A 42756-nucleotide genomic window follows, 5' to 3' on the forward strand; every position below is an offset into this window, starting at 1 on the left:
GAACCGGTGATTCGCGGGAGCGCTGGGGTGCGTGGGCTACGGGCGGAACCCGTCGGCACTGACACCTCGGATGAACCCTGCCCAGTCCTCCCGCGCAAACACCAGGACCGGGCCGGTGGGGTTCTTGCTGTCTCGGGCGGCGATTGAGCAGTCAACCGCGGCGACCTCTACGCACTGGCCTTCGCCGCTGCTGTAGCTGCTCTTGATCCAGTGGGCGCTGGCGAGAGAGTCGGGAGTGTTCACGCTGTCTCCAGTTGTCGAGTCTGCTCGGGCCTCGTCTTGACGAACCGGTGATTCGCGGGAGCGCTGGGGTGCGTGGGCTACGGGCGGAACCCGTCGGCACTGACACCTCGGATGAACCCTGCCCAGTCCTCCCGCGCAAACACCAGGACCGGGCCGGTGGGGTTCTTGCTGTCTCGGGCGGCGACCGCGCCTGGCAGGCTCGCGACCTCCACGCATTCGCCTTGGCCGCTGCTGTATGAGCTTATGAACCAGGCTGCGTCGGCAAGTTCGACGGCGGTGTTCATGCTGTCTCCTCTTCTCGCGTCAGGTCGTGCATCGCTGTCGCGATCAGGCTGAGCGAGTCGTCGGGGCTGAGTGCCAGCGCCCGCAGGGCGCTGAAGGTGTCGGTGTACAGGCTGATGTCGGCTTCGGATTCGAGGAAGACATCACCGGCCATCCCGTCGATGTACACGATCTCGTCCGCATCGGCGGCTGGGAAGCTGAGCAGGCTGAAGCTCCCCGGCATCCCGGGGTGCGCACCCACCGCGTACGGGATGATCTGCACGCCGATGTGCGGCTGCTTGGCGGCCACTTGTAGCCGCTGCATTTGCTCAACCATGACGGCGGGTCCGCCGACGCAGCGCCGTAGCGCGGCCTCATCGATGACCACCGTGAAGTCGAGGGGGTTGTCCTTGGTCAGCAGCGCTTGGCGTTCCATGCGCGCCTGTACGTGCTGGTCAATGTCCTTGGTGGTAGCCGATGGCCAGACGCCGGGGATCACAGCGCGCGCGTACCGCTCGGTCTGGAGCAGGCCCGGTATGAACAGGCTCTGATAGTTGCGGACCCCTGACGCCTCGGCCTCGAAGGCGATGTAGGCGGTGAGTTGTTCGCGCAGGTCGGAGTGGTAGGGACGCAACCACCCCGGCGTGTCTGCTCCCTTGGCGAGTTCGAGGATCTCGCTGCGGTCAGCGTCGCCGACCCGGTAGGTGTCCAGTATCGCGATCACGGTGCGCGGCTGGGGCGTCACGCGGGCGCTCTCGATGCGATAGAGCGTCGTGCGGCTGATGCCGGTCTGTTCGGTCACCTCCTCGTGGCTCAGCTCGGCGGCTTTCCGCAGCCGTCGCAGCTCTGCTGCCAGACGACGACGGCGGACCGTCGGCGGCTTCGCGGTCACGCTCACATCCCTTCATGCGCATGCGCGGGTCAGGGCCGAGTCTGGCTCACGCGGGGCCGGATCGCCAAGCTCCATCCCAAATGCAGCTGATGCATACGAACCAGTTGCACAGGACCCTGCTGCAAGGCCATGCTGTGGATCGGCGCGGCACTCACCGTGACGGGACCGTCGCTATGAGTCGACGCCGCTCTCAACGGGCGCAAGGCTCGCGGAGCGGCTCCGCATCACCGCCGTGCGCACATCGCGGCAGGTGGACCGCGCATTTGGGCGTGGCCCGGATCGTCTGGAAGGACCGACCCTTGACCCTCATCACGTATGTCCTTGACCGTCTGCTGCCCGGCAGCGGTCGCCGCAGGCTGTCGGCCTGCTCGCGGTGCCGGGAGGTGAGCGCGACATGGACCGGATGACGTACTGGTTCCAACACGCGGCCGAATCCAGGGCGGTGCCGTTCGGGCGGCAGTTCGCCGCCAACGCGCTGGACGACTGGGGCCTCGCCCACATGCGCGAGTCCGTGACCCTGATCGCCTCGGAGTTGCTGACCAACGCCGTGCGGGCCACCGGCACCATCGAGCCCGGCGTGACGTATCGGGACCGCGAGACTCTGCCACTCGTGGCGGTCCGGCTGCGCATGACCGGTGGGAAGCTGCTGGTCGAGGTCTACGACACCAGCCGCGTCCTGCCCAGGATGCGGACGCCTGAGTCGGATGCCGAGGACGGGCGCGGCCTGCCCCTGGTGACGCTGTTGAGCGAGCGCTGGGACTCGTACCACCACCCCTCGGGCGGCAAGGTCGTGTACGCGGTGATGCCTCTTGTGCGTCCGCCGGTGGAGGTCGCGGAGGCTGAGGCGAAGCCCCACCCGGAGCCGTTGCCGGGCCGGGTCTTAAATCCTCGCGGGGAGTCACGGGTTGGCCCCGATGCCGCGCTACTGACCCGGCTTGAGGGGCTGTTGGAGTGCAGACCGAGCCGCCTTGTGGCGCTCGGTCCGTGACGGCACGTCGCCGCCCCGGAGGTCGGTTGGCTTCCGGGGCGTCGGAGGGCGGCCACGCCTACCGCCACCGCGGACGGGGCTCCCGTACTCCCGTGCTCCCGAAGAGCGCGCCGACCACGACAGGAAGCCGCCGTGCCCGTCCCCCCACTCCCCTTACCCCCGGCGAAAGAGCCCCGTGCGCACCGAGCCGCCCGGCGGGCCGACCTGTCCGACCGGCGTGAAACAGGCCCCGCCATCGGGCAGGGCCTGTCGTCTCGATGGGCAGTGTCGTGGCCGACAGACAGCGGCTACGGTTTGCGGCCGGTCTGACGGCCCGGTCTCACTTCAGGTGCCGGGTGAAGAACTTGGCCGCGGCGTCCCCCGCGTGCTGAGGGACGCCGGTGTGCCCGCCCATGTTGGCGTTGAGGGTCTTCTCCTTGGAGCCGAAGGCGTCGAACAGGTCGAGGGCCGCCTGGCGGTCGTTCCCTTCGTCGTCCCATTGCAGCAGGACGTGCAGCGGAATGGTGACCTGGCGGGCCTCCTCGAACATGGTGCGGGGGACGAAGCTCCCGGCGAACAGAACGGCGGCCGAGATGCGCGGCTCGACCACCGCCAGCCGGGTGCCGAGGGAGATCACGCCTCCCGAGTAGCCGACCGGGCCGCCGATCTCGGGCAGCGACAGAAGGGCGTCCAGCGCGGCCTGCCATTCCGGGACCGCCCTGTCGACCAGGGGAAGGATCAGGGCGTCGATGATCTCGTCGCTGACCGGCTCGCCGGCCTCCATCGCCCGGCGCAGGTCGGCGACGGCCTGCTCGGCGGCGGGCCAACGGGGCCGGTCGCCGCTTCCGGGGAGTTCGATGGTGGCCGTGGCGAAACCGTCCGCCGCGGAGTGCCGGGCCCGGCCCGCCAGTCGGGGGTACATCTTGCGCAGCCCGAGGGGCGGGGGGCTGAGCAGGATCAGCGGCGCCGGTGCGGATACGGATGCGGATCCAGGCGTCCACAGGATGCCGGGAATCTCACCGAGGGTGAGTTCACGTTCGAGGACGCCGTCGTCATGGCGCTGCTCGGAGGTGAAATGCATGGTCGTGCCTTTCGGGAGTGCGCTGGAACGGCGCTCCCGGACGACCTACCGCCCGACCGTGACCCCGGAGGGGAGCACCCATGTCGATACAACGTTCACGGGTACCACCTCCTCGCTCTCTCGCACGGCCTCCGGGAAAGTAGCAGCGGCCGCCATGGGTCGCCAACGGGTTTTCGCGGAGGCCCCCGGCCGGAGCTGCTCGATCTGTCAGGCAGACACAAGCCCCCGGGCGCGGCAGAACCACAGCCGCATCGGCCCGATCGAACCCACACCCGACATAGACACCTGCTAGCGGCGGCCAGGCCGCCGCGCGTACTTGCAGCACGGCTGCCCCCTGCACCAGGACCCAGCCACTACAGCTGCCGATATGTCCAAATTTGCTCTACTCCAGCAGATTGCCGAACCGCGAAGCTGATCACCCACTGACGACCCGGAGGTCAAAAGGTCATGGCAACGGTGAAACCCTATGGACTCACCCGCATGAGGCCATTCCCCAAGCCCGCTGTGGTGGAGGGCCCGGTCACAGCGGTACTCGACCCGGACACTCAGACTGCGGTCTGGAACGGGTCTGATGAGCACGGCACGCCGACCCTGGACCGGCACAAGAGGAGCCAGACGGTCGCGGAGACGAAACCGAAGACCTCTCTGGACGGCGAAGCCAACGCCGACGAAGGCAACGATCAGGAAGGGGACCAGGATTGAACCCGTCGTCATCCGTTCTCGTCGTGACCCGCCTGGACGACTCCACCGCCGACCTCGTCCTCGAGGAACTGGCGCGGCGCCGGGTGCCCGTGGTCAGGCTCGATCCGGGAGACTTCCCCAGCGAGGTCACGGTGAAGGCGGGCCTGGATGAATCCGGGCTGGGCGGCACGATCGACACCACCACGAGATCACTCGCGCTGGACCATGTGCGCTCGGTGTACTGGCGCCGCCCCCGGCCGTACGCAGGCCCGCCGGGACTCGGCAGCGCGGAGAGCCAGTGGTGTGCCGAACAGGCCAGATACGGCCTCGGCGGCATTCTCGCGGCCCTTCTCCCCGAGTCGCACTACGTGAATCACCCATGGGCGAACCGGGCCGCGGAGTACAAGCCCGCGCAGCTCACCGCGGCGGCCCACTGCGGATTCCGCTTACCGCCGACACTGCTGACAAATGATCCGGCCGCGGCGCGCGACTTCGCGAGCGAGCACGGGCCGGTCGTCTACAAACCTCTCTACAACAGCAATTACGCCGACGAGGGCGGCCGGGGCCTGACCGTGTGGGTCGAGGAAGTCGCCCTGGACGACCTGGACACCGGTGTCGCGGCCACCGTGCACCTCTTCCAGCGGCGGGTGGCCAAAACCGCCGACGTCCGGCTCACCGCGGTCGGCGACAGACTCTTCGCCGTTCGCATCGACGGATCTCCCGGCCTCGACTGGCGCCGCCATTACGACGCCCTCCGCTACTCCTTGATCGAGCCGCCGCCGGACATCGCGAAAGCCGTGCACGCGTACCTCGCGCACTTCCGGCTGGCCTTCGGCGCCTTCGACTTCGGGCTCGACCAGGCCGGTGGCTGGCACTTCTACGAGTGCAATCCGAACGGGCAGTTCGCGTGGTTCCCCGACCCCATCACCGACCAGATCGTCAACGCGATCGCCGACCAGCTTCAGCAACCGGACCGAGGTCCTCGATGACGACCGCTTCCCCCCTCCGCCACCACCTCGCCGAAACCCTGGCTGCGAAAGGCCACCTGGCCGACCCGGCATGGCGCGCGGCCGTCGAAGACGTCCCCCGGGAACTCTTCCTCGGCGACACGGTGTTCCGCCCCGACGGCGCCCGCTGGGAGCCCGTCAGCCGCGCGGGCATCGGCGAGGATGCCTGGCTGCGCATGGTGTACTCCGACACCACCTGGGTCACCCAGGTCGACGGCATCACCGCCGACCGTGCCGAGGAGGCATTCCCCGGACGCCCGACCTCGTCCAGCACCCTGCCCTCCCTCGTCGTGGGAATGCTGGAGCTGGCCGACCTCCACGACGGAGACAAGGTCCTGGAGATCGGCACGGGAACCGGCTACTCCACCGCGATCCTGAGCCACCGGCTCGGCGATACCTCCGTGTACTCGATCGAGTACGACAAAGAAGTCGCCGCAGCCGCCGCACAGCACCTCGCCGCCTCGGGCCACTCGCCCCACCTCGTCGTCGGTGACGGCCTGGACGGGCATCACGAGGGCGGGGAGTACGGCACGATCATCGCGACGTGCGCGGTCCGTTCCATTCCTCCACCTTGGCTGTGGCAGCTCCAGGATGGAGGAAGCGTCGTCACCACCCTCAGCGGCTGGATGCTCGGCTCCGGCCTCATCCGACTCACCCTCGACGACGAAGGCGTGGCCCGTGGCCGGTTCACCGGCGGCCAGATCTCCTACATGCTCGCCCGGCCCCACGAACGCCCGCCCCGGCCCACGCTGTGGCGGCGCCCCGGCTTCGCTCGGCCTACCCAGGTGCCCCCGGACCTCCTGGACGACTGGACAGCCCTGTTCGTCGCCCAGCTCGCGGCCCCCTCCGCCGAACTGGTTCACATCGGCACCGACGTCGTACTGATCGACGTCGCCACCGGCTCGCAGGCGTGGACAGAACCCGATGGCGACGGATGGACGGTCCACCAGGACGGCCCGCTGCGCCTGTGGGACCAGGTCGAGGACGCGATCACCGTATGGCAGCGGGCGGGCGCCCCCGATCAGACCGCCTTCGGCATGGCCGTGACCGAAGAAGAGCAGATCGTCTGGCTCGGCAGTCCTGACGGACCGCACTGGCGCCTGCCGACCTGAACGTCGGCCTCCCCCGTGGCCGGCCTAATCGTCCGCCTCGCCCGGACCCGCGAGGTCCGCCACCACCGCCGCGTGGTCCGACGCCCACACCCCCTCCACCGGCCCGTCCGCCGCGCGGCGCACCGCGCGGACCCGGCCCAGGCCGTCGGGGCCGGGTGGGCCGACGTGGATGTAGTCGACGCGGGCGGGTGGGTAGCCGCCCGGGGCGACGTACGGATTCGCCGGGTCCCAGGTGGCCCAGGGGGCGCCTTGGTCGGCGTACTGCCAGGCGTCGTAGAAGGTCTGGCCGGGGACCGGCGGGGCGGTCACCTGGCCGCCGAAGAGGCGGATCTCGTCGGAGTCGGGGAAGGCGTTGAAATCGCCGGTGATGATGGGCGGGAAAGGGGTGTCCCCCCGGTGGGCGCGCACGAACTCCGCCAGGGCGGTCACCTGCCCCACCCGGACGGCCGAACCGTACGACGCGGAGGTGAGGTGGGTGGTGAAGAAGGGGACCTCGTACGAGGGGGTCGCGAGCCTCGTGTAGAGGGCGAGGCGGCCGTCGTCCAGGTCGGCGGGGGCGTTCAGGGGCAGCGTGGCCCGCTCCAGGACCGGCCAGCGGCTGAGGACCGCGACGCCCATGCCGACCCCCGGGTCACCGATCCGCCGCTGCCAGCGCTCGGGCGCGTGCGAGGGGGCGTAGACGGCGTGCAGGCCGAGTTCGCCGGCCAGCCATTCGGCGAGGTTGCCGTCGTCGGCGTCCCAGACCTCCTGGAGTCCCACGACATCCGGGCGCAGGTCCCGTAACGCGCCCAGGATCGCCTTCTGGCGGGCCTCCCAGGGCCCGAACCGCCACCACAGATTCCAGGTCATGACCCGCATGCCGCAGCCACCCGCTCTCAGCCACCCGTACCGGCGACCATTGAAGCAAGAGAGGTGGGTACACAGGGATGCGACGGACGGTACGTCCATCCGCGCGTGGCCGACCATTCACATCGACGTCAGGAGTTCGTCGCCATGGCCCAACCGTCGCCTTCTCCGTCCCGGCTCGCCGACCTCAGATTCCGCGCCGTCACCACCCTTCAGCGCCGGGTGGTGAATCCGCTCACTCGCCGGATGCCCGGTCAGATCCTGCTGGAGACCACGGGCCGGGTCTCCGGCCGGCCGCGCCGCACCCCGGTGGGCGGGCGCCGGGTCGGGGACTCCTTCTGGCTCGTCTCCGAGTTCGGCGAGCGGTCCCAGTACGTGCGTAACATCCGCGCCGATCCGCGCGTCCGGGTCCGGCTGCGGGGGCGGTGGCACGCGGGCACGGCGCATGTCCTGCCGGACGACGACCCGGTGGCGCGTCTGCGGACGCTGCCTCGGGGGAACAGTGCGGCGGTGCGGGTGGTGGGGGCGTCGTTGCTCACGGTGCGGGTGGATCTGGAGGGGTGAGGGCGGGGCGAGGGTCCGCCGTGGGCCATGTGATCGGCTCCAGCCATGGGAACCTCCCGGTCGAGTGATCCGTCCGGCCGGGGCAGAGGTCGTAAATGGGGCGAAGACGATGTGAGGGACTTGTGATGTACCGCGTGCCGGGTTGTGAGCGCCGTCTCTCACGCCTGACGTTTCCGCCCGGCGCAAGGCAAACTGACAGGGGTGTTCAGGATGTCTAGGGGGACGGGCGATGGACGGGGTACCGCCGCGGGTGCCGGCACAGCGGCGTCCGGACACGGGTGAGGCGGGCACGGCGGGGGGAGGGGACAGCGCCGAGGGGCCCGTCGACGCGGGCGGACCCGGCGGCGGGCTGCGGTTCGGGGTGCTCGGGCCGGTGCGGGCCTGGCGGGGTGAGGAGGCGCTGGCCACCGGGTCGCCCCAGCAACGGGCGCTGCTGGCCGCGCTGTTGCTGCGCGAGGGCCGTACCGCGACCGCGGCCGAACTGATCGACGCGCTGTGGGGCGAGGATCCTCCCTCGCAGGCGCTCGCCGCGCTGCGCACCTACGCCTCACGGCTGCGCAAGGTGCTCGATCCGGGGGTGCTGGTCAGTGAGTCCGGCGGCTACGCGATCCGCCGGATCGGCGCGGGCACCCTGGACCTGGCGGTGGCCCAGGAGCTGGCGGCACAGGCCGAGAAGGCGCGCGGCGCCGGGGATCTGCTCCATGCTCGGGACGTCCTCGGCCGGGCGCTCGCGCTGTGGGACGGCGAGCCGCTGGCGGGCGTGCCGGGACCCTACGCGGACGCCCAGCGGGTGCGGCTGGAGGAATGGCGGCTGCAACTGCTGGAATCCCGCCTCGACATGGACCTGGAGCAGGGCTGCCACGCGGAAGCGGTCTCCGAACTGACCGCGCTCACCGCCGCCCACCCCCTGCGCGAGCGGCTGCGCGAGCTGCTGATGCTGGCGCTGTACCGCAGCGGACGGCAGGCGGAGGCCCTCGCGGTGTACGCGGACACGCGCCGCCTGCTGCGCGAGGAACTGGGCGTCGATCCGCGCGCCGGGCTACGGGAGTTGCAGGAGCGGATCCTGCGCGCCGACCCGGCGCTCGCGGAGCCGTCGGCGCCGGTGGCCGGTCCGGCGACCGCCCCGGTGCGCCCGGCGCAACTCCCGGCGACGGTGCCGGACTTCACCGGCCGGGCCGGCTTCGTACAGGAACTGAGCCAGGTGCTCGGCGCGGCGGAGGGCCGGGTGATGGCGCTGTCGGCGGTCGCCGGGATCGGCGGGGTGGGCAAGACGACGCTGGCGGTGCATGTGGCGCACCGGTCGCGGGCGGTCTTCCCGGACGGGCAGTTGTACATCGACCTCCAGGGCGCGGGACCGCGAGCCGCCGAGCCCGAGGCGGTGCTGGGCGCCTTTCTGCGCGCGCTCGGCACACAGGACGCGGCGATCCCGGACACCCTGGAGGAGCGGGCGGCGCTGTACCGCTCGGTCCTCGACGGGCGGCGGGTGCTGGTGCTGCTGGACAACGCGCGGGACGCGGCGCAGGTCAGACCGCTGCTGCCGGGCACGGAGGGCTGTGCGGCGCTGGTCACCTCCCGGGTGCGGATGGTGGATCTGGCGGGCGCGCATCTGGTGGACCTGGATGTGATGTCCCCCGAGGAGGCCCTCGCCCTGTTCACGAAGATCGTGGGCGAGGAGCGGGTCCGCTCGGAGCGGGAGGCCGCGCTGGACGTGGTGGGGGCGTGCGGTTTCCTGCCGCTGGCGATCCGGATCGCCGCGTGCCGGCTCGCGGCCCGCCGCACCTGGACGGTCTCGGTCCTCGCGGCCAAGCTCGCGGACGAGCGCCGCCGCCTGGACGAACTCCGGGCGGGCGACCTGGCGGTGAAGGCCACCTTCGAACTCGGCTACGGCCAGCTCGAACCGGCCCAGGCCCGCGCCTTCTGCCTGCTGGGCCTGGCCGACGGCCCCGATATCTCGCTGGCCGCCGCGGCGGCCCTCCTGGACCTGCCGCCCGAGGACACCGAGGACCTCCTGGAGTCCCTGGTGGACACGTCCCTCCTGGAGTCGGCGGCCCCGGCCCGCTACCGCTTCCACGATCTCGTACGGCTGTACGCGCGGGACTGCGCCGAGCGGGGCGAGCAGCCGCCCGGCGAGCGGGAGCGGGCGATGTCGCGGGCGCTGGACTTCTATCTGGCGACGGCGGCGCGGATCTACGCCATGGAGCGGCCCGGCGACCGGCTGATGGACCACCTCGAACCCACCGCGTACGACGGGCTGTGCTTCGCCTCGGCCAACGCCGCCCTGGACTGGCTGTACACCGAGGGCGAGTGCCTGCTCGCCGCTGTCCGGCAGGCGGTCACAACGGACCGGCTGCGGCGCGGGGTCGATCTGCTGTGGGCGGCCAAGGACCTGGCCGAGTCGGGGGCCAACGCCCGTCAGTACGAGGCGGCGGCCGTCGCCGCGTGCGAGGCCGCGCGGGCCGCCGGGGATCCACGGGCGGAGGGCCGGGCGCGCACCACGCTCACCAACGCGCTGCTGGTCTCCGGCCGGATCCAGCAGGCCGCCGAACAGGCGCGGCTCGCCATGGAACGGGCGGTACAGGCCCAGGATCCCGCCGCGGCCAGCTGGGCGGCGAACGACCGCGGGCTGACCGCGATGCACGAGGGGCGGTTCCGGGAGGCCGAGGTCTTCTTCGAGGAGGCGATCCGTGGCTACCGGGGGTGGGACAACCGGGCCGGGGAGGCCACGACACTGTTCAACCTGTCCCGGGCGCATCTGGCGCTGGACGATGTCGCCAGGGCCGTGGAGATCGCCCGGTCCGGGCTCGCCGTGATGTCCGGGCTCGGCCGGACCATGCGGCTCGCCAACGGGCACTACGCGCTGGGGATGGCGCTGGCCAAGGCGGGCCGGACCCCGGACGCGCTCGCCCAGTTCGGCGACGCCGTGACCATCTTCGTCCACCACCGCCAGCGTCTGTGGGCGGGCACCACCCATTTCCGGATCGCCCAGACGCACCTGGCCGCCCGGCGTCCAGCGCAGGCCGCCCAGCACGCCGAGCAGTCCCTGGCCCTCGGCTGCATCGGCGGCGACCGGATACGCGGCAGGGTCCACACCCTCCTGGGGCGTGCCCTCGCCTCCCTCGGCGAGCTGGACCGCGCCCAGGTCTGCTGGCGGGAGGCGCTGCGGCTGTTCGAGGAGAACGGGGTGGCGGAGGCCGCCGACGTGCGGGCCCTGCTCACGCCGACGGCAGCGGCCTGAACAGGCCGTTCACCACGTCCGTACGGGCGTTCAGCATTCGTTTATCGCGCCCCGACATCCTCGTATCAGTCACGCCGCCGCGTCGGGGGGCAGGCGGCTTGACGGGGAGCCGACGCGCGTCACAGGTGCGGCTCCGAACGTCCGTCCGGCGGCCCTCGGGGGAGTTTCCGGGCGGACGTTCGTCCCTTTGCCCTCGTTCTTGCAGAGGAGTACGAATCGATGAGCGAGCAGCAGACCACCATCACGCCCGAGAACACCCAGGTGCCCGTTCCGCCCGTGGCGGTGGACGGGGCGACCGCCACGACGGACCAGCAACTGCCGTCGCCGGCCAAGGCGGAGGAACCGCCGGTCATCAAGGACAACCAGTACCCGTCCCCGCCGGCCAACCTGGACCTGACGCGCGACGGGAAGTAGACCACCACCTCGGCGGGGACGGCCCCGGGGGGGCGGAGGGGGCGCCGCCGCGGCCGGGACGGGGATGGGGGACGGGGGATGGGGACGGGGTGTCGAGGGGGGGCGGGCCGCGGGGGGGGGTGTCAAGGGGCGCGTCCCGGCCGAATCATGGCGGGACCGCGTCTCGCTCCTCGCCTCACCGGCCCCTCGTCGCTAGCGTCATCGCCGTCCGCAACTCCCCGCGGCAAGTGTCCTGTTCCAACTCCCTGTTCCAACTCCCTGCTCCAACCCACCGCTCCAATCCACCGCTCCAACCCACCGCTTCAACCCACCGCTCCAACCCACCGCTCCGAAGGAGCCGAAGTGAGCCTCACCCAGAAGATCCTCGCCACGTTCGCCCTGGTGCTGGGCGTCACCGCCGTCGCGGCGGGCCCTGCGCTCGCGGACAACAGCATGCCGGGCCCGAGGCCCATCACCACGGCGCGGTAGCGCGTCCGGCACGACCGGACTGACGGGGCCGAACCCGGGGGATCGGCCCCGTCCTGCTGTGCGCGCCCGGCTGGTGGGGCCGAGCTGTTCGGCGGGCGGCGGGCCGAGGGTTCCGGGTGCGGTGAGCGGGTCAGTCCATCCGTATCGCGTCGGGGCTGGAATCGACGAGCACACAGTCATCGACCCGGGAGGCGTAGGAGGCCCCGACGGACACCGACACACTCTTCGACGACTCGCCGGACACGGTGATGGTCTCCTCGCCGAGGTCGAGTTCCTCGCCCGCCGCGTCCCGGAAGCGGACCTCGACGTCGAACGCGGCCTCGCTGGCGTTCGGGTTCGTCACGTTGATGGTCGCGTGTGGCCACTTGTCGCTCGCGCAGGTCACCACGACGGCCGCTCCGTCCCTGAGCACGGTGGAACCGCCCGAGGTGGCACCGCCGGTCGTGGAGCCGGTCGTGGAGCCGGTCGTGGAACCCGTGGTGCCCCCGCTGGACGAGGAGGAACTGTCATGGTCCTGGCTGGAGTTACTGCACCCGCCGCTGCCGCTCTTGCCGCTCGTGCCCCCGGTCTTGTTCGAGAACCCCGTCAGCGTCAGCATCACGAGCACCGACACCGCTGTTAACTTGAGAAACTGCCCCCGTGCGAACATGTGAGCACCCTATAGGCGTACGAGTGGCCGCACACGCGGGTCGTGCGGACAGGGCGCAGCGTTCGCCATGGGAGCGATGACGACCGCTCGACTCCCGGTGACGAGGGCCGTCCGGCACCCCTTCCGAGCCCGGTACGACGGCCGCCCCGCGCTCCTCGCCGGAGCCCTGGGGACGCACCTCCGTACGTACTCGCCTCTCAGGCCGTCCGGGCGGTCCCCGTGCCCTTCTCGGCGTCCAGGGCGTAGACGCAGCGGTCCTTGCTGCACGCGTACACGATGCCGTCGCGCACCACCGGGGAGCCGGTGATCTCGCCGCCGGTGGCGAGCTTCCAGCGCAGCCGGCCGTCGTCGGCCTTGAGGGTGTAGAGCAGGTGGTCGGTGGAGCCGAAGTGGATGCGGCCCTCGGCGACCGAGGGGGCGCCGACGATGTCGCCGCCCGCCTGGAAGCGCCATTTGGGCGTACCGGTGACGGCGTCCAGGGTGTAGAGGCCGGTGCCGCTGCCGACGTGGACGTGTCCGGCGGCGACCAGGACGGGTTCGACCGAGGCGCGCGACTCGGTGGCGATGCGCCAGCGGTCGCGGCCGTCGGCGGCGTCGAGCGCGTACACCGTGCCGAGGTAGTCGGCGAGGTAGACACCGCCGCCGGTGACGGCGGGGCCGGGGGCGAAGGCGGGCGGGGAGAGGAAGACGGCGGGGGCCTCGAAGTGCCACTTCACATGGCCGCCCGCCACGTCGACGGCCAGCACCCGGGTGCCCGCGGAGAGGTACACGAAGCCGTCGGTGGCGTGGGTGATCCGGACCGGGACGCCGCCGCAGGAGGCCGCGTCGCCGATCGGGTACGACCAGCGCTCGTCGCCGGTGCGGGCGTCGAGGGCGCGCAGCCGGGCGTCCTGCCAGACATAGGCGGTGCCCTCGTGCAGGGCGGGGCCGGCCTCCGGGGACTCGAAGTCGGTCTGGGCGCCGGCCAGCTCCCACAGCTTCTGCCCGGTGGACGCCTCCCAGGCCTGGACGCCGCCGCCGCGGGTGCCGGTGAGGACGGTGCCCCGGTCGGCCTTGAGGGAGTACACCCACGCCTCGGTCTGGAGCCGCCACAGGTCGGTGCCGGTGCGGGCGTCGAGGGCGAAGAGCGTGGGCCCGTCGGAGGCGTGGACGCGGCCGTCGGCGACGGACATGGACCAGGCCACGTCCCGGGTCTTGAAGCGGCGCCGCCCGGTCGCCACGTCCAGGGCGTGCACCTCGAAGGAGGTGACGTAGACGAGGTCGCCGTCGACGGCCGGGGTGCCCCAGACGTCGTTGGACATCCGGAACCGCCAGGGCCGCCAGCCGCCACCGGCGGGATCGGTCGGCGCGGCGGTGGGCGCGGGCGGTGCGGACGGTACGGCGGACAGGGCGCCGTTGCCGCCGGGGCGGGCCCAGGAGGCGACCAGGCCGGCCTCGGGCGGGGGCGCCTTGACGGCGGCGGCGCGGGCGTCGGCGACCCGGGGGCCGGGCCCGATGGGTACGGCGGCCCCGGCGAGCCGCACCGGCCCGGCGTCGGGGGCACCGGCGGGGCCGGGCACGGGCGGGTGGGGCGGGACGGGCGGCGCGTGGGAGGGCACGGGCGGGACCGGTGGCGGACCCGGGGGGCGGCCCCCGGCGCTGCGTCCGCCGTGCGGGGCGGGTCTGACGGCGGGGCGGCCACCGCGCCGGGTCTCGATCAGGGTGACCGCCTTCTCGGGCAGCCAGGCCGAGGCCGTACCGCTGTCGTCGGAGCCGGAGCCGAACAGATGGGGCGCCAGCTGGGCCTGGAGGTCGGCGGGGCTGGGCCGGGCCGTGGCCTCCATCTGCATGAGGGACTCGATCAGCGGGCGCAGTTCCCCGGGCAGGCCCTCCAGGTCCGGGCCCTCGCGCAGCAGCATGAAGACCGTCTCGACCGGGTTGGCGCCGTGGAAGGGCGGGTGGCCGGTGGCGGCGAAGACGAGGGTGGAGCCGAGGGAGAAGACATCGCTGGCCCCGGTGACGGAACGGGAGTCCTTGGCCTGCTCGGGGGACATGTAGGCGGGGGTGCCGACGGCGACGTTCGTCATGGTCAGACGGGTGTTCGAGACACCGGAGGCGATCCCGAAGTCGATCACCCGGGGCCCGTCCTCCACGACCAGCACATTGGACGGCTTCAGGTCCCGGTGCACCAGCCCGGCGCCATGGATGGACTGGAGGGCCTCGGCGACCCCGGCGGCCAGCCAGCGGACCGCCTGGGCGGGCATCGGCCCGCAGTCGTTCACTATCTCTTCCAGCGAGGGCGCGGGTACGTACGCGGTCGCCAGCCAGGGCACCGCGGCCCGGGGGTCGGCGTCGACCACGGCGGCCGTGTAGAAGCCGGACACCGCGCGGGCCGCCTCGACCTCGCGCGTGAAACGGACCCGGAAGAGCTGGTCCTCGGCGAGTTCGGTGCGCACCGTCTTGATCGCCACGCGGCGCCCGGACGCCGAGCGCGCGAGATAGACCAGCCCCATGCCCCCCGCGCCCAGCCGTCCCAGCACCTCGAACGGACCGATCCGCCGCGGATCGTGCTGCGTCAGCTGATCCACCACTTGCCTGCCACCTCCCCGTACGAGCCGCGTCACCCACAACTGGACGCGACCGAAGTGCAGCGTCTCACCACCGCACCGCCATGGCGGCACGCACCCCGATTCTTCCTGTCCGGCGCCCAGGTTGCGAACCCGGTGACAAATCGGGGTGTCTCCGGCCTTTTATCGATATGAGGGGAGGAAGAACGGCCGATTCTCCGGGCCTCCCGGCTGCTCAGGCGCGGGCCGGAACGGCAAATCCGGAGGTCAGCGCTCCAGCAGCCGACGGTCAGCACCCCGGCTGCCAACGGTCAGCACTCAATCAGCAGCCGACGGTCAGCGCTCCAGCAGCGCGAAGAACGCCCCTTGGTCGTCGGTGACGATGCCCACGGTTCCGTACGAGGTCACGAACGGCTCGGCCTGCACCCGGCCGCCCAGCCGGGTCACCCGCTCCAGGCCCGCCGCGCAGTCCGGCACCCGGAAGTGGACCAGGAAATGCGGCGGCATGCCCTCGGCGAAGACATCGGCGACCGCCGCCCGCCCGAAGTCGGGCTCGGCGTCGGCGGCGAACAGGGCGTCGGCGAACAGCCCGCTGTAGAAGGCGTCGGCGGACCCGGGATCGCGGGCGTACAGCTCGACCCATGCGAACGTCCCCGGTTCGTGCCGCTTGCCGAACCCCTGGTGGCTGCCGGCCTGCCACAGCCCGAAAACGGCGCCCTCAGGGTCGGCGACCAACGCCCCGGTGCCCAGCCGCCCGGCCGCCAGCGGCGCGGAGACCAGCTGGCCGCCGGCGTCCCGGATCCGCCAGCCCAGCGCGGCCACGTCCGGGGTGGCGAAGAAGACCGTCCACACGGTGGGCATCCGCCCGTCCGCCTTGCGTCCCAGCCCGGCGACGGGCTCCCCGTCCAGCCGGGCCCACACCCCCGAACCGTCCGCCCGCTCCTCGAAGGACCACCCGAAAAGCCCACCGTAGAAGCGCCGGCCCGCCGCCACGTCGGGCAGCTGGGCGTCCACCCAGCACGGGACGCCCTCGGGGTACGCCTCTGGGTGCGCGGATCCACTGTTTTCGGCCATACCGCCAAACTAACGGCGACCCAGGCACCCCGCCCACCAGGAATAGCCCGCTCCGCACCCCCATGCACCCCATTTGCAGTCGGCCGAATCGCGCTCCGATCACCCGTCGGTAAGCTGACGGCATGACAGGACAAGTGCGTACCGTCGACGGCCGCGTGGCCGGCCGGCGTGGGCAGGCGACCCGGCAGAAGCTGCTCGACTGCCTCAGCGAGATGCTCAGCTCCTCCCCGTACCGGGACGTCAAAGTCATCGATGTCGCCCGGAAGGCGGGCACTTCGCCCGCGACGTTCTACCAGTACTTCCCGGACGTCGAAGGCGCCGTCCTGGAGATCGCCGAGCAAATGGCCGCCGAGGGCGCCGGATTGACCGAATTGCTCGCGGGCCGCTCGTGGGTCGGCAAAGCGGGGTGGCAGACCGCGCAGGAACTCGTGGACGGATTCCTGGAGTTCTGGCGCCGGAACGACGCGATCCTGCGGGTGATCGATCTGGGCGCGGCCGAGGGCGACAAACGCTTCTACAAACTCCGTATGAAGATCCTCAACTCCGTGAACAGCTCCCTGACCGACGCCGTCGCCGAGCTGAAGGCCAAGGGCCGGGTCGACAAGGACGTAAACCCGGCCGCCATCGCGGGCGCGATCGTCGCCATGCTCGCGGCGGTCGCCTCCCACCAGAAGGGCTTCCAGTCCTGGGGAGTAAAACAGGCCGAACTCAAGCCGAACCTGGCCCTGTTGGTCCACCTGGGCATCACCGGAAGAAAACCCACGAGGTAGCCTCCGGCCGGGTCGGAGACGGGGTCGTTCTCGTGGACGACGGTGTCCGCGCAGGGGACTTTCCCTTGGGGCCCGGTGGCCGTACGCAGGGGACTTTCCCTTGGGGCCCAGAGGCCAGACGCAGGGGGATTCCCCTTTAGGTCCCGGTGGTCAGACGCAGGGCACTTTCCCGTGGGCGCCGGAGGCCAGACGCAGGGCCGTTCCCTCGGGTGCCGGAGGCCAGACACAGGTGCCGGTCGGGGCATCGCCGCGTCTTTCAGGGGCGCGGGGAACTGCGCGAGCAACCACCCCCCACCCGCGGCCGCCCCCAGCCCCTCCACCACCACCACCGCGGCGCAGTCACTGACGATCACACCGTCCTGCTGCATCCGGGCGAGCCCACCCTCACACTTGGCCCAGCTGAACGCACCGGACGAGTCCGACCACCGCTTCGACGAGCCATCGAGGAACGGCACGCGAAGCCCCTGGGCAAGAAGCCATACGCCACCGTCAAGCACCCACTCAGCCAGGCGGCAGAGACTTGAGCCCCACTCACCGCCCCACTCACCGCCGCACTCACCGCCGCACCAGCCGAAACACCCGAAGCTCCCGCTCCACCCACCCCTGATACGAGGCATACGGCGGCCAGAACGCCACCAGCGCCCGCCAGGCCACGACCCGCTCCGCCCCGGTGAGAAGCCGCGCGGTGACCGGGATGTCGGTACCGCGCCAGTTGATCACGGCATCCGGATGCGCCCGCAGATTGCCGGTCCAGGCGGGATGATCGGGCCGCCCGTAGTTGGACCCGACGAGCAGCCACCCACCCCCACCCGCCCCGGCGCCCCCCTCCGGCATACAGACCAGCGGCGTCCGCCGCTCCAGCCCGCTGCGCGCCCCCTTGGCGGTGAGGATGAGGCTCGGCAGCAGCAGCCCGCTGAGCATGACCCTGCCACGGGTGACCCGGTGCACACCCCGGTCCACGGCGGGCAGCACGTACGGCGCCACCCGCGCGAACCCCCGACTGGACGCCACCCTCCGCACGGCCCGTACCGCGATGCCCGTCATACCGCCACCTGTCCTTCGAAGAGTCCGGCCCGTTCCGCGCCGGGTTCACGGGCCCGCAGAGCGACTGGTCACCGGCGACCCGCTCGAAGAAGAGATGGGCAACGTGCTCCCACCTGAAACCGATCCCGCTGGGTGTCGGGGAGTTTCACTCACCCGACCGGACTCGCGGCGGAACACTGGATGGCCACACACCGTTGTGACCCACAAGACAGTGACCCACAAGACAGTGACTCGCGACGACCCGATGACCCGATGACCCCTTTCAGCAGAGTGAGCCGTTGGAGGCGATCCGCACATGGCCCTGAGCCGCGAAGAGCGTGAGCAGTTCCTGGCACAACCCCACATCGCAGCGCTGGCGGTGGACGCAGGGGCGGGGCGCGCTCCGCTGACCGTGCCGATCTGGTACCAGTACACGCCGGGCGGTGACATCTGGGTCCTGACCGGCCTCACCTCCCGGAAGAACGAGCTGATCAGCGCGGCGGGCCGCTTCTCGCTACTGGTCGACCAGACGGACCCGACGGTCCGCTATGTCTCGGTGGAGGGCCCGGTCGTGGAGACGAAGGCGGCCACGATCGAGGACCTCCGCGAGGTCTCGGCCCGCTACCTGCGGCCCGAGAAGGTGGAGGAGTACGTCGACTTCTCGTGGAAGAACCACGGAGAGATGGTCGTCCTCACGATGCGCCCGGAGCGGTGGGTGTCGTCGGACCTCGGCGCGATCTGAGGCAGGGCGACGGGGTGAGCGGGCGGGGGCATAGGAGTATCGCCCCATGAAACAGGAACCAGAACCGACCCCAGCACTGAAACCAGCCCCAGAAACAGAAGCAGCACCGGAGTCAGAACCGGAAGCAGCACCGGAATCAGCACCGGAATCAGCACCGGATCTCCAGGAGCTGCTGAAGTCCCTGCGGGTGTGGGACCCGAAGCTGACCACCCTGCTCCCGTTCACCCCGGACACCGCCCCGGCGGCCCCCCTCCCGCTCTTCGCGACCTGGTTCGCGGAGGCGGTGGGGGCGGGCCAGCCGGAGCCGCACACCCTGTCGCTGGCCACGGTGGACGACCGGGGCCGTCCCGACGTCCGTACGGTGATGCTGCACGGCGCCGATGCGGACGGCTGGTCCTTCGCGACCCACTCGACCAGCCGCAAGGGCCAGGACCTGGCCGTCACCCCGTACGCGGCGCTCGGCTTCTACTGGCCGGTGCTGGGCCGCCAGGTCCGGGTCCGGGGCCCGGTGACACCGGCGCCCCCGGAGGAGAGCCGGACCGACCTGCACGCCCGCTCGACGGGCGCGCTGGCGGCGGCGCTGACGGGCCACCAGAGCGAGATCCTGCCGTCCCTGGCGGACCTGGAGCGCAGGTCGCAGGAGTCCTGGGCGCTCGCCGAGTCGTCCCCCGCCGCCCCGGCCCCGACCTGGACCCTCTACCGACTCCGGCCGGACGAGGTGGAGTTCTTCCAGGGCGACGCGGAGCGCAGACACGTACGGCTGCGGTACCGGAGGGAGCGGGACCCGCAGCGAGCCGGGGAGCGCGGGGAGGGCTGGAGCAGGCAGCTGCTGTGGCCGTAGGAATCCACCGAGGCGAAAACCACCCCATGGTCGTCATCGTCCATGTCCATGTCCATGTCCGTGTCCACGGCTCTTGCGCCCCTGCTTGTGGGAAGAACTGCCGCCCTCGCTCCGGGACGCGCCCTCCTGCTTGGATTCGCGCTGTCGGCCGCTTCCCCGCGTGGGAGAGAAATTCTGGGTCGCCTGGGCGAGAGCGGCATTCTGATCCCCGGAAGGCCCGGCTTCGCTCTGGTAGGGGGCGGGTGCCACGAGGTAGCTGTAGCGAAATTCGTAGGCATGGACGTGCGGTGCGCGACCGGGCCGCGCGGGCTGGCACTGGAGCGCATAGTAGGCATCGGGGTCCCGAGGCAGGTGGGCGAGAAAGTTCGCCCGCGAGTTCTCCCTCCCGAGGCTCTGCATGATCTGCCCGTGCAGCTGGATGTTCTCGAACTCGATCATCTCCATCTGATACCCGAAGTACCGCGCCGCCGGCGTCCCCGCCGCCGCGGCCCACTCCTCGACCTGGCCCGACAGCGCCCACTGCTCCCACTCCTGACGTTTGCCGTCGGCCGCGGCATTGAGGAGTTCGAACACGGCGGTCCCCATCAACCGGCTCTCGTTCTCCTTTCCTTTGACATCCTTGTGGTCCGGATTGATGGTTACCTTGCGCGTCTCCCCGTTCCACTGCGCAGCGCCACCCTTTTCATGGGTGCCGAACCGTACGATGAGTTCGCCGGCGCTTTCGAGAGCCGCCTGGAATTCGGGCACCCGGGCCCGCACATTTTCCACGTAGCCGGCGATCTTATCCATCTTCTTGGTGTGCTCAGCGGCCAGAAAGACAACGCCTTCGACCTGGCCTCGATAGGACCCGTCGGAGGAATCGGAGGAGGGCGATCCATAGGCCAGATCGGAGTTGTATTCGTCGCTCACAAGTCGTCACCCTTCAGCTGTGCGTCCTGGCACGCGGGCACGGCCCAGCCGCCGACGACCTACCGCACAGGCCGACCAGCCCGCTCCTTCCACAACGCCCCGACCACACAGGCCAGTTCACCCAAAAAATATCTGACGATGCGTCAGATCCCTGATGGACCAATCCCCCGGACCCATCCGGCGGCTCTCCGCAAGGTCCGGGAACCACCCGGAAAACCACGCCACCATCGACCCACATCCGACCCACATCCGACGCACTGCCCACTCACTGGCAATTCCGGACAACAAACCGGAACCAGTCCTACACAAATCACGCCATCCGTGACCAACCCGCAATCAATTCCGGTCTTGACCGAGACCCATCAACCCAAGGGGTGATTACGCTCCGACCATGTCCGACCCCACAGCGCCCGCCACCGCCGCGCACGACCCCGCACCGCACTCCACGCCACCCACCGAGCCACACCCCGAGCCGGACCCGCAGGAGGGCCCGGCCCAGGACCCTCAGCCGGAGTTGGCGCCGGAGTCGGAGTCTCCGCCGGAGTCAGACCCGGGCCCGCACCCGCACCCGCACCCGGAATCACCCCAGCCCCCAGCCTCAGCCCCCACCCCTGCCCCCACCCCCACCCCGGCATCAGCCCCCCGCACCTCCGCCCAACCCCCCGACCGCCCCGTCTACGTCATCGGCGGCGGCCCCGGCGGACTCGCCGCCGCGTATGCGCTACGGGCCCGGGGCGTACGGGCCGTGGTGCTGGAGCGATCCGACCGTGTGGGCGCGTCCTGGCGGGCGCACTACGACCGGCTGCACCTGCACACCACCCGGCGGCTCTCCGCCCTCCCCGGGCTGCCGATGCCGCGCAGGTTCGGCCGCTGGGTCTCGCGGGACAACGTCGTGCGCTATTTGGAGAAGTACGCCGAGCACCACGAGCTGGAGATCGTCACCGGCGTCGAGGTCTCCCGCGTCGAACCCGCCCCCGATGGCACCGGCTGGCTGCTGCACGCCACCGGCGGGCGCGAACTGACCGGCTCGGCCGTCGTCGTCGCCACCGGCTACAACCACACCCCCCGCCTCCCTGACTGGCCCGGCCGCGACACCTTCACCGGCCGCCTCCTGCACGCCGCCGAGTACCGCGACCCCGCCCCGCACACCGGCCACGACGTCCTCGTCGTCGGTGTCGGCAACACCGGCGCCGAGATCGCCGTCGACCTGGTCGAGGGCGGCGCCGCCCGGGTACGGCTCGCCGTGCGCACCGCGCCGCACATCCTCCGCCGCTCCACCGCCGGCTGGGCCGCCCAGTACACCGGTGTGCTGGTACGCCGGCTGCCGGTCGGGCTGGTGGACCGGCTCGCCCGGCCGCTCGCCAGGCTCAGCGTCCCCGACCTGACGGCCCACGGCCTGCCCCGCCCCGGCACCGGCCTGTACAGCAGGGTCCGCGAGGGCGCGATCCCGGTCCAGGACGTCGGCCTGATCGACGCCGTCCGCAAGGGCAGGGTCGAGATCGTGGCCGCCGTCGACGGGTTCGAGGGCGCGGACGTCCTGCTGACCGGCGGCGAACGGATCTCCCCGGACACCGTCATCGCCGCCACCGGCTACACCCGCGCCCTGGAAGGTCTCATCGGCCACCTGGACGTCCTGGACGACCGAGGCAGCCCCATCACCCACGGCTCCCGCACCCCCCGCAACGCCCCCGGCCTCTACTTCACCGGATTCACCAACCCCATCAGCGGCAACCTCCGCGAAATGGCCCTGGACGCCCAGAAGATCGCCAAGTCAATCGCGGAGAACCAAGCACTACGGGTGTCCCGAGTGGTGAGGTGACGGCCCCGGCCACCCACCACCCGCACCTCTGGCTCGCCTGCGGCAAGCAGCAGCGTCCCGGGGCCACCGTCCACGGCCGCGCGGTCATCGGTGCCTCGGACGCCGAGGGGCGCCCGAACACCGGTGTCGTCACCCGGCAGTTGACCGGCTGGGCGGAGCGGGTGGGCGCCCGGCTCGGCCCACGCCTGGGCCGACCACCTGGCCACGGGCCCCACCCGTGCCCTCGCCCTCACCAAGCAGCTCGTCACCGCCCCCCTCGACACCGCCTTCACCACCTTCACCGCCGAGGCCGCCGCACAGGAGTCCAACGTGACGACCCGCGACGCGAAAGAGGGCGTGACGAGCTTCGTGGAACGGCGCGGACCGGCGTTCGAGGGGCGGTGACGGCCGGACGCCGTCACCGCCGGCTCACCGTCAGTCGCCCGGCACCAGAATCCGCAACTCCCCCGCGTCCGGGTCCCCGAAGCGCACGAACAGCTCCGGCTCCCGTTCCGTCCCGCCGATCGTCCAGTACGTGTCCTGCCCACAGGTGCTGTCTAGCCGTACGACCACACCGTCCCGTGCGGCGGCCGACGCACCGCCGGATGTGTCGTGGCGCCCTTCGCGATCGAGCAGCCAGGTCCCGGCACCGGCGCAGCGCACGAATTCGGTGCGCCCGACGGATATTCCCGAGTCAGCGTCGATGTCGAGGCCCGGTTCGGCGGGCAGCGCGGTGAGTTCGGCCCGTCCCGAGGAGTCGAGCCTGAGCACCGCGCCGTCGTCGCCATGCCACTCGCCGGTCAGATCGGCGACGGACAGGACAGGGGGTTCGTACTCCTCGATCAGGCCGGTGACCGTGGCGAGCAGTCCTGCGAGAAGGGCGGCCACCAGGAGCAGCGGTGCGGCGAGGGCCGCGCCTCCCCAGCCGCCGAGGAACCTCAAGGGCTGCCGACCCACCCGCGCGCGCCTGCGCGCGCACGCCACCGCCAGCGCGGGCAGGACGCCCAGCGCCGCCAGGGACGGGGCCGTCGGCACGAACGGCCAGTCCCACATCAGGGCGGTCACCGCGGCCCAGAACACGCCGAGGAGCACGGCGCCCAAGAGGTGCCGTACGCGGCGGGGTCCGGGTGCGAGACGCGCCAGGACGGTGGCCGGCAGGGTGTGCAGGACGGCGTGCAGCATGCCCAGCACCGGCAGGTACAGCGGGGCGAGGACGAAGAGGCACAGCAGCCCGAAAGCGCCGCCGCCATAGCCGCCGTTGTAGTCGTCGGCGACCGTGGAGGCGACGATCCACCAGAGCGTGAAGGCGCCCGGCAACTGTGCGGCACCGGCCGCGGCGGCCACGGACATGTCCTCCTGGGACCACAGCCCCACACGGACAGCCGGTCCGGCATCGGCCCCCTTGCCGTCCGCCTCCTTGCCGCCCGACCCCTTGGCATCCCGCCTCATGGCGTCCCACCCCCTGGCAGGAGCGTAGGTGAGCGCCACAGGGACCTCCGATCCGCCCTGAGCCCCGCCGCGAGGGCCGCGAACCGCAGATCTCGATACACCTCCTCCCCCCCCCATCTGGCATACCGTCAGTCTCAATGAAGGGCACGAGGGGACACGCAGGAATGGCCGCAGCCGCCGTGCGATACCCGGCCACGCCACCACGGCCCATCCAGGCGCCGCCCCGCCCTCTGGAGCCGCTGCCCCGGCCCGGGTTGCGGTGTGTCGGTGCGGATGAGCGGGCGCCGGTGGATCGGGCCGAATTCCGGCGGGTGCTCGGGAACTTCGCGTCGGGCGTGACCGTTGTCACCTCACCCGCCGCCGATGGCGAGACCGGTCCCGCCGGGTTCGCCTGCCAGTCCTTCAGCTCCCTCTCCCTAGACCCGCCCCTCGTGGTCTTCCTGGTGGGCCGTACATCGACCACATGGCCGCGCATCGCCCGCGCGGGCGTGTTCTGCGTGGTCTGCCCCGCTTGGGGGCCGGGGGACGCCATGAGGTCACCTCCTCGGCCGACAGACCGAGACGGGTGAGCTGTTCGGTGCAGAGGCGCCGGAGGGCTTCCTCCTACGCTCCTTCGCCCTCGCACGTGCTTTCGGGCTCCGCGCGACCCAGGGACAGCAACTCCGCCATCGCGGCCTTTCTCTTCTGGACCGCCAGACACCGGCTGCCCACCGTGAGCGCGCCACCGGTGCCCTCGCTATGGGCGGGGTGACCTTCTTCAGCGTGGCGACCTTGGCTTTCGTCGTCGGCGGGTTCCTCCGCGAGTGATGCGAGCGAGAGGTGCCGCGCTTAGAGGTGTACAGTCCTTAGAAGTACAGTCCTAAAGAATTGGATCGGATCGTCGTGCTGTCTCAGTCCCGGCTCACCAAGCCGTCGCGTGTCTTCGACCGCGGCCCCGAGTGGAGCGCCCTCACCGCCTTCGTGAGCCGACCCCTGCCGCACGCCATGCTGGGCATCGTCAGCGGCAGACGGCGCATGGGCAAGACCTACCTCCTGCGGGCGCTCGTGGAACAGTGCGGCGGCTTCTACTTCGGTGCCACGGAGGCGACCGAGGCGGAGTCTCTTCGGCAGTTCAGCGCCGCCGTGGCGGAGTACACGGGTTCTCCGGTCCCCTTCTCCTTCGCCACGTGGGACGACGCGGTCTCCTACCTCTTCGGAGCCGCGGGTTCCGGGCGTCGGCCGACGGGCGGGCCGCATGCGGACGGCCCGTTCCTCGTCGTCATCGACGAATTTCCCTACCTGGTGAAGGTGGCTCCGGAACTGCCGTCGCTCATCCAGCGTGCGATCGACCGCTACCAGGCCGAGGAAAGCCGGTTGCGTCTGCTGCTCTGCGGTTCCGCCATGTCCGTCATGGGCGGCCTGCTGGCCAGCAGCGCGCCGCTGCGCGGGCGGGCCCAGCTCGAACTCGTCGTACGGCCCTTCGGGTATCGGGCCGCGGCGGACTTCTGGGGCAGCGCCGCCGCCCCCGCGCTCGCCGCCCGGTTGCACGCGGTGCTCGGCGGTACCCCCGCCTACCGCCGGCAGTTCCTCGCGGATGACGTCCCCTCGGATCTCGGTGAGTTCGACGAGTGGATCTGCCGCACGGTCCTCTCGCCCTTCAGTCCTCTCTTCCGGGAGGCGCGGTACCTCCTGGCCGAGGAGGCCGACATCCGCGACCCGGCGCTCTATCACTCCGTACTGGCCGCTGTGGCGCAGGGCAACACGACACGTGGCGGCATCGCGAGCTACATCGGCCGCAAGTCCGTCGACATCTCACACCCGCTCAACGTGCTGGAGGACAGCCACCTCCTGGCACGGGAAGCGGATGTCTTCCGGGCAGGCAAATCGCAGTACCGCATCACCGAACCCTTGATCAATTTCTACGAGGCGGTCATGCGCCCCGCATGGGCCCGGCTGGAGGGCGGGCAGGCCAGGGAAGTGTGGGCGCAGGCCGGGGAGCGCTTCACGGCCCAGGTAGCCGGCCCCCACTTCGAGGCGGTCTGCCGTGAGTATGTGCTGGGCCCCGGGCGTTCCCTGCTCAGCACGTCCTTGGGCGAGGTGGGAAGCGGAGTCGTGACCGACCCCAAGGAGCGCCGTCAGATCCAGGTCGATGTGGCCGTGGCCGAACAGGGATCCGGTGGGAACCGTCCTTCGGTGGCCCTGCTCGGCGAGGCGAAATGGGGCACGGTCATGGGACTTCCGCACCTTGAGCGCCTCGGCCGGGCGCGAGACCTGCTCGCCGGCCGGGGCATGGACGTAGCGCACTGCGGTCTGGCCTGCTTCAGCGCGGCGGGCTTCAGCGAAGCGCTGAGGGACGAGGCAGCACGTGGCGGGGTACTGCTGATCGGTCTCGACGAGTTGTACGGGCGGACCATGCCGAGCGGGTTCCTGCCCTAGATGAAGGAGTCCGACGTCCGATGTCTTCAGTGGTCGTAGGCGATCAGTGAGCGTTTGACCGTTGCTCCGGTGTGCCAGTTGTGCCGGATCGCGGTGGCCAGGGCCAGCAGGCGTTGGGCGGTGCGGGGGGGGAAGACTCCGCCCGGGGTTCTGCTGCCGTGCTGTTCCAGGCTGAGCCGACCTTCTTGGAGAGGGAGTTGTCCACAGCCTGTGGAGAAATCTGGCGGTGCGAGATGCCGCTGCCGGCGACGCCGGAACCTTCACCGGCGCGACGGGAACTCCGGCGGCACCGGTGGTCGTTCTCTGACCAACCGGCCGATTCCGGACCGAAGCCCCGGACCCGGCGGTCCCGGACATCGCACCTTGACCCGAGAACAGCGAACAGGCAACGGAGACCGATCCCAGACCCGGGCGAAGGACCGGACGGTGACGCGCACCCCCCTGCCCGCCGCACCCGAGAGGGAAGGACCCCACCCCACCCGAGCGCGGCATCGCGCGTCGCCGTCCGGCTTCCGGCGCTCCCGCCCCGGTTCCTCATGACCCTGAGGAATATCGGCGCCGAACGGGCGACCCGCACTCGCCGAGGGCTCCCGTCACCGAAACCCTCGCCGTCCCCTCACGGCGAATCGCTACCCGCAAGCGTGATCAAACGGACACGTGACGTCAACACCCGATCGGGGATTTACTACTTACGCCCGTTTTACCGTGGGCGCGCAGTGAAGCACGGCGGGGCGCACAACCCCCTGGGCCAGCCACGCACCGGGGGAGACACCCCCCACAGGGCCGTTCCCTCGTCCCACCAGGGCTATACAGCCTCGTAGGCCAGCCCTTCCAGCCCGTCGAACCCCTCGAATCCCGCGAAGTCCTCGTAGCCCACCCCGCCCCCGCAGGCCAGCCGGGCCTCGGCCCGCTCGCAGCGGTCCAGTTCGCACCACACGCGCTTGCCGTCGCCCTCGCGGCTCCAGCCCCAGCGGTCGGCGAGCCCGTCGACCAGGGCGAGCCCGCGGCCCCCCGTCTCCTCACCGTCCGCGCAGCGGGGCACCGGCGCCCGCTCACTGCTGTCCGCCACCTCCAGGCGGACCGTGGCCGCGTCGGCGGCCTCGCACGGCAGGGACAGCCTCAGCACGGCCGTACAGCCGGTGTGCACCACGGCGTTGGTGACCAGTTCGGAGACCAGCAGCACCAGGATCTCCGCGAGCGGTTCGTCGGCCTCTATCCCCGAGCCGGCGAGCCGCGAACGGGCCCACCTCCGGGCTCGCCCCACCTCCGCGGGGTCGGGCCGGACCTCCAGCTGCACTTGAAGCACCTGCACCGCTCACACCATCCGAACCGGCGGACACCAAGGCTCACGCCTCACGAGGGCCACGATCGTAGCCATTTTCTGCATGCGCAGAACAACGGCCTGAGCAAGGTTCACGGAACGTGAATCCCTTACGGGACAGCTTGATTGACGCGTCGTCGCCCCAACAAGCGCTTCAGGCATATTCCAGCGTGAAGGAGTACCCGTGCGGCATACTGTGCGACGCTCGCCGGGAGGGGTCGACACGGCGGGGGCACAACGGCCTTCCGCCTCGCGAGCAGCGGCGCGCACGGCCCGGTCCCGGGTTGCCCCAGGAATCACACCGGTATGGCTCGTGCTCGGAACCCCTCGCATTTCACACAAGGTACCCGAGCCGACCGACCGTTCCGGCCGTTGCGCGGCCCGCGCAGGACACAACCCGATATCAACGCTCTGTGACACCGGGATGCCACGATCCGCGACATCGCGGGGCGCTCTCAACCCGCCGGCGCCACCAGATCCGCGGCGAGCAGCTCCGCCGCCCGCGCTCCCCCACCCGCCCGACGCTCCCGCGGCCAGGCCCGCTTCAGATGCAGCTGCACCTCCGATTCCCAGGTGAAGCCCATACCGCCGTGCACCTGACGGCAGTCGCGGGCGCCCCGGACGGCCGTCTCGTCGGCGAGCAGCCGGACCGCCGGCGATGTCCACCGGGTCGCCCGTCACGGCCGCCGCGTACACCGCCGCGCGGGCCACCTCGACCCGCACCAGCATGTCCGCGCGCAGCTGCCGCACCGCCAGGAACGCCCCCGATCGGCCGACCGAACTGCACCCGCACCCGGGCGTGTTGCACGGCCGGCCCACCGGTCCGCCCAGCACTGCCGAGCTGATGCTCCTGGCCGAAGGAGCGCATGTGGCCCAGCGTGAAGGTGATCCCGACGCTGCGGCCGCTCGCGGGCGGCGGGATCGTGGACGGGGAGGTGCGGCTGCGCGGGGAGGCGGTGTGCCGGGGCTATCCGGACGCGGTCGGCGAGGTCGCGGTGATCGGGCTGCCGGACGCCGAGCGCGGCGAACTGGTCTGCGCGGTGGCGGAACGGCCGCCGGGGGCACCGGCGCTGACGCCGGGGGAGATGACCTCGTATCCGCGCGGAAGGGCCGGCACCTCGCGAACTGCCGGAGCGGCTGGAGGTGGTGGACGCCCTTCCGCGCAACGAGACACTGCCCGCAAGGTACTCAAGTACAGGCTGCGCGAACGGTACGGGCCCGGGTGCCTGGATGTCAGGGGTGCCAGGCGGGTGCCACGCGTGCCGGAGGCTGCCCCGGCACCGTGAAGCGGCGAGGCATGCTCCGGGACCGTGAAGCGGCGGAGCTTGTTGCGGACCCTGAAACAGCGGAAGTTACTCCGGGACCGTGAAGTAGCGGGCGAACGCGTGGACGACCTCGTCCTCGCCGACCCGGCCGTCCCCGTCCGCGTCCAGCGCGGTGGCGGCGGCGCGGCACATCTCGTCCCGGACGCCCAGGATGCGCAGTACGCGCGCGGTCTCCTCGACCGTGACCGCACCGTCACCGTCGGTGTCGGCGACCGCGAGGGCCGTGTGCAGGAAGGGGCGGGCGATCTCGGCGAACCGGTCGGGGTTGTCGCGCAGCCGCTTGACGGCGCCGCCCACGAACTCCTCGCGGCTGATGCGCTGATCTCCGTCCCGGTCCGCTATTCCGGCCATGCCCTGCCAGAACGCCTCCGCGCCGGCGTACAGCGCCTGGCCCTTGTCGGAGCGGGCCGCCGTGCCGAACTCAGTGAGCAGCGCCTTGGCCGCCCCGCTGAAGTCCTCACGGTCGATGTAGCCGTTGCCGTCCTGGTCGAAGGTGGCGAATCGGGCCGCGATCCTGCGCTCGTACTCGCTGCTGACCATGTCTCTTAGGGCCGCCTTACGTCACGTGGGGTGCATCCGTGCTGGAGCGTACGACGTCAGCGGCGCTCGCGGAGCGGGAAAACGACGGTTGTGCCAAGACCGAGGGAATTTTGGAACAACGGTGTGGCCCCCGCGACGGCCCGTGCTCAGGCCGTGACCGGGCTCTCCGTGACGGCCGCGGCGAGGTCGGGCTGGACGTCGAACAGGCGGCGCACCCCCAGGGTGTTGATCACACGGTTGACGTGTGCGCCCGCGCCCGCGCCCGCGCCGATCCCGTCGGCGGGCAGGATCAGCCGCAGCCGTCCCTGACAGGAACGCAGCAGCCGGCGGGCGGCGATCAGCACGCCGACCCCGCTGGAGTCGCAGAACACCACGTCGGAGAGGTCGACGACCACTCGGTGCCGGCCCTCGGCGACCGCGTCGTGCACCCGTTGCCGCAGCGTGGGTGAGGTCGCCATGTCGAGTTCGCCCGACACCCGCAGCACGATCCATCCGCCGTGCTCCTCGCCGGTCACTTTGAACGCCACCACCATGCCCTTCGCTCGCCGGAACCCCCGGACCGCCGGACAACCGGAAGCCGTCGCTACGCTTCCCTGCCGCACGGCTGCCCAGCCGCCGTTCCCTGAAACACTCCACCGAAAACGAAAAGCAGTCGATAAGGGCTTGTTTCAGTCGGCTTCGATCCTGTTCGATCGTATTTGTTATGCGTCTGATCATTCGGGCGGTGGGTAGGCGAGACAGAAGCCGTGAGGTGTACCAAAGGTCGCCGGACATCCACGGCCCGTCAGGGGCGCGCGTTGCCACAAAGGGGCGTGTGTTGTCAGACGTGCCGACTACATTCGAGAGCAAGGCAGGCGCACGCTGATCACGGCACGGACACCGGCACGGGGAGGGGGCCGCATGGGGCAGAAGGGCGCACCGCTGCGCTGGGACCGCAAGATGCAGCAGCGGCTCGCACGCGGCGAGGCCGCGGCCCTGGGCGAGCTGTACGACCGCTTCGCCTCCCTCGTCCACGGCCTCGCACACCGCGTCGTCGGCGACGAGCGGGCGGCCGACGGCATCACCCGCGATGTCTTCGCCCACGTCTGGGAGCACCCCGACGCCTACGACCCCAGACAGGGCCCGCTGCGCACCTGGGTCGCGGCGCTCACCCACCGCCTCGCCGTGCAGCGGCTGCGCGCCGCCGGGACCGCCGCGCTCGCCGAGGACGGGGGTGGCGCGGCGCAGGCGGAGGAGCTGGAGCGTACGGTCCGCAGCGCCTCGGTCGCCGCCCGCGCCGACTACATCGTGCAGGCCATGCCCGCGCCTCTGCGGGCCGCCCTGGAGCTGGCCTACTTCCAGCGCCGTGACTACCGCCAGACCGCGACCGACCTCGGCGTCACCGAGGACGAGGCCCGACGCCGCCTGCGCCTCGGCCTGCAACTGCTCGCCACCGCCCACGAGGCCGGCTCCCCCGGCGCCCCGCCCGGGTACGGAGGTGCGGCATGAGCACGTACGACGAACCCGGCGGACCCGGCGACCACGACGAGCCGGAGGAGAAGACCGGCGACGAGTTCTCACCGGGGGTGCCTGCGGACGACACCGAGGCGAGCGGGGGCGCTGGCGCTGGCGCTGGCACGGGAGTGGCCACAGGCATGGGCATGGGCATGGGCGGGGGCCCGGACGCGCAGACGGACGCCGGGACGGGAACGGACGCGGACGCAAGCGCGGACGTCGGCACGGACCGGCATCCGAAGACGGGCACGAACATGGGCACCGGCTGGGAGGCGGATGCCGACGCCGACACGGAAGCGGACGCCGGGACGGGCGCTGGAACGGGGACAGACGCGGACACGGGCGTCGGCGCGGACGCGCACCCGAACACCGGCACGGACGCGGAGACGGACACCGAGACGGCGACGGACACCGGCACGAGCACGGACACCGGCACGGAGGCAGCCCCCGACCCCGCCAGCCCCACCGGCACCCGCACCGATCACGAGTCGCCCCGCGCTCCCCGCATACCCCTCCCCCGGGCCTCCGTGGAGGACGGCGGCGGGTCGTTGCCGGACCTCGCCGACCCGGGCGTGGCCGATCCCCCGCCCGCGCTGGAGCACCGCGTGCTGAAGTCGCTGCTCGGCGCGTGGGCGCTGGCCGCCTGCTCGCCGGAGGAGGCCAGGGCCGTGGAAGAGCATCTCGGCACCTGCGGCACCTGCGCCGACGAGGCGCTGCGGCTGCGCGGGGCGGTCGGGCTGCTGCACCCGCCCGAGACCCTCGACCTGGACCCCGCGCTGCGCACCCGCGTCCTCGACCACTGCCTCGACCGGCGCCCGCCGCGCATCCCGGTGCCGGTCTGGGCGAAGGCGTACGACGCCGAGGCGGCGCGGCTGGACGCCCTGCTCCAGGACTTCGGGGACGCGGAATGGCACGCGCGGGTGCGGCTGCGCTGGTTCGACGGCACGGAGGCGACGAGCCGGCGGACCACGGTCGCGGGCGTCATCACGCATCTCCTGGCGGTGGACGGCCTGATCGCCCTCGCCCTCGGACTGAAGGACCCGCTGGGCACGGCGCCGGAGGGCGTCACCACCCCGGCGGCGCGTACGGAGGCGTACTGGCGGGCGTCCCATTTCCCGCCGACCCGGTCGGTGCGCGGGCCCTGGCGGGAGCAGGTGCACGGCATCGTGCGGACGGTGGCGTTCACCGGCGGCGGCGCCGGGAAGCTGGCGGTGTCGTACGGCGACTTCGCGCTGCCGCTGCATGACGCGATGACCGACCGGGCGTTCGAGTGCTGGGTGCACGCCGAGGACATCGCGGAGGCCGTGGACTATCCCTACGACCCGCCGTCGCCCCGCTATCTGCACGGCATGATCGACCTCGCGGCCCGGATGCTGCCCAGTGCCCTCGCGGCGCGTCGCCAGGCCGGGCTGTCGGCGCCGCCCGGCGACGCCGCCCGCCATCTCGTCACCGCGGGCGAGCCGGGCCGTAGCCTGCGGCTGGAGATCGAGGGCCTGGGCGGCGGTGAGTGGATGATCCCGCTCGACTCCCCCGGCGCGGTCGGCTCCGCCGAGCACGAGGTGGCCCATGTCGCCCTCGACGGGGTCGAGTTCTGCCACCTCGCCGCCGGGCGCATCCCGCCGGAGGAAGCGGTGGCGGGCCAGTTGGGCGACCGCGCGGCGATCAGGGAGGTGCTGTTCGCCACGGCGGGGTTGAGCAGGTTGTGAGTGGAGTGCGGGGAGTGGGGGGGCGGGCCGGGGCGTATCACTCACCCGCGTGTGCGGGGTGCCCGCAGCTACGGCAGAGGGACGGCGAATGGCGACGCCGGACGACCTCAACCCCCTAGGGGCGCGGGGAACTGCGCGACCAGCCCCCACTCACCCGCACCCTCAGACGAACCAGAACCGCCCCCACACCACCTAGGCGAACACAACCGTCCGTCGCCCATTGACCAGAATCCGCCGCTCCGCATGCCACTTCACGGCCCGCGCCAGCGCCTGGCACTCCACGTCACGTCCCACCGCCACCAGCTGATCGGGCGTGACATCGTGCCCCACCCGCTCGACCTCCTGCTCGATGATCGGCCCCTCGTCGAGATCGGCGGTCACATAGTGGGCCGTCGCGCCGATCAGCTTCACGCCCCGCGCATGTGCCTGGTGATACGGCTTCGCGCCCTTGAAGCTCGGCAGGAAGGAGTGGTGGATGTTGATGATCCGCCCGTTCAGCTGCTTGCAGAGATCGTCGGAGAGGACCTGCATGTAGCGGGCCAGCACCACCAGCTCCACGCCCTCCTCGCGGACGATCTCCAGCAGCCGCGCCTCCGCCTCCGCCTTGGTGTCCCGGGTCACCGGAATGTGGTGGAAGGGAACGCCGTACGAGGACACCAGCTCGGCGAAGTCCGTGTGGTTGGACACCACCGCGGCGATCTCCACCGGCACCGCCCCGGTGCGCGCCCGGAACAGCAGGTCGTTCAGACAGTGCCCGAACTTGCTGACCATGAGGACGACCCGCATCTTCTCGTCGGCCCGGTGGATCTGCCAGTCCATCTGGAAGGAGTCCCCGATCGCCGCGAAGCTCGCCCGCAGCTTGTCCACCGTCACCGGCGGCTCCGCCGAGAAGTGCACGCGCATGAAGAACAGACCCGTGTCATGGTCGCCGAACTGCTGACTGTCCTCGATGTTGCAGCCGGTCATGAAGAGATAGCTCGACACGGCGTGCACAATGCCCTGTTTGTCCGGGCAGGAAAGGATGAGGACGTACTGATCGGCGGGCGCCGCGGCTCGGCTGGGGGGCTGCTCGTTCATGCAGCACAGGGTCCCATACACCACCGGCCACAGCGCAGGCGTCCGGGCACCGGAACGCCGGAGGGTCCGGTGGGCTCACGCCGACCGGGTGAGGATCCGCAGCACCTCAAGGGTGCGCGGCGGCGTGTCGGGGTCCTCGCCGTCGCTCACGGCCATCCGTACATGCGCGTCGCGCGCCGCCCGCAGCGCCTCCGGCCAGGAGGGATGGTCGACGTAGGAGGAGACGGGGGCGTCCGGGCCGACCTGGTGCATGATCCGCAGCACGCGCAGCACGGCGGTGTCGACCAGCGCGGCCTCCTGCGAGTCGCGGAATATCGTGCCGACGTATTTCTCGGCGGACCAGTTGTCCAGCCAGGTGTCCTCGACCAGGCGGTACACGGCGTCGGTGACGTCCCCGTACCCCTCGACCCCGGCCAGCCAGACGTCCCGCTGGAAGGCGGGGTCGGAGAGCATGTGCAGCGCGGAGCGCACATTGGTGCGCCAGCGCCACCACGGCATGTCGTTGAGCGGCATGCCGCCCATGGTGGAGGAGCGACGGGCGCGACGGGAAGCGTTCTCCGAACCTTGCACGGTCACCGATCGTACGTTCCTCACCCACCGCCCCGAACCTCCCCCCGTAATTCACCCGCGCGTCACCACATATTGACCACGGGTCACGCCCTGGTTAGTGATGTGGCGGAATCGTGCGGATCCATGACCGGCAGGCGTCTCCCCCGAAGCACCTTTCCCCCCGCCTCACTCGCCTCACCTCTCACCACACCTCGCTCCTCCCCTCTCGCCTCACCTCGCTCCTCGGCCAGAGCCCGTGTCCGTGCGGCAGCCGCCCTCGTGGCGTGTGCCTCGCTCACCGTGGGCTGCGGTGCCATCCCCGGCCTCCCCGGCGGCGACGGCACCGACGAGATCACCGTGATGACCTGGGCCCCGGAGCAGACCGACGCGACCAACAAACCGGGCATGCCCGCCTTCGCCAGTGCCTACGCCCGCTGGATCAACGCCAACGGCGGCCTCGGCGGTCGCACCCTGCGCGTACTGACCTGCAACGACCACAACGACAGCGTCGGCGCCGCCGCCTGTGCCCGGCGCGCGGTCAAGGAGGGGGCGGTCGCCGTGATCGGCTCCTACAGCCAGCACTCCGACTCCTTCTTCCCCATCCTGGAGGGCTCCGGCATCCCCTACATAGGCGGCTACGGCACCACCAGCGACGAGTTCACCTCCCCGCTCTCCTACCCCGTCAACGGCGGCCAGCCGGTACTGCTGGCCGGACTCGGCAACGAGCTGGCGAAGGAGTGCGACACCACCGTCCTGGTACGTCCCGACACCATCGCCGGCGACGAGCTGCCGACCCTGCTCAACGCGGGCCTGACCGCCGGCGAGCGCGCGGACGCCGGCGATGTGCGCGCTCCGGAGGACGCCACCGCGTACGCCTCCGCCTCCCAGCAGGCACTGGAACAGGCCACCGCCGACGACCTCGGCACCGGCTGTGTGGTGCCCGCCCTCGGCGACCGCACCAGCACCTTCATGGACTCCTTCCGCCGGGTCCGCGAGGACTACCCGGACGTGGCCACCGGCACCGTGCTCGGCAGCGTCGACCAGACCGTGATAGACGCCTCCGGCGGCGCGTCCGGCCCCTACGAGGGGTCGTACGTCACCAGCTGGTACCCCGGGGCGACCGACCAGCGCTGGGACGCGATGAAGAAGGTGATCAGCGAGCAGGCGTTCACCGACACCCGGATCGACCCGACCGACGCGGGCGTGCAGACCACCTGGATCGCCTACACGGTGTTCAAGGCGGTGATCGACGAGATCGGCGACGGCGAGGTGAACGCCGACACCGTGCGCCGCGCGCTGGACTCCGGCATGAAGATCGACACCGGTGGGCTGACCCCCCAGCTGCGCTGGCAGTTCTCCGACAAGCTGGGCAAGGTCGGCTTCCCGCGCCTGGTCAACGCCAACGCGACGCTCCAGGTGGTGCGCGAGGGTCAGCTGGTCGCGGCCCGCGACGGCTTCATCGACGTGACCGCGACCCTGTCCAACGCCGAGACGAGCTGAGCCGCACCCGAGCGGTACCCGAGCCGTGTCCGACCGTGGCGAACGGCACCCCCGGCCCCGCTGTCACAGCTGGGTCGGGGTCCGCTCGGTCAGCCCGTACTGCCCCGCAATCGTGTTCCACAGCGCCGCCGCCTTCTCCTTCTCGGCGGTCGCCGTGCCGCTCGCCTCATTGCCGGCCTGCGTCTGGTCGGTGGACTCGGCCTGCCCCTTGGAACAGGACTTCTTGTCCGCGGCGACCTGGTCGGCCCAGGAGGCGTAGTGGTTGTCGGCGGACGCCGACGCCTGCCACGCCTTGGTGAGCGCGGTGGTCAGCGCGGACTGGTCCGGCAACCGGTCGACGGACAGCGCGGCCAGCTTCGTGACCAGATCGGTGCGCTGATTGGCCGCGTCCCGCAGATCCGTGGCCGCCTGGGCGAGGTTCTTGCACGCCTTCACGTCCGCGACCGCGTTGATCACCGCGGTCCGGCTGGCGCCGCTGTCCGCCAGCAGCTTGTCCAGCTCCACGGCCTGGGCCTGTGCCGGATCGGCGGACGGCGAGGCCGACGGCGACGCCGACTCCTCGTCCGTCGCGGGCGCGGTCGCCGACACCGTCTTCGGCGCGCTGTCGTCACCGCCGCCGGAACTCATCAGCGCGCCCGCGCCGACCCCGACGACCGCGATCGCGACCCCGGCCGCCGCGAACAACGGCACCTTCGAGCCCGTACGACCGCCCCGGCGCCCCCCGTCGTCCCGCCCGGCCCGCCTGCCCCGGCCGCCGGACCCGTCGTACGACACCGCCGCCGGACCCGGACCGGCGGGGCCGCCCGGCCCGCCGTGCTGCGGCTGCTGGATGCGGGGCATCTGCTGGGTGGACGCGGCGGGGCTGTCGCCCGGCTCGTCCCGGAAGAGACCCGCGAACTCGGCCGGCGGTCCCGCCGGGCCCCCACCGTCGGTGACCGGCGCAATGAACTGCGTGGCCTCCGCGTCGGGCCCCCCACCGCCCTGCGGCTGCTGCCGCGGAGCGGTACCCAGATACGTCGTCGTCTCCCCCGGCCGCTCGGCCGGCCCCCCGCCCGCCGGCACCTCGGGCGGCAGCGCCCCCGGCCCGACCGGCGGCAGGAACTGCGTCGCCGCGGCGGCCGAATCCCCGCCCGCCCCCGCCGGAGCCGCCGGAACCGGCGGAATGAACTGCGTGGCCCCCTCGTCACCGGCCGGCATCGCAGCGGCACCGCCCGGCCCGGCCTGCACCGGCGGCAGAAACTGCGTCGCCGCATCCTGCGCGGGCGGCAGCGCGGCCCCCTGGGGATGAACGGGCGGCAGGGCGTGATCATGGACGGACGGCAGCGGCGGCGGCTGGACGGCCGACGGAGCCTGCGGCCCCGGGGCGGCGTACGGCCCCTGTGCCTGGTAGGCGGGGCCGCCCCCGCCGTACGCGGAGCCATCGCCGCCGTACGCGGGCCCGGCGCCGGGCCCGGGGGTGGGGCCGCCGTACGACGCCCCGCCACCTCCCTGCGGCGCCGGTCCACCGCCGTACGGAGCCGGCTCACCCCCGTACGCCTGACCGCCGTACGTATTGCCGCCGTATGTCTGCGCCCCCTCCGGCGGAAGCGGGCCGGGGTGCTGCGCCGGCGGGGCGGAAGGGACCGTCAGGGCGGTCCACGGGCCGGGGTCCGGCTGGGCGCCGCCCCACTGCCCGCCCTGCCCGCCCGGGCCGGTCTGCGGGCCCTGCTGCGGCTGCGAGGTCTGCTGAGAATGCTGTGGCTGATGCGGGTGATGCGGCTGATGCGGTTGCTGCTGTTGCCAGGGCTGGTCGGCCGGTGGGGCCGTCGGGCGGTCCGGGCCCCAGGGCTGGTCCCATGCCTGGGCGCCTTGCGGCGCCGAAGCGGGTATCGCGGCCCCGGGCGGGACGGGCGCGGGGCCCCCCGGCTGGTTCAGCGTGCCCGGGAGCAGGGGCTCACCGCCGTCCGAGGGCAGCACGATGCCTTCGTGCGCGGGCCGCGCCGAGGGCTCCTCGCCCTGTCCACTCTGCGTCACCGGGACTCCTACGAATGGGGGACCTTCGGGATCGTCGGCTCACGCTACCGGGTCCTTCGAGCCCGGTGCCACGCAGCACAGGACGTGACCTGCCGCCCTGTGACCGGCGTTACCCGACCGGCCCCCGCCGGGCCGGTGCTGTCACCTCCCGTTCGGGAAGCCCGCGTTCCCCGCGCGTAGCACGCGCGCGCGGGGCTCCGTCCACGCGGACCGTCACGCGGCCTGCTGAAGATCCAGCCGGGCCCCGAACTCCCTGACGACCGGCTCCTCCTGGTACGGCTCCAGCCGCTGCTGGAAGTCCTCCAGATACTCGGCGCCCCGGTTGGAGCGCAGCGACCCGAGCAGTTCCACGGCCTTCAGCCCCGTACTGCACGCCTCCTCGATCTCCCGCTTCTGCACCTGCGCGGTGGCCAGCAGCACATAGCCGATCGCCCGGCGGCGGGCCCGCCCCGGCGGGTGCCCGGCGAGGGACTCCTGGGCGCACCGGGCCGCCGCGTCGGCCTGGCCGAGGTCGCGGTGGCAGTGCGCCAACTCGTCGGAGAGATACGCCTCGTCGAAGTGCGCGATCCACACCGGGTCGTCACCGGCCTCCGGTTCGGCCCGCTCCAGGGCGTCGACGGCCCGCCCGGACGCGGTCTGGGCGGAGCGCGCGTCGCCGAGCAGAGCGTGCCCGCGTGCCTCGGCGGCGTGGAACATCGCCTCCGCGCGCGGGGTGACCTGCCCGCGCGCCCCTTCCTGCGCCGCGCGCGCCAACTGGGAGATCTCGCGCGGGTTTCCGAGCTGGGCGGCGAGATGGCTCATGGACGCGGCCAGCACATAGCCGCCGTACCCGCGGTCGCCCGCGGCCTGGGCGAGCCGCAGCGCCTGGATGTAGTAGCGCTGGGCGAGCCCCGGCTGGCCGGTGTCGACGGCCATGTACCCGGCCAGTTCGGTCAACCGGGCGACGGCGGCGAACAGTTCCCGTCCGACCGCCTCCCGGTAGGAGCCGGCCAGCAGCCCGGAGACCACGCTGTTGAGGTAGTGCACGACGACCGGGCGCACATGCCCGCTCCCGTACTGGTGGTCCAGGTCTACGAGGGCCTGCGTCATGGCCCGTACGGCGGCCACGTCGGACAGGCCCACGCGCGGGCCCGCCGAGCGGGCGACCTGGGTGTCCGGCGAGGAGATCAGCCAGTCCCGGCTGGGTTCGACCAGCGCCGAGGCGGCGACGGAGGAGCCGGACAGGAAGTCCCGGCGCCCCACGTCGCTGCGCCACAGCTCGCAGACCTGCTCGATGGCCCCCAGTACCGTCGGCGAGAACTGGAGACCGACACCCGAGGCGAGGTTCTTGCCGTTGGCCATGCCGATCTCGTCGATCGTGACCGTACGGCCGAGCTTGCGGCCGAGTGCCTCGGCGATGATCGCCGGGGCCCGGCCCCGCGGCTGCTGTCCACGCAGCCAGCGGGCCACGGACGTCTTGTCGTAGCGCAGATCGAGTCCGTGCTCGGCGCCGCACATGTTGACCCTGCGGGCCAGCCCTGCGTTCGAGCAGCCCGCTTCCTGGATGAGCGCTTGCAGCCGTTCATTGGGCTGCCGCGCGACGAGCGGCCTAGCGGCCATGGGCCTACCCCCTGCTTTCTGGCGACAACGGTGCTTGCCCGCGCACCTGGTTGACGTGATTTCCTGACCGGCTCTCGAAAATTTCCGGCCGTGAAGATCAATGCCCCGTGGACATACCGCTAATGCGAGACATGCGAGTATTGCCGGGGTAAAAGCGGATGGCACCCCACATCTGGCTACCCAGGTCCCGCCGCGGATCCTCCCGCGCGCCCCCAACTGTGCACCGATGCGCCCCGGACGCTGGACCGATGCCCCTCCCCGGCGCGCGAAACGGCCGTAACCCGCGATTAGCCTGGTAGTTGTGTTGAACGTGGAAGATACGATCCCGGGCACCAAAGCCGCAGAAATCCCGCAACAGCGTGGGGAATCACTGCTGGAGACCGCCGTCCGCTATGCAGAGGAACGCCACTGGGACGTGTTCCCCGGCACCTGGCTGGAAGACGTCGACGGGGTGCAGCGCTGCTCATGCGCCGACCTCGCGTGCGATGCGCCCGGTGCGCACCCCGCGCGCCCCGACTGGGCGGGCCAGGCGACCGGCAGCGCGACCGTCGCCCGCCGGATGTGGCAGAAACAGCCGACCGCGTCGATCCTGCTGCCGACCGGCCGCACCTTCGACGCGCTCTCCGTCCCGGAGACGGCGGGGTTCCTGGCGCTGGCGCGGATGGAGCGGATGCAGTTGACGCTGGGGCCGGTGACCTTGACGCCGGACCGGCGGATGCGGTTCCTGGTGCTGCCGGGCGGCGCGGCGAAGGTGCCGGATCTGGTGCGCAAGCTGGGGTGGCTGCCGTCGTCCCTGGACCTGGTGGCGCTGGGCGAGGGCGGGTACGTGGCGGCGCCGCCCACGCGGTTCGGGTCGCGGGGGGCCGTGCAGTGGGCTTGCCGCCCGACTCCGGCCAATCGGTGGCTGCCGGATGCGGAGGAGTTGATCTCGGCGTTGGCGTATGCGTGTGGGCGGGATCGGTAACGCGTTTTCCTCTACCTGGTTGATCTTCAGAGGCGGCTGTCCCTGGTGGGTGGTCGCCTCTCGTCTGCCCTGTTGATGTTGATATGCGGCTTCCCGCCCGATGTGGTTGTTCGCGCAGTTCCCCGCGCCCCCAAAGGGGGCGGATGGGTGCACGTAGGGTGCGGGGCATGACCTCTGCTGTTCGGATTGTCGGTCTTTGGAAGCGGTTCGGGGACCAGATTGCCGTTGGGGGGATCGATCTCGATCTACCTGCCGGGAAGTTCATCGGGCTGGTGGGGCCCAATGGGGCCGGGAAGACCACCACGCTGTCGATGGTGACCGGGCTGCTGCGGCCCGATCAGGGGTCCGTCGAGATCGTCGGGCACGATGTGTGGCGCGATCCGGTGGAGGTCAAGGCCCGGATCGGGGTGCTGCCGGAGGGGCTGCGGCTCTTCGAGCGCCTGTCGGGCCGCGAACTCCTCGCCTATACGGGGCGGCTGCGCGGGCTGCCGGGGGACGAGGTCGACAAGCGGGCCGGCCAGCTGCTGGACGTGCTCGACCTGGCGGGCGCGCAGCACAAACTGGTCGTGGACTACTCGACCGGGATGCGCAAGAAGATCGGACTCGCCGCGGCGCTGCTGCACAACCCCGAGGTGCTGTTCCTGGACGAGCCGTTCGAGGGCGTGGACCCGGTCTCCGCGCAGACCATCCGGGGCGTCCTGGAGCGGTACACCGCCTCCGGCGCGACCGTCGTCTTCTCCTCGCATGTGATGGAGCTGGTGGAGTCGCTGTGCGACTGGGTCGCGGTGATGGCCGCCGGGCGGATCCGGGCGCGGGGCCCGCTGGCCGAGGTGCGCGGGGACGCCCCGACCCTTCAGCAGGCGTTCCTGGAACTGGTGGGCGCGGGCGACAAGGACGCCTCCTCCGACCTGGACTGGCTGGGCGGCGGCGCCCGGTGACGGCCCTGACCTCCACCTTCGTACGGCTGAAGCTCTCGCTGTTGCGCAATGGGCTGCGGCAGTCCGGGGGGCGGCGGGCCGCGTTCATCTCGTCGGCGGTCGTGGCGCTGCTGTTCGCCGCGCTTCAGCTGCTCGGGCTGATCGCGTTGCGCGGGCACGCCCACGCCGACTCGGTGGTCGTGCTGCTGGTGGCCGTGCTGGGCCTCGGCTGGGCGGTGATGCCGCTGTTCTTCCCCAGCGGGGACGAGACGCTGGACCCGACCCGGCTGGTGATGCTGCCGCTGCGCACCCGGCCGCTGGTGCGGGCGCTGCTGGTGTCGTCGCTGGTGGGCATCGGGCCGCTGTTCACACTGCTGCTGCTGACCGGCTCGGTGATCGCGGTGGCGCACGGTCCGGCGGCGTACGTCGTCGCCGTGCCCGCGATCGGGGTGGGGCTGCTGGTGTGCGTGGCGCTCGCGCGGGCCGTCGCCGCCGCCAATATCCGGCTGCTGACCAGCCGCAAGGGCCGCGATCTGGCGGTGCTGAGCGGGCTGGTGATCGCGGTCGGGGCGCAGTTCGTCAACTTCGGGGTGCAGCGGCTGGGCAGCGCCGGGCTGGGGCAGCTCGACCCGGCGGCGGAGGTACTGCGCTGGATCCCGCCCGCGTCGGCGGTCGGCGCGGTGGACTCGGTGAGCGAGGGGGCGTACGGCACGGCGGCGCTTCAGCTCGGGCTCGGTGTGGCGGCGGTGGGCGCGGTGGTCGCGCTCTGGGCGCGGCATCTGAACCGGCTGATGACCTCGCCGGACGGCTCCACCCTCCAGGCGGCGAGCGAGAAGTCCGTACGGGACCGGTCGGCGAGCGGGCTCGCGCGGCTGCTGCCGGGCGGGCGGACCGGGACGGTGATGGAGCGCAGCCTGCGCTATGTGTGGCGGGATCCGAAGACCAAGGCGGCGTGGGTGACCTCGCTGGCCATCGGGCTGATCGTGCCGGTGTTCAACGCGTTGCAGGGCACCGGGTCGATCTACTTCGCGTGCTTCGCGGCCGGGATGCTCGGCATCCAGATGTACAACCAGTTCGGGCAGGACACGTCCGCGTTCTGGATCGTCGCGATGACCGTGTCGTCGACGCGGGACGCGTACGTCGAGCTGCGCGGGCGGGCGCTGGCCCTGCTGGTGATCACCCTGCCGTACGCCGCGTTCGTCACCGTCCTGACCACGGCCATGCTGGACGCCTGGGGGCGGCTGCCGGAAGTGCTGGGGCTGTCCTTCGCGCTGCTCGGCGCGATGCTGGCGACCGGGGCGTGGACGTCGGCCCGGTACCCGTACTCCATCCCGCAGGAGGGCTACAAGAACGTGGCTCCTGGGCAGAGTGGGCTGGCGTTCGTGTCCATCCTCGGGGGGATGGTGGCGGCGGCGCTGCTGTGTGCGCCGGTGATTGTCCTGGCGGTTCTTGCCCGCGTCAGCGCGGAGGGGGATGTGTGGGGGTGGCTGCTGTTGCCCGTGGGGACGGTGTACGGGGTGGGGGTGGCTTGGGTGGGGCTGCGGATGGCTGCGCCTCGGACGGCCCGGTATCTGCCGGAGATTTTGACGGCCGTCAGTAAGGGGTGACGGGGGTGCGACAGGGGGGCCGGGGCCGGTTCTTCGGGTGCGGGTGGGTGGGGGCTGGTCGCGGGGGGGGCCGCCCCCCCCAAACGACCACACACACCCCCGCCCCGCCCCCGGAGGCAGGGGGGGGGGGGGCGGGGGCCGCCGGCCCCCCGCCCGC

The 42756-nt window shown here is 71.7% G+C and carries 37 protein-coding genes and 5 pseudogenes; 22 read left to right on the forward strand and 20 right to left on the reverse strand.

The annotated features are described in order from the left end of the window. Positions 1–36 precede the first annotated feature (36 nt). The 3 genes from ACFRFC_RS09595 to ACFRFC_RS09605 all read right to left on the reverse strand — a co-directional run bounded on the left by ACFRFC_RS09595 (position 37) and on the right by ACFRFC_RS09605 (position 1396). Positions 37–243, reverse strand: a complete 207-nt coding sequence (locus ACFRFC_RS09595; protein ID WP_383112603.1) for a DUF397 domain-containing protein — start codon at positions 241–243, stop codon at positions 37–39. 77 nt (positions 244–320) lie between these two features. After that, on the reverse strand, positions 321–527 hold the full coding sequence (locus tag ACFRFC_RS09600) for a DUF397 domain-containing protein (RefSeq protein ID WP_382684345.1): 207 nt from the start codon (positions 525–527) through the stop codon (positions 321–323). Then, the gene (locus tag ACFRFC_RS09605) at positions 524–1396 is read right to left on the reverse strand and encodes a helix-turn-helix transcriptional regulator (RefSeq protein ID WP_382684342.1); all 873 of its coding nucleotides are present in this window, start codon (positions 1394–1396) and stop codon (positions 524–526) included. The genes ACFRFC_RS09600 and ACFRFC_RS09605 overlap by 4 nt, the downstream gene beginning before the upstream one ends. A gap of 394 nt (positions 1397–1790) precedes the next feature. On the opposite strand from ACFRFC_RS09605, the gene ACFRFC_RS09610 reads away from it, so the two are divergent. Further along, a complete protein-coding gene (locus ACFRFC_RS09610) occupies positions 1791–2384 on the forward strand; it encodes an ATP-binding protein (RefSeq protein ID WP_382684339.1) in 594 nt (197 codons plus the stop codon). Between the two features lie 319 nt (positions 2385–2703). On the opposite strand, the gene ACFRFC_RS09615 is transcribed toward ACFRFC_RS09610, so the two are convergent. Further along, the gene (locus tag ACFRFC_RS09615; protein WP_382684336.1) at positions 2704–3444 is read right to left on the reverse strand and encodes an alpha/beta hydrolase; all 741 of its coding nucleotides are present in this window, start codon (positions 3442–3444) and stop codon (positions 2704–2706) included. 447 nt (positions 3445–3891) lie between these two features. Here ACFRFC_RS09615 and tgmA point away from each other — a divergent pair, with 447 nt between their 5' ends. The 3 genes from tgmA to tgmC are packed head-to-tail and all read left to right on the forward strand — an operon-like array spanning position 3892 to position 6244. After that, positions 3892–4146, forward strand: coding sequence for a putative ATP-grasp-modified RiPP (gene tgmA, locus ACFRFC_RS09620; RefSeq protein ID WP_382684334.1), 255 nt, complete (start codon positions 3892–3894; stop codon positions 4144–4146). Between the two features lie 23 nt (positions 4147–4169). Beyond that, positions 4170–5114, forward strand: coding sequence for an ATP-grasp ribosomal peptide maturase (tgmB, locus tag ACFRFC_RS09625; RefSeq protein ID WP_382684332.1), 945 nt, complete (start codon positions 4170–4172; stop codon positions 5112–5114). Continuing rightward, positions 5111–6244 carry an ATP-grasp peptide maturase system methyltransferase gene (gene tgmC / locus ACFRFC_RS09630; protein WP_382684330.1) on the forward strand — a complete coding sequence of 378 codons (1134 nt, stop codon included), beginning with the start codon at positions 5111–5113 and terminating at the stop codon, positions 6242–6244. The genes tgmB and tgmC overlap by 4 nt, the downstream gene beginning before the upstream one ends. Before the next feature lie 24 nt (positions 6245–6268). On the opposite strand, the gene ACFRFC_RS09635 is transcribed toward tgmC, so the two are convergent. Beyond that, a complete protein-coding gene (locus tag ACFRFC_RS09635; RefSeq protein ID WP_382684328.1) occupies positions 6269–7102 on the reverse strand; it encodes an endonuclease/exonuclease/phosphatase family protein in 834 nt (277 codons plus the stop codon). 135 nt (positions 7103–7237) lie between these two features. Between ACFRFC_RS09635 and ACFRFC_RS09640 the strand changes: the two genes are divergently transcribed. The 4 genes from ACFRFC_RS09640 (at position 7238) to ACFRFC_RS09655 (ending at position 11771) form a co-directional block, all read left to right on the forward strand. Beyond that, positions 7238–7654, forward strand: coding sequence for a nitroreductase/quinone reductase family protein (locus tag ACFRFC_RS09640; RefSeq protein ID WP_382684326.1), 417 nt, complete (start codon positions 7238–7240; stop codon positions 7652–7654). Between the two features lie 229 nt (positions 7655–7883). After that, positions 7884–10889 carry a BTAD domain-containing putative transcriptional regulator gene (locus ACFRFC_RS09645; protein WP_382684325.1) on the forward strand — a complete coding sequence of 1002 codons (3006 nt, stop codon included), beginning with the start codon at positions 7884–7886 and terminating at the stop codon, positions 10887–10889. A gap of 219 nt (positions 10890–11108) precedes the next feature. Then, positions 11109–11303, forward strand: a complete 195-nt coding sequence (locus ACFRFC_RS09650; protein WP_382684323.1) for a hypothetical protein — start codon at positions 11109–11111, stop codon at positions 11301–11303. A 342-nt stretch (positions 11304–11645) separates the two neighbouring features. Then, entirely contained in the window at positions 11646–11771 is a 126-nt protein-coding gene (locus ACFRFC_RS09655; protein WP_382684320.1) for a hypothetical protein, read from the forward strand. A gap of 130 nt (positions 11772–11901) precedes the next feature. On the opposite strand, the gene ACFRFC_RS09660 is transcribed toward ACFRFC_RS09655, so the two are convergent. From ACFRFC_RS09660 to ACFRFC_RS09670, 3 genes are all read right to left on the reverse strand, one after another. After that, positions 11902–12384 (reverse strand): hypothetical protein, encoded by a 483-nt coding sequence (locus ACFRFC_RS09660; RefSeq protein WP_382684317.1) that lies wholly within the window; start codon positions 12382–12384, stop codon positions 11902–11904. Between the two features lie 233 nt (positions 12385–12617). Further along, positions 12618–14990, reverse strand: coding sequence for a PQQ-binding-like beta-propeller repeat protein (locus ACFRFC_RS09665; RefSeq protein WP_382684314.1), 2373 nt, complete (start codon positions 14988–14990; stop codon positions 12618–12620). Positions 14991–15302: 312 nt separating this feature from the next. Further along, entirely contained in the window at positions 15303–16040 is a 738-nt protein-coding gene (locus tag ACFRFC_RS09670; RefSeq protein ID WP_382684312.1) for a VOC family protein, read from the reverse strand. 134 nt (positions 16041–16174) lie between these two features. Between ACFRFC_RS09670 and ACFRFC_RS09675 the strand changes: the two genes are divergently transcribed. Continuing rightward, positions 16175–16810 (forward strand): TetR family transcriptional regulator, encoded by a 636-nt coding sequence (locus ACFRFC_RS09675; protein WP_382684503.1) that lies wholly within the window; start codon positions 16175–16177, stop codon positions 16808–16810. Positions 16811–17365: 555 nt separating this feature from the next. Here the strand turns inward: ACFRFC_RS09675 and ACFRFC_RS09680 are convergent. Further along, the gene (locus tag ACFRFC_RS09680; RefSeq protein ID WP_382684309.1) at positions 17366–17854 is read right to left on the reverse strand and encodes a nitroreductase/quinone reductase family protein; all 489 of its coding nucleotides are present in this window, start codon (positions 17852–17854) and stop codon (positions 17366–17368) included. Positions 17855–18149: 295 nt separating this feature from the next. Between ACFRFC_RS09680 and ACFRFC_RS09685 the strand changes: the two genes are divergently transcribed. Further along, positions 18150–18575, forward strand: coding sequence for a pyridoxamine 5'-phosphate oxidase family protein (locus ACFRFC_RS09685; RefSeq protein WP_382684306.1), 426 nt, complete (start codon positions 18150–18152; stop codon positions 18573–18575). Between the two features lie 46 nt (positions 18576–18621). Further along, positions 18622–19416 (forward strand): pyridoxal 5'-phosphate synthase, encoded by a 795-nt coding sequence (locus tag ACFRFC_RS09690; protein ID WP_382684302.1) that lies wholly within the window; start codon positions 18622–18624, stop codon positions 19414–19416. Between the two features lie 33 nt (positions 19417–19449). Here the strand turns inward: ACFRFC_RS09690 and ACFRFC_RS09695 are convergent, their stop codons facing one another. Further along, positions 19450–20325, reverse strand: a complete 876-nt coding sequence (locus ACFRFC_RS09695; protein ID WP_382684299.1) for a hypothetical protein — start codon at positions 20323–20325, stop codon at positions 19450–19452. A 391-nt stretch (positions 20326–20716) separates the two neighbouring features. Here ACFRFC_RS09695 and ACFRFC_RS09700 point away from each other — a divergent pair, with 391 nt between their 5' ends. Together ACFRFC_RS09700 and ACFRFC_RS09705 are read left to right on the forward strand one after the other, a co-directional pair. Beyond that, the gene (locus ACFRFC_RS09700) at positions 20717–22144 is read left to right on the forward strand and encodes a flavin-containing monooxygenase (RefSeq protein WP_382684296.1); all 1428 of its coding nucleotides are present in this window, start codon (positions 20717–20719) and stop codon (positions 22142–22144) included. Positions 22145–22318: 174 nt separating this feature from the next. Next, positions 22319–22528 (forward strand): annotated as a pseudogene (locus ACFRFC_RS09705) (enoyl-CoA hydratase-related protein); the annotation flags it as partial. Positions 22529–22558: 30 nt separating this feature from the next. Here ACFRFC_RS09705 and ACFRFC_RS09710 read toward each other — a convergent pair. After that, positions 22559–23572 (reverse strand): hypothetical protein, encoded by a 1014-nt coding sequence (locus tag ACFRFC_RS09710; RefSeq protein WP_382684295.1) that lies wholly within the window; start codon positions 23570–23572, stop codon positions 22559–22561. A gap of 164 nt (positions 23573–23736) precedes the next feature. Here ACFRFC_RS09710 and ACFRFC_RS09715 point away from each other — a divergent pair. Both ACFRFC_RS09715 and ACFRFC_RS09720 read left to right on the forward strand, forming a co-directional pair. After that, positions 23737–24072, forward strand: a pseudogene (locus ACFRFC_RS09715) (flavin reductase family protein); the annotation flags it as partial. A gap of 382 nt (positions 24073–24454) precedes the next feature. Continuing rightward, positions 24455–25987: an ATP-binding protein gene (locus ACFRFC_RS09720; RefSeq protein ID WP_383112604.1), complete on the forward strand. Its 1533-nt coding sequence runs from the start codon at positions 24455–24457 to the stop codon at positions 25985–25987. Between the two features lie 26 nt (positions 25988–26013). Here the strand turns inward: ACFRFC_RS09720 and ACFRFC_RS09725 are convergent. The 3 genes and pseudogenes from ACFRFC_RS09725 to ACFRFC_RS09735 form a co-directional block, all read right to left on the reverse strand. Beyond that, positions 26014–26172, reverse strand: a pseudogene (locus ACFRFC_RS09725) (IS982 family transposase); the annotation flags it as partial. A 620-nt stretch (positions 26173–26792) separates the two neighbouring features. After that, complete coding sequence (locus tag ACFRFC_RS09730) at positions 26793–27284, reverse strand: ATP-binding protein (RefSeq protein ID WP_382684500.1); 492 nt, start codon at positions 27282–27284, stop codon at positions 26793–26795. A gap of 479 nt (positions 27285–27763) precedes the next feature. Beyond that, a pseudogene (locus ACFRFC_RS09735) lies at positions 27764–28152 on the reverse strand (acyl-CoA dehydrogenase family protein); the annotation flags it as partial. Between the two features lie 76 nt (positions 28153–28228). Here ACFRFC_RS09735 and ACFRFC_RS09740 point away from each other — a divergent pair. Continuing rightward, positions 28229–28594: pseudogene (locus tag ACFRFC_RS09740) on the forward strand (hypothetical protein); the annotation flags it as partial. Positions 28595–28660: 66 nt separating this feature from the next. On the opposite strand, the gene ACFRFC_RS09745 reads toward ACFRFC_RS09740, so the two are convergent. After that, positions 28661–29173 (reverse strand): EF-hand domain-containing protein, encoded by a 513-nt coding sequence (locus tag ACFRFC_RS09745; protein ID WP_382684288.1) that lies wholly within the window; start codon positions 29171–29173, stop codon positions 28661–28663. 146 nt (positions 29174–29319) lie between these two features. Then, positions 29320–29706, reverse strand: a complete 387-nt coding sequence (locus tag ACFRFC_RS09750) for an STAS domain-containing protein (RefSeq protein WP_382684286.1) — start codon at positions 29704–29706, stop codon at positions 29320–29322. Positions 29707–30073: 367 nt separating this feature from the next. On the opposite strand from ACFRFC_RS09750, the gene ACFRFC_RS09755 reads away from it, so the two are divergent. Further along, positions 30074–30661, forward strand: coding sequence for a sigma-70 family RNA polymerase sigma factor (locus tag ACFRFC_RS09755; protein ID WP_382684284.1), 588 nt, complete (start codon positions 30074–30076; stop codon positions 30659–30661). Positions 30662–30921: 260 nt separating this feature from the next. Beyond that, entirely contained in the window at positions 30922–32373 is a 1452-nt protein-coding gene (locus ACFRFC_RS09760; protein WP_382684497.1) for a zf-HC2 domain-containing protein, read from the forward strand. Between the two features lie 192 nt (positions 32374–32565). Here ACFRFC_RS09760 and purU read toward each other — a convergent pair whose 3' ends face one another. Continuing rightward, positions 32566–33450 carry a formyltetrahydrofolate deformylase gene (gene purU / locus ACFRFC_RS09765; RefSeq protein WP_382684281.1) on the reverse strand — a complete coding sequence of 295 codons (885 nt, stop codon included), beginning with the start codon at positions 33448–33450 and terminating at the stop codon, positions 32566–32568. Positions 33451–33525: 75 nt separating this feature from the next. Next, the gene (locus ACFRFC_RS09770) at positions 33526–34026 is read right to left on the reverse strand and encodes a hypothetical protein (protein WP_382684279.1); all 501 of its coding nucleotides are present in this window, start codon (positions 34024–34026) and stop codon (positions 33526–33528) included. A 117-nt stretch (positions 34027–34143) separates the two neighbouring features. Between ACFRFC_RS09770 and ACFRFC_RS09775 the strand changes: the two genes are divergently transcribed. Further along, a complete protein-coding gene (locus ACFRFC_RS09775) occupies positions 34144–35499 on the forward strand; it encodes an ABC transporter substrate-binding protein (protein WP_382684276.1) in 1356 nt (451 codons plus the stop codon). Positions 35500–35562: 63 nt separating this feature from the next. Here ACFRFC_RS09775 and ACFRFC_RS09780 read toward each other — a convergent pair whose 3' ends face one another. After that, positions 35563–37512, reverse strand: coding sequence for a hypothetical protein (locus ACFRFC_RS09780; RefSeq protein WP_382684274.1), 1950 nt, complete (start codon positions 37510–37512; stop codon positions 35563–35565). A 213-nt stretch (positions 37513–37725) separates the two neighbouring features. After that, complete coding sequence (locus ACFRFC_RS09785; RefSeq protein WP_382684272.1) at positions 37726–39111, reverse strand: transcriptional regulator; 1386 nt, start codon at positions 39109–39111, stop codon at positions 37726–37728. A 310-nt stretch (positions 39112–39421) separates the two neighbouring features. Between ACFRFC_RS09785 and ACFRFC_RS09790 the strand changes: the two genes are divergently transcribed. The 3 genes from ACFRFC_RS09790 (at position 39422) to ACFRFC_RS09800 (ending at position 42599) form a co-directional block, all read left to right on the forward strand. Next, the gene (locus ACFRFC_RS09790; RefSeq protein WP_382684494.1) at positions 39422–40075 is read left to right on the forward strand and encodes a bifunctional DNA primase/polymerase; all 654 of its coding nucleotides are present in this window, start codon (positions 39422–39424) and stop codon (positions 40073–40075) included. A 167-nt stretch (positions 40076–40242) separates the two neighbouring features. Continuing rightward, positions 40243–41013, forward strand: coding sequence for an ABC transporter ATP-binding protein (locus tag ACFRFC_RS09795; protein ID WP_382684270.1), 771 nt, complete (start codon positions 40243–40245; stop codon positions 41011–41013). After that, the gene (locus ACFRFC_RS09800) at positions 41010–42599 is read left to right on the forward strand and encodes a transporter (protein ID WP_382684268.1); all 1590 of its coding nucleotides are present in this window, start codon (positions 41010–41012) and stop codon (positions 42597–42599) included. Before ACFRFC_RS09795 ends, ACFRFC_RS09800 begins: the two co-directional genes overlap by 4 nt. Positions 42600–42756 lie beyond the last annotated feature (157 nt).

This window comes from Streptomyces sp. NPDC056734 (assembly GCF_042790455.1).
Taxonomy (GTDB): domain Bacteria; phylum Actinomycetota; class Actinomycetes; order Streptomycetales; family Streptomycetaceae; genus Streptomyces.

Excerpts from the sequence above, each read along its gene's own strand:
- ACFRFC_RS09755 (WP_382684284.1), top strand. The coding sequence starts at position 30,074 with ATGGGGCAGAAGGGCGCACCGCTGCGCTGGGACCGCAAGATGCAGCAG.
- ACFRFC_RS09785 (WP_382684272.1), bottom strand. The coding sequence starts at position 39,111 with ATGGCCGCTAGGCCGCTCGTCGCGCGGCAGCCCAATGAACGGCTGCAA.
- ACFRFC_RS09760 (WP_382684497.1), top strand. The coding sequence starts at position 30,922 with ATGGGCACCGGCTGGGAGGCGGATGCCGACGCCGACACGGAAGCGGAC.
- ACFRFC_RS09650 (WP_382684323.1), top strand. The coding sequence starts at position 11,109 with ATGAGCGAGCAGCAGACCACCATCACGCCCGAGAACACCCAGGTGCCC.
- ACFRFC_RS09600 (WP_382684345.1), bottom strand. The coding sequence starts at position 527 with ATGAACACCGCCGTCGAACTTGCCGACGCAGCCTGGTTCATAAGCTCA.
- ACFRFC_RS09680 (WP_382684309.1), bottom strand. The coding sequence starts at position 17,854 with ATGACGGGCATCGCGGTACGGGCCGTGCGGAGGGTGGCGTCCAGTCGG.
- ACFRFC_RS09795 (WP_382684270.1), top strand. The coding sequence starts at position 40,243 with ATGACCTCTGCTGTTCGGATTGTCGGTCTTTGGAAGCGGTTCGGGGAC.
- ACFRFC_RS09690 (WP_382684302.1), top strand. The coding sequence starts at position 18,622 with ATGAAACAGGAACCAGAACCGACCCCAGCACTGAAACCAGCCCCAGAA.
- ACFRFC_RS09615 (WP_382684336.1), bottom strand. The coding sequence starts at position 3,444 with ATGCATTTCACCTCCGAGCAGCGCCATGACGACGGCGTCCTCGAACGT.
- ACFRFC_RS09610 (WP_382684339.1), top strand. The coding sequence starts at position 1,791 with ATGGACCGGATGACGTACTGGTTCCAACACGCGGCCGAATCCAGGGCG.
- ACFRFC_RS09635 (WP_382684328.1), bottom strand. The coding sequence starts at position 7,102 with ATGCGGGTCATGACCTGGAATCTGTGGTGGCGGTTCGGGCCCTGGGAG.
- ACFRFC_RS09640 (WP_382684326.1), top strand. The coding sequence starts at position 7,238 with ATGGCCCAACCGTCGCCTTCTCCGTCCCGGCTCGCCGACCTCAGATTC.
- tgmA (WP_382684334.1), top strand. The coding sequence starts at position 3,892 with ATGGCAACGGTGAAACCCTATGGACTCACCCGCATGAGGCCATTCCCC.
- ACFRFC_RS09750 (WP_382684286.1), bottom strand. The coding sequence starts at position 29,706 with ATGGTGGTGGCGTTCAAAGTGACCGGCGAGGAGCACGGCGGATGGATC.
- ACFRFC_RS09670 (WP_382684312.1), bottom strand. The coding sequence starts at position 16,040 with ATGGCCGAAAACAGTGGATCCGCGCACCCAGAGGCGTACCCCGAGGGC.
- ACFRFC_RS09745 (WP_382684288.1), bottom strand. The coding sequence starts at position 29,173 with ATGGTCAGCAGCGAGTACGAGCGCAGGATCGCGGCCCGATTCGCCACC.
- ACFRFC_RS09700 (WP_382684296.1), top strand. The coding sequence starts at position 20,717 with ATGTCCGACCCCACAGCGCCCGCCACCGCCGCGCACGACCCCGCACCG.
- ACFRFC_RS09775 (WP_382684276.1), top strand. The coding sequence starts at position 34,144 with ATGACCGGCAGGCGTCTCCCCCGAAGCACCTTTCCCCCCGCCTCACTC.
- ACFRFC_RS09710 (WP_382684295.1), bottom strand. The coding sequence starts at position 23,572 with ATGAGGCGGGATGCCAAGGGGTCGGGCGGCAAGGAGGCGGACGGCAAG.
- ACFRFC_RS09645 (WP_382684325.1), top strand. The coding sequence starts at position 7,884 with ATGGACGGGGTACCGCCGCGGGTGCCGGCACAGCGGCGTCCGGACACG.
- tgmC (WP_382684330.1), top strand. The coding sequence starts at position 5,111 with ATGACGACCGCTTCCCCCCTCCGCCACCACCTCGCCGAAACCCTGGCT.
- purU (WP_382684281.1), bottom strand. The coding sequence starts at position 33,450 with ATGAACGAGCAGCCCCCCAGCCGAGCCGCGGCGCCCGCCGATCAGTAC.
- ACFRFC_RS09685 (WP_382684306.1), top strand. The coding sequence starts at position 18,150 with ATGGCCCTGAGCCGCGAAGAGCGTGAGCAGTTCCTGGCACAACCCCAC.